Source organism: Streptomyces sp. NPDC051567 (genome assembly GCF_044454165.1).
GTDB lineage: Bacteria > Actinomycetota > Actinomycetes > Streptomycetales > Streptomycetaceae > Streptomyces.
Genome location: NZ_JBITDK010000003.1, coordinates 344,703 through 402,373 on the forward strand (window position 1 = coordinate 344,703; position 57,671 = coordinate 402,373).

Annotated in this window: 44 protein-coding genes, 1 other RNA gene and 2 pseudogenes (2 of these 47 cut by a window edge); 19 read left to right on the top strand and 28 right to left on the bottom strand. The window is 73.5% G+C overall.

All coding sequences use genetic code 11. From position 1 onward, the window contains the following. The 7 genes and pseudogenes from ACIA5F_RS05765 to ACIA5F_RS05795 all read right to left on the bottom strand — a co-directional run. Positions 1-7: the start of an HU family DNA-binding protein gene (locus ACIA5F_RS05765; protein WP_007264399.1), read on the bottom strand. Its footprint begins 275 nt before the window's first position; 7 of the gene's 282 nt are visible here — the first part of the coding sequence; its start codon is at positions 5-7; its stop codon lies off the left edge, out of view. 319 nt (positions 8-326) lie between these two features. Then, entirely contained in the window at positions 327-1,760 is a 1,434-nt protein-coding gene (locus ACIA5F_RS05770) for an NAD-dependent malic enzyme (RefSeq protein WP_399349481.1), read from the bottom strand. A gap of 600 nt (positions 1,761-2,360) precedes the next feature. Continuing rightward, the gene (locus ACIA5F_RS05775; RefSeq protein ID WP_399349483.1) at positions 2,361-4,697 is read right to left on the bottom strand and encodes a HelD family protein; all 2,337 of its coding nucleotides are present in this window, start codon (positions 4,695-4,697) and stop codon (positions 2,361-2,363) included. Positions 4,698-4,802: 105 nt separating this feature from the next. Further along, positions 4,803-5,366 carry a CGNR zinc finger domain-containing protein gene (locus ACIA5F_RS05780; protein WP_399349485.1) on the bottom strand — a complete coding sequence of 188 codons (564 nt, stop codon included), beginning with the start codon at positions 5,364-5,366 and terminating at the stop codon, positions 4,803-4,805. A gap of 508 nt (positions 5,367-5,874) precedes the next feature. After that, entirely contained in the window at positions 5,875-6,423 is a 549-nt protein-coding gene (locus ACIA5F_RS05785) for a GNAT family N-acetyltransferase (RefSeq protein ID WP_399349487.1), read from the bottom strand. Between the two features lie 9 nt (positions 6,424-6,432). Further along, a pseudogene (locus tag ACIA5F_RS05790) lies at positions 6,433-6,786 on the bottom strand (winged helix-turn-helix domain-containing protein); the annotation flags it as partial. 164 nt (positions 6,787-6,950) lie between these two features. Next, positions 6,951-7,925 carry a LysR family transcriptional regulator gene (locus ACIA5F_RS05795; RefSeq protein ID WP_399349489.1) on the bottom strand — a complete coding sequence of 325 codons (975 nt, stop codon included), beginning with the start codon at positions 7,923-7,925 and terminating at the stop codon, positions 6,951-6,953. Between the two features lie 84 nt (positions 7,926-8,009). Here ACIA5F_RS05795 and ACIA5F_RS05800 point away from each other — a divergent pair, with 84 nt between their 5' ends. Next, on the top strand, positions 8,010-8,171 hold the full coding sequence (locus tag ACIA5F_RS05800) for a hypothetical protein (RefSeq protein WP_399349491.1): 162 nt from the start codon (positions 8,010-8,012) through the stop codon (positions 8,169-8,171). Position 8,172: 1 nt separating this feature from the next. Here ACIA5F_RS05800 and ACIA5F_RS05805 read toward each other — a convergent pair whose 3' ends face one another. Both ACIA5F_RS05805 and ACIA5F_RS05810 read right to left on the bottom strand, forming a co-directional pair. Next, entirely contained in the window at positions 8,173-8,694 is a 522-nt protein-coding gene (locus ACIA5F_RS05805) for an NUDIX domain-containing protein (protein ID WP_399349493.1), read from the bottom strand. Further along, positions 8,691-9,947: a helix-turn-helix transcriptional regulator gene (locus tag ACIA5F_RS05810; RefSeq protein WP_399349495.1), complete on the bottom strand. Its 1,257-nt coding sequence runs from the start codon at positions 9,945-9,947 to the stop codon at positions 8,691-8,693. The genes ACIA5F_RS05805 and ACIA5F_RS05810 overlap by 4 nt, the downstream gene beginning before the upstream one ends. A gap of 178 nt (positions 9,948-10,125) precedes the next feature. Between ACIA5F_RS05810 and ACIA5F_RS05815 the strand changes: the two genes are divergently transcribed. Continuing rightward, positions 10,126-10,281 (top strand): albusnodin family lasso peptide, encoded by a 156-nt coding sequence (locus ACIA5F_RS05815; protein WP_399349497.1) that lies wholly within the window; start codon positions 10,126-10,128, stop codon positions 10,279-10,281. Between the two features lie 119 nt (positions 10,282-10,400). Further along, positions 10,401-11,852 (top strand): annotated as a pseudogene (locus tag ACIA5F_RS05820) (albusnodin/ikarugamycin family macrolactam cyclase); the annotation flags it as partial. Between the two features lie 205 nt (positions 11,853-12,057). Here the strand turns inward: ACIA5F_RS05820 and ssrA are convergent. The 5 genes from ssrA to ftsE all read right to left on the bottom strand — a co-directional run bounded on the left by ssrA (position 12,058) and on the right by ftsE (position 15,951). Continuing rightward, positions 12,058-12,446, bottom strand: a transfer-messenger RNA (tmRNA) gene (gene ssrA / locus ACIA5F_RS05825). Positions 12,447-12,567: 121 nt separating this feature from the next. After that, positions 12,568-13,053: an SsrA-binding protein SmpB gene (gene smpB / locus ACIA5F_RS05830; RefSeq protein WP_399349499.1), complete on the bottom strand. Its 486-nt coding sequence runs from the start codon at positions 13,051-13,053 to the stop codon at positions 12,568-12,570. A gap of 18 nt (positions 13,054-13,071) precedes the next feature. Next, on the bottom strand, positions 13,072-14,253 hold the full coding sequence (locus ACIA5F_RS05835) for a S41 family peptidase (protein ID WP_399349501.1): 1,182 nt from the start codon (positions 14,251-14,253) through the stop codon (positions 13,072-13,074). Between the two features lie 68 nt (positions 14,254-14,321). Next, positions 14,322-15,245 (bottom strand): permease-like cell division protein FtsX, encoded by a 924-nt coding sequence (ftsX, locus tag ACIA5F_RS05840; protein ID WP_399349503.1) that lies wholly within the window; start codon positions 15,243-15,245, stop codon positions 14,322-14,324. A 16-nt stretch (positions 15,246-15,261) separates the two neighbouring features. After that, positions 15,262-15,951 carry a cell division ATP-binding protein FtsE gene (gene ftsE / locus ACIA5F_RS05845; RefSeq protein WP_399349505.1) on the bottom strand — a complete coding sequence of 230 codons (690 nt, stop codon included), beginning with the start codon at positions 15,949-15,951 and terminating at the stop codon, positions 15,262-15,264. 224 nt (positions 15,952-16,175) lie between these two features. Between ftsE and ACIA5F_RS05850 the strand changes: the two genes are divergently transcribed. Next, positions 16,176-16,370 carry a hypothetical protein gene (locus tag ACIA5F_RS05850; RefSeq protein ID WP_399349506.1) on the top strand — a complete coding sequence of 65 codons (195 nt, stop codon included), beginning with the start codon at positions 16,176-16,178 and terminating at the stop codon, positions 16,368-16,370. A gap of 150 nt (positions 16,371-16,520) precedes the next feature. Here the strand turns inward: ACIA5F_RS05850 and prfB are convergent, their stop codons facing one another. From prfB to ACIA5F_RS05865, 3 genes are all read right to left on the bottom strand, one after another. Further along, positions 16,521-17,630 carry a peptide chain release factor 2 gene (prfB, locus tag ACIA5F_RS05855; RefSeq protein ID WP_399349508.1) on the bottom strand — a complete coding sequence of 370 codons (1,110 nt, stop codon included), beginning with the start codon at positions 17,628-17,630 and terminating at the stop codon, positions 16,521-16,523. A gap of 305 nt (positions 17,631-17,935) precedes the next feature. Further along, the gene (locus ACIA5F_RS05860; protein ID WP_399349510.1) at positions 17,936-19,192 is read right to left on the bottom strand and encodes a serine/threonine-protein kinase; all 1,257 of its coding nucleotides are present in this window, start codon (positions 19,190-19,192) and stop codon (positions 17,936-17,938) included. Between the two features lie 160 nt (positions 19,193-19,352). Then, positions 19,353-21,206 carry a serine/threonine-protein kinase gene (locus ACIA5F_RS05865; protein WP_399349513.1) on the bottom strand — a complete coding sequence of 618 codons (1,854 nt, stop codon included), beginning with the start codon at positions 21,204-21,206 and terminating at the stop codon, positions 19,353-19,355. Between the two features lie 459 nt (positions 21,207-21,665). Between ACIA5F_RS05865 and ACIA5F_RS05870 the strand changes: the two genes are divergently transcribed. The 4 genes from ACIA5F_RS05870 (at position 21,666) to ACIA5F_RS05885 (ending at position 28,263) form a co-directional block, all read left to right on the top strand. Further along, positions 21,666-24,518, top strand: coding sequence for an FHA domain-containing protein (locus ACIA5F_RS05870; RefSeq protein ID WP_399349515.1), 2,853 nt, complete (start codon positions 21,666-21,668; stop codon positions 24,516-24,518). 139 nt (positions 24,519-24,657) lie between these two features. Next, positions 24,658-26,019, top strand: a complete 1,362-nt coding sequence (locus ACIA5F_RS05875) for an ABC transporter substrate-binding protein (protein WP_399349517.1) — start codon at positions 24,658-24,660, stop codon at positions 26,017-26,019. Between the two features lie 4 nt (positions 26,020-26,023). Next, entirely contained in the window at positions 26,024-27,409 is a 1,386-nt protein-coding gene (locus ACIA5F_RS05880; RefSeq protein WP_399349519.1) for a carbohydrate ABC transporter permease, read from the top strand. Next, complete coding sequence (locus tag ACIA5F_RS05885; protein ID WP_399349522.1) at positions 27,406-28,263, top strand: carbohydrate ABC transporter permease; 858 nt, start codon at positions 27,406-27,408, stop codon at positions 28,261-28,263. Before ACIA5F_RS05880 ends, ACIA5F_RS05885 begins: the two co-directional genes overlap by 4 nt. 67 nt (positions 28,264-28,330) lie before the next feature. Here the strand turns inward: ACIA5F_RS05885 and ACIA5F_RS05890 are convergent, their stop codons facing one another. Next, positions 28,331-28,978 (bottom strand): TetR/AcrR family transcriptional regulator, encoded by a 648-nt coding sequence (locus tag ACIA5F_RS05890; RefSeq protein ID WP_399349524.1) that lies wholly within the window; start codon positions 28,976-28,978, stop codon positions 28,331-28,333. 172 nt (positions 28,979-29,150) lie between these two features. Between ACIA5F_RS05890 and ACIA5F_RS05895 the strand changes: the two genes are divergently transcribed. After that, on the top strand, positions 29,151-30,053 hold the full coding sequence (locus tag ACIA5F_RS05895; protein ID WP_399349526.1) for an ABC transporter permease: 903 nt from the start codon (positions 29,151-29,153) through the stop codon (positions 30,051-30,053). An 85-nt stretch (positions 30,054-30,138) separates the two neighbouring features. Further along, complete coding sequence (locus ACIA5F_RS05900) at positions 30,139-30,906, top strand: ABC transporter ATP-binding protein (protein WP_399349607.1); 768 nt, start codon at positions 30,139-30,141, stop codon at positions 30,904-30,906. 342 nt (positions 30,907-31,248) lie between these two features. Here ACIA5F_RS05900 and ACIA5F_RS05905 read toward each other — a convergent pair whose 3' ends face one another. The 3 genes from ACIA5F_RS05905 to ACIA5F_RS05915 all read right to left on the bottom strand — a co-directional run bounded on the left by ACIA5F_RS05905 (position 31,249) and on the right by ACIA5F_RS05915 (position 37,957). After that, the gene (locus ACIA5F_RS05905) at positions 31,249-36,273 is read right to left on the bottom strand and encodes an NAD-glutamate dehydrogenase (RefSeq protein ID WP_399349528.1); all 5,025 of its coding nucleotides are present in this window, start codon (positions 36,271-36,273) and stop codon (positions 31,249-31,251) included. A gap of 497 nt (positions 36,274-36,770) precedes the next feature. Further along, a complete protein-coding gene (locus tag ACIA5F_RS05910) occupies positions 36,771-37,460 on the bottom strand; it encodes an HAD family hydrolase (protein ID WP_399349530.1) in 690 nt (229 codons plus the stop codon). Beyond that, positions 37,457-37,957: a DUF6912 family protein gene (locus tag ACIA5F_RS05915; protein ID WP_399349532.1), complete on the bottom strand. Its 501-nt coding sequence runs from the start codon at positions 37,955-37,957 to the stop codon at positions 37,457-37,459. Before ACIA5F_RS05915 ends, ACIA5F_RS05910 begins: the two co-directional genes overlap by 4 nt. Before the next feature lie 364 nt (positions 37,958-38,321). On the opposite strand from ACIA5F_RS05915, the gene ACIA5F_RS05920 reads away from it, so the two are divergent. Together ACIA5F_RS05920 and ACIA5F_RS05925 are read left to right on the top strand one after the other, a co-directional pair. Then, on the top strand, positions 38,322-38,843 hold the full coding sequence (locus ACIA5F_RS05920; protein WP_399349534.1) for an Rv3235 family protein: 522 nt from the start codon (positions 38,322-38,324) through the stop codon (positions 38,841-38,843). A gap of 97 nt (positions 38,844-38,940) precedes the next feature. Next, positions 38,941-39,420 carry a hypothetical protein gene (locus tag ACIA5F_RS05925; protein WP_399349536.1) on the top strand — a complete coding sequence of 160 codons (480 nt, stop codon included), beginning with the start codon at positions 38,941-38,943 and terminating at the stop codon, positions 39,418-39,420. A 245-nt stretch (positions 39,421-39,665) separates the two neighbouring features. Here ACIA5F_RS05925 and secA read toward each other — a convergent pair whose 3' ends face one another. After that, the gene (gene secA / locus ACIA5F_RS05930) at positions 39,666-42,455 is read right to left on the bottom strand and encodes a preprotein translocase subunit SecA (protein ID WP_399349538.1); all 2,790 of its coding nucleotides are present in this window, start codon (positions 42,453-42,455) and stop codon (positions 39,666-39,668) included. Between the two features lie 261 nt (positions 42,456-42,716). Here secA and ACIA5F_RS05935 point away from each other — a divergent pair, with 261 nt between their 5' ends. After that, positions 42,717-43,352: a GNAT family N-acetyltransferase gene (locus tag ACIA5F_RS05935; protein WP_399349540.1), complete on the top strand. Its 636-nt coding sequence runs from the start codon at positions 42,717-42,719 to the stop codon at positions 43,350-43,352. After that, on the top strand, positions 43,333-44,571 hold the full coding sequence (locus ACIA5F_RS05940) for a winged helix-turn-helix domain-containing protein (RefSeq protein ID WP_399349542.1): 1,239 nt from the start codon (positions 43,333-43,335) through the stop codon (positions 44,569-44,571). Before ACIA5F_RS05935 ends, ACIA5F_RS05940 begins: the two co-directional genes overlap by 20 nt. Before the next feature lie 122 nt (positions 44,572-44,693). Here the strand turns inward: ACIA5F_RS05940 and ACIA5F_RS05945 are convergent, their stop codons facing one another. The 6 genes from ACIA5F_RS05945 to mtrA all read right to left on the bottom strand — a co-directional run bounded on the left by ACIA5F_RS05945 (position 44,694) and on the right by mtrA (position 52,154). Beyond that, the gene (locus ACIA5F_RS05945) at positions 44,694-45,458 is read right to left on the bottom strand and encodes a response regulator (protein ID WP_399349544.1); all 765 of its coding nucleotides are present in this window, start codon (positions 45,456-45,458) and stop codon (positions 44,694-44,696) included. A 198-nt stretch (positions 45,459-45,656) separates the two neighbouring features. Continuing rightward, complete coding sequence (gene hpf, locus ACIA5F_RS05950) at positions 45,657-46,352, bottom strand: ribosome hibernation-promoting factor, HPF/YfiA family (protein ID WP_399349609.1); 696 nt, start codon at positions 46,350-46,352, stop codon at positions 45,657-45,659. A 394-nt stretch (positions 46,353-46,746) separates the two neighbouring features. Further along, the gene (locus ACIA5F_RS05955) at positions 46,747-47,496 is read right to left on the bottom strand and encodes a ComF family protein (RefSeq protein WP_399349546.1); all 750 of its coding nucleotides are present in this window, start codon (positions 47,494-47,496) and stop codon (positions 46,747-46,749) included. Between the two features lie 120 nt (positions 47,497-47,616). After that, complete coding sequence (locus tag ACIA5F_RS05960; protein ID WP_399349548.1) at positions 47,617-49,533, bottom strand: LpqB family beta-propeller domain-containing protein; 1,917 nt, start codon at positions 49,531-49,533, stop codon at positions 47,617-47,619. Beyond that, positions 49,523-51,463 (bottom strand): MtrAB system histidine kinase MtrB, encoded by a 1,941-nt coding sequence (gene mtrB / locus ACIA5F_RS05965; protein WP_399349550.1) that lies wholly within the window; start codon positions 51,461-51,463, stop codon positions 49,523-49,525. The genes ACIA5F_RS05960 and mtrB overlap by 11 nt, the downstream gene beginning before the upstream one ends. Before the next feature lies 1 nt (position 51,464). Then, positions 51,465-52,154: a two-component system response regulator MtrA gene (mtrA, locus tag ACIA5F_RS05970; RefSeq protein ID WP_399349552.1), complete on the bottom strand. Its 690-nt coding sequence runs from the start codon at positions 52,152-52,154 to the stop codon at positions 51,465-51,467. Between the two features lie 234 nt (positions 52,155-52,388). Here mtrA and ACIA5F_RS05975 point away from each other — a divergent pair, with 234 nt between their 5' ends. The 5 genes in view from ACIA5F_RS05975 to ACIA5F_RS05995 are tightly spaced (at most 7 nt apart) and all read left to right on the top strand, a layout consistent with a single transcriptional unit that may run on beyond the window. Beyond that, on the top strand, positions 52,389-53,678 hold the full coding sequence (locus ACIA5F_RS05975) for a glycerophosphoryl diester phosphodiesterase membrane domain-containing protein (protein ID WP_399349554.1): 1,290 nt from the start codon (positions 52,389-52,391) through the stop codon (positions 53,676-53,678). Between the two features lie 7 nt (positions 53,679-53,685). After that, entirely contained in the window at positions 53,686-54,345 is a 660-nt protein-coding gene (locus tag ACIA5F_RS05980) for a DUF4129 domain-containing protein (protein WP_399349556.1), read from the top strand. Further along, positions 54,342-55,664 carry a DUF4350 domain-containing protein gene (locus ACIA5F_RS05985; protein WP_399349558.1) on the top strand — a complete coding sequence of 441 codons (1,323 nt, stop codon included), beginning with the start codon at positions 54,342-54,344 and terminating at the stop codon, positions 55,662-55,664. Before ACIA5F_RS05980 ends, ACIA5F_RS05985 begins: the two co-directional genes overlap by 4 nt. Then, positions 55,661-56,641, top strand: a complete 981-nt coding sequence (locus tag ACIA5F_RS05990) for an AAA family ATPase (RefSeq protein ID WP_399349560.1) — start codon at positions 55,661-55,663, stop codon at positions 56,639-56,641. Before ACIA5F_RS05985 ends, ACIA5F_RS05990 begins: the two co-directional genes overlap by 4 nt. Continuing rightward, positions 56,641-57,671 carry the 5' portion of a DUF58 domain-containing protein gene (locus tag ACIA5F_RS05995; protein WP_399349562.1) on the top strand. 280 nt of this gene lie beyond the right edge of the window, so the window shows 1,031 of its 1,311 coding nt (coding positions 1-1,031); it begins with the start codon at positions 56,641-56,643; the stop codon falls past the right edge of the window. Before ACIA5F_RS05990 ends, ACIA5F_RS05995 begins: the two co-directional genes overlap by 1 nt.

The window sequence follows — 57,671 nt, forward strand, 5'->3', positions numbered from 1 at the left end:
GGTTCATGTTGTACTCCCGTGTTCAACTTGCCTTAGAGGCGTGAGATCGAAGCCGATGCTGCCAGGGCCCTAGGACAGTCCCCGGACCCGGGTCTGAACGTCAGACCCTCTCGCCCGGTTACGCATCCTGCCCCCACCAGCGGCGGGAAAGCCAATCCGGCACCCGCCAGGGTCACACGAAAAGCGCCACAGTCACGCCTCGGTGACGCTCCGTCCGCATCGTCCGCGCCCGTTCGCACCTGCGCCGGACGCGGCCCGCGGACCTCGCGGGCATCCCCGCAACCCTAGAGCGGGCCCGGGGGCCCGCATCTCGCGACGCGCCGGGATCAGGGGGCCGTGAGGCCGGTCACAGCCGCCGCGGCGGCGGAGGCGGCCTTGCGGACCGCGCCGGCGACGGCGCCCGCGACCTTGTCGTTGAAGACCGACGGGATGATGTAGTTCGCGTTCAGCTCGTCCTCGCCCACCACGTCCGCCAGGGCGCTCGCGGCGGCCAGCATCATGCTGGTGTCCACCGTGCGGGACTGGGCGTCCAGCAGGCCGCGGAAGACGCCCGGGAAGACCAGCACGTTGTTGATCTGGTTCGGGAAGTCGGAGCGTCCGGTGGCGACGACGGCGGCGGTCTGCCGGGCCACGGCCGGGTCCACCTCCGGGTCCGGGTTCGCGAGCGCGAACACGATCGCGTCGTCCGCCATGGCGGCGACGTCCTCGCCCGACAGGACGTTCGGGGCCGAGACGCCGATGAAGACGTCGGCGCCGACCACGGCCTCCTTCAGGGTGCCCGTGTAGCCCTCGGGGTTGGTGTTGTCGGCGATCCAGCGCAGCGGGGAGTCGGCGTCCGCGTCGACGAGGTCGGGGCGGTCCGCGTGCACGACCCCGTGGATGTCGGCGCTGACGACGCTCTTGACGCCCGCCGCGAGGAGCAGCTTGAGGATGGCCGTACCGGCCGCGCCCGCGCCCGACATGACGACCTTGACATCGCCAACTGCCTTGCCGACCACGCGCAGTGCGTTGGTGAGCGCGGCGAGCACGACGATCGCGGTGCCATGCTGGTCGTCGTGGAAGACGGGGATGTCCAGGGCCTCGCGCAGCCGGGCCTCGATCTCGAAGCAGCGCGGCGCGGAGATGTCCTCCAGGTTGATGCCGGCGAAGCCCGGGGCGATGGCCTTGACGATGGCGACGATTTCGTCGCTGTCCTGCGTGTCGAGGCAGATCGGCCACGCGTCGATCCCCGCGAAGCGCTTGAAGAGGGCCGCCTTGCCCTCCATGACGGGCAGCGCGGCCATCGGGCCGATGTTGCCGAGGCCCAGGACGGCGGAGCCGTCCGTCACGACTGCGACGGAATTGCGCTTGATGGTCAGGCGGCGCGCGTCCTCGGGGTTCTCGGCGATCGCCATGCACACGCGGGCCACGCCCGGGGTGTAGATCATCGAGAGGTCGTCACGGTTGCGGATGGGGTGCTTGGACTGCATCTCGATCTTGCCGCCGAGGTGCATCAGGAAGGTGCGGTCGGAGACCTTCCCGAGGCTGACGCCCTCGATCCCCCGCAGCTTCTCGACGATCTCGTCCGCGTGCGCGGTGGAGGTGGCCGCGATGGTGACGTCGATCCGGAGCTTCTCGTGTCCGGAAGCCGTCACATCGAGGCCGGTGACCGAGCCGCCGGAGGACTCCACGGCGGTGGTGAGCTGGGAGACCGCGGTTCCGCTCGCGGGCACTTCCAGGCGGACCGTCATCGAGTACGAGACGCTGGGCGCCGTTGCCATGGCCGTGTTCCTCTTCTGTCCCTGGTTTCGCTGTACACACAGAGCCCCGCACACGGCAGGCGTGGCAGGGCCCGTGGTCCGATCGTCCCACCTACCAGCCGGTTTAAGGTAACCAGCCGCAATTTTCGGAACGACATTTCCACCATACGAGATATCAGGACGTGGCGGAATGGCGGATCAACACAAAACAGGCCCGCGCCCTCCACTGCTGGAAGACGCGGACCTGCTGTTCTCGTCTATGACACCGACCCGCCATGCTCGCCTCGCGGCAAGTGGTCGCTCTAGGCGACGAAGGTTGGGCCCGGGGGCTTGGATCGAGTCGGTGCCACACCCAGGCTAACAAAGGATCGCCGGAAGCGGTCCCCCTCCCGCGCCCGCTTCCCCACCCACCACGCGCCTGGCGGCGGACCATCCGGCCGTACGGTGCCCCGCGCACCCCGAAGCCCCCGGTGAACCGCCCCCCGCCCGGGGCCCCCGCCCGGCCCGGGACCACCCCCTCGGACCCGGGCGGCCCCCTCGGCGGGACCACCCCGGGGCCGGACGGGAACCGGACCCCCGGGCCGGCCACCGCGGAGCCGGGCGGGCGCCGCGGTGGACTCCCTACGGGCGCAGCAGCTCGGGCACGCCGTCCTCGCCGGGCCGGTCCCGCTCGGCCGAGACCACCGTCAGCTGCTGCGTCGCCCGCGTCAGCGCCACGTACAGCACGCGCAGGCCCGCCGGGGACTCCCCCGCGTCGGCCTCCTCACGTCCGGTGCCCCCGACGATCTCCGCCGGGGAGACGACCACCGTGGCGTCGTACTCCAGGCCCTTCGCCTCCAGGCTGCCCAGCGCCACCGCCCGGTCGCCCAGCTCCGCGAGCCAGCCCGCGGCCTCCTCGCGCCGGTCCATGGCCACCACCACGCCGACCGTCCCGTCCACCTGCTCCAGCAGCCTGCGGGTCTCCTCCCGGACCGTCCGGCCCAGATCCCCGCGCGCGGCCGTGAAACGCGGCTCCAGGCCCGTCGAGCGCACCGCCGTGGGCGGCTCCGTGCCGGGCATGGCCAGGCGCAGCACCCGGGCCGCGATCTCGGCGACCTCGGCCGGGTTGCGGTAGTTCACCGTCAGCGTGAACCGGCGGCGCGGCCGGGAGCCCAGGGCCTCGTCCCGGGCGGCGGCGGCCTCCGCCGGATCGGTCCACGAGGACTGCGCCGGGTCGCCCACCACCGTCCAGGTGCCGTGCCGGCCCCGGCGGCCCACCATCCGCCACTGCATCGGCGTCAGGTCCTGGGCCTCGTCCACGATGACGTGCGCGTACTCGGTGCGCTCCGCCGCGAGCCGCTCGGCCCGCTCCCACTGGGTCTCCTCGCGGACCGGCATCAGCTCCTCCAACCCGCTGAGCTGGTCGAGCGGGTCCAGCTCCCGCCGGCGCCGGGGCCGCGCGGGCGCGCCCAGCAACTGCTGGAGCTCGTCCAGCAGCGCCACGTCGTGCACCGAGAGCGGGCCCTTGCCGTCCGGCCCGGCCCGGCGCAGCGAGCGGGCCACCCGGCGCGCCTCGCGCGGGCTCAGGTCCCGGCGCGACCAGCGGCCCAGCCGCCGTTCGTCGGCCATCGCCGCGAGCACCCCGCGCGGGGTCAGCTCGGGCCACCAGGCGTTCAGGAAGCCGAGGAAGGCGTCCTCGGTGGAGACGTCCTCGTCGAAGGCGGAACGCAGCTCTGCGGCCAGCTCCGGATCGCTGTGCCGGCCCGCCCCGCCGGACTTCGCGTACAGGGCGTCGAGCAGCAGCTTGCGGGCGCGCGGGCGCAGCAGGTTGACGGGCGCCGTGCCGCTGAGCACGTTCTGCCGGATGCGGTTCAGCTCGGCGGCCTCCAGCTCCTGGCGCCGCCCGAAGGCCACCACCCGCAGCCGGTCCGGGGCCTCGCCCAGCTCCAGGGCGCCCCGTACGGCCTTGCGCAGCACCTTGACCATCCGGGAGGAGCCCTTGGCGCGGGCCACGGCCGGTTCGTCGTACGCCGTCGCCTCGGCGCCGTCGACCAGCGAGCCGAGCGCCCGGATGGCGACCTGGCCCTCCTCGCCGAGCGAGGGCAGCACGCCCTCGGTGTACGCGACGAGCAGCGGGGTCGGCGAGACGATCAGGATGCCGCCGGAGTAGCGGCGCCGGTCCTGGTAGAGGAGGTAGGCGGCGCGGTGCAGGGCGACGGCCGTCTTGCCGGTGCCGGGCCCGCCGGTGACCTCGGCGACGGAGGCGGCCGGGGCCCGGATGACCAGGTCCTGCTCGGCCTGGATGGAGGAGACGATGTCCCGCATCGAGTGCGTACGGGCCCGCCCGAGCGCGGCCATCAGCGCGCCGTCGCCGATGACCGGCAGCTCCCGCCCGCCGAGGAAGGCGGTGACCTCGGGCCGCATCAGGTCGTCCTCCACGCCCAGCACCTTGCGGCCCTTGGAGCGGATCACCCGCCGGCGCACGACCCGGCCGGGCTCCTTGGGCGTGGACCGGTAGAACGGCGCGGCGGCGGGCGCCCGCCAGTCGATGACCAGCGGCGCGTAGTCGGAGTCCAGGACGCCGATCCGGCCGATGTGCAGGGTCTCGGCGACATCGGCCGTGAGATCGGCCCGGATCGCGTCCTCGGCGGGCTCGACCGAGGTGTGGGCGCCGTCCGGCCCGCGCTCCCCGTCCTTGCCGAGCACCAGGTCGACCCGGCCGAAGAGGAAGTCCTCGAACTCGTTGTTGAGCCGGTTCAGGTGGATACCCGCCCGGAAGACCTGCGCGTCCCGCTCGGCGAGGGCGCCGGGCGTCCCCACCTGACCGCGCTGGGCCGCGTCGTTCATGAGGAACTCGGCCTCGTGGATCTTCTCCTCCAGGCGTCGGTACACGTGGTCGAGATGCGTCTGCTCGACCGCGATCTCCCGATCGCGGACGGAATCCGCCGTGCTGTCGACAGCGGCATTCTGCGCGGCCACCAAGGCCCCCTTCTGACGTGCATGGGCGACCGTCAACCGTACGCGAACCGGCCCCCATCCGCACGCCCGTTCCGGAACCGGTCCCCCCGCCGCGCCGGTACGGAGCTACGCGGACCCGGCCGCCAGCGCCCGGCGGCGGTGCCGGGCCACCCGCTCCCGGTTGCCGCACAGCTCACTGGAGCACCAGCGGCGCCGGTGCCCGCGCGAGGTGTCCAGGTAGACCCGGGAACAGCCCTCGCCCGCGCAGGACCGCAGCAGCGCCCGTTCCCCCGGGTCGGTCAGCAGCTCCACGGCGTCCCGCGCGACGGCGGCGAGCAGCGCCCCGCACTCCACCCCGCCGCACAGCTCCCGCACCAGGTTCCCCTCGTGGTCCCGTACGGCGCACAGCCCCGGGGTCGGCCCGGCGGCCAGCGCGTTGACCCGGGCCAGCGCCTCCCCGCCCGCTCCGCCGCCCCCGGCGAGTTCCGCCCGTACGAGGGTCTCCACATCGGCGCGCAGCGTCCGGAACGCCTCGACCCAGTCCGGTCCCACCCGCACGAGCGGTGTCCGTCCGGGCACCAGCCCGGCCCCGGCGAGCCACCGCCGCAGCCCCTCGCCGTCCCCGATCCCCTCACCCGGGGCGAGGCCGGCCACCAGATCCAGGCAGACCCGCCCGGAGTCGAACCACATGCCCGTCACCGCCTCCCGCTCGGGGCGCCCCCTCAGGGTGCCCGCCCCCACACCCTCCCGAAACCCCCGCCCCACCCCCCAGACGAAGACCGGCCAGATCCCCCAACTCACCGACCACTCCACCCTCCGGAACCCCAGACGACCCTCAGGACGGGCACGGAGACGGGCGGGTACGGGTACCCGCACACGGAGACGGAGACGGAGACGGCGGAACATGAAGCCAGAGGCCCGGACGGCGGGATCAACAGACCCCACATCGGGGACGGGGACGGCCAGGACGGGGACGGGTCGGGGTGTGTGCCGGGACGTAAAACGTGATGTGTTGGCGCGCACCCAGCCCGCGCCTCCCACCCGGCCCAGGGCGCCATAAATCATGAGTCCCGGCACACACCCCGACCCGGCACCGGCCCCCACCCCAAAAGCCCCCGCCAGGCCAAGGCCCGGCCCAGACCCGCACCGCCCGGTCAGGGCAACGGCCCCGCCCGGCCAGGGCACCCGCACCGCCCGGTCAGGGCAACGGCGGCTCGTCGTGCAGCAGCCGCTGGAAGAGCCGGTGGTCCCGCCAGGCCCCGTCTACGTGCAAGTACCGCGGCGCGACCCCGTACTCCTCGAAGCCCGTCTTCGCGAGCACCCGCTGCGAGGCCAGGTTGTCGAGCAGGGTCCCGGCGGCGAGCCGGTGCAGCCCCAGCTCTTCGCGGGCGATCCGGCAGACCGCCTCCACCCCCGCGCTGGCCAGCCCCCTGCCGTGCCACTCCCGGTCCACCCAGTAGCCGACGGAGGCACTGCACAGCGGCCCCCGCACGATGCCGGAGAGGGTGATCGCCCCGACCGGCTCCCCGGTCGCGGCCAGGACGAACACGTACGGCGCCGTCCGGCCCGCGTCCCGCTCGGCCAGCGCCTCGCCGACGCGGTCCCGCTGGCCCGCCTCGGTGTAGAACGCCTCCGGCCGGTACGGCTCGCAGGGCGCCATGTACGCCCGGTTGCGGACGTACGCCCGCGCCAGCCCGGCGGCGTCGCCGAGCGCGACACCCCGCATCTCCACACCTTCGACGATCATCCCGGCACGCTAGCCCACGCCGCCCGGCCGGTCGACACCACGGTCGGGGCCGCGGTCGACACCGTGGTCGGGGCCCGTGGCCGGCGCCAGCCGGTACCCCCGCTTGACCACCGTCTGGATCAGCCCCGGCGTGCCCAGCGCCGCCCGCAGCCGGGCCACCGCCGACTCCACCGCGTGCTCGTCCCGGCCCGCCCCCGGCAGCACCCGCAGCAGCTCCGCCCGGGACACCACCCACCCCGGCCGCCGCGCCAGCGCCCCCAGCAGGGCCGCCGAGGCGGGCGGCACCGGCCTCGGCTCCGCGTCCACCAGTACCGTCTGCCCCCGGATCTCCACCCGGCGCCCGCCCACCACCAGCACCCGCGCCCCGTACTCGTCCTCACCCATCGTGACCCGCCTCGCCCTGATCCGGTGCCCGCCCGGCGCCGCACGGCCCGCACGGCCCGCACGGCCCGCACGGTGCCGTCTCCGCGGCGACCGAGCATGCCAGGACGGGATGTCACCGCCGGTTCCACCGCGTGTCGAACCCGTTAACCCCGCCCCGCCCCCGCGTCGAGCCCCGCGGGCACCCAGCTCCCGGGCTCCACCCGGAGCCAGTCCCGCTCGGCCGCCAGCGCGTCGGCGGCGGCGTGCAGCGCGTCCAGCCCGGGCCGGCGGGAACCCTTGCGCCACACCATCGACAGCGGCGACAACGGCACCGGCCGGACCAGCGGCCGTTTCACGCAGTCCGGCATGTCGGGGAAGTCCACGGTGGCCAGTACCGGGTGACGGGTCCTGGCCATCACCCGGCGGAACTCCTCCCTCCCCAGCGCCACCGGCGCGGGCGGCGCCAGGACGATCCCCCGCCCGGCGAACAGCTCGCGCGCCAGCCCCGTCCACTCCAGGGTCCGCGGGTTGCCGGCCCCCGCGTACACGGTCCGCCCGGCCAGCGCGTCCAGCGGCACCTCCGCCCGCGCGGCCAGTTCGTGCCCCTCGGGCAGCAGCACGGCGAGCGGCTCGTACCGTACGGTCCGCCACGCGAGCCCCGCCCGCAGCCCCGGTTCCAGCCCCTGCGCGTACCCGAAGGAGACGTCGAGCCGCCCGGCCGCGATCTCGGCGGCGGCATGGGTGAGCCCGCTCTCGAAACGGGCCATCAGCTCACGCTCCGGGGCCAGTTCACGGGCCCGCTCCAGCACGGCGCGCCCGGTGCCGGGTCCGTCGGTGTTCAGGTCGACGAGCAGCGTCCCGGCCCCCGCGCCGGCCCCGAAGGCGGCGGCCAGCTCCTCGTGCGCGCGCAGCACCCGCCGGGCCAGCGGCAGCAGCCGTTCCCCGTCCACGGTCAGCCCGACCTGCCGGGTGGTACGGGTGAACAGCGTGGCGCCCAGGAGCTGTTCGAGCCGTCGCACATCCCGGCTGAGCGCCTGCTGGGCGACGTAGAGACGAGCGGCGGCACGGGTGAAGTGCAGCTCCTCGGCGGCGGCGACGAACCCGCGCAGCAGGCGCGGTTCCACATCACGGGGAATCACTCCCGCAGGTTAACAACGGAAAGCGGTGAATCCGCGCGCAACAGGTGTTGGACCCGCCCCCGCCCCGCCCCCGAAGCTCTCCCCATGCCCACCACCCCCCTCATGACGGTCACCGGCACCACCCTCGTCCTGACCTTCCCCACCCCCCACACCCACCCCCGCCGCCCCCGGCCCCCCCTCCTCCGCCGCACCCTGACCCGCCTGCGGTGGGTGAGAGGGAGCAAGGCCACCGACCGGCCGTTCTGAATCACCTCGTGCGGCCGGGACGGCCGTCGCTCAGGTAGGCCGGGTATCCGGTACCGAGCTGGGAGACCGCGGCGTCGAACCTCCGGGACAGCCGTTCCCGGAGCAGTCGGGCTGCCTTCTCCGCCGGTACGAACATGACCTCGGCCAGTTCGTCGTCGCGTGGGCGCAGCATCGCGACCGTCTGCTCGTCCAGTGTGCCGCCGTCGAAGATGAACGAGAGCTGGTCGTCCCACGGCCCGTGGGACGGGACCCAGTCCACGACGAGCAGAGCACCCAACTCCACTTCCAGCCCCAGTTCTTCGTGCAACTCCCGCCGTGCCGCATCGTGCGGTGCTTCGTTCGCCTCCGCCATCCCACCAGGAAGGTCCCACCCCGGCTTGTACGTGGGTTCGACCAGCAGGAAGCGTCCGGCACTGTCGCGGATCAGCACGTCCGCCGCAACACGCTTACGGGCCTGACGGGCGTTCCCCTCGGCGAGGTACGCGTTCCAGTCCGCGGGGTCGGTCGGTGTGGGGGGCTTCATCGCCCGCCTCCGGCGGGCGAGAGGATGTCGGCGAGCAACAGCGTCCTGGTCCGCCTCGTGTGACCGAGGCGGACCAGGAACTCCGACACCGGACGGTATCCACGATGTGGGTCCAGAGCCCTGGTGAGTCCGTCCAGTTGGCGAACGACCCGGACCGAACCGAGCGCCGGGGTGAGTGCGTCCAGCAGTTCGTTGCCGGTGGACACTGCCGCGTCGAACTCCCTGCGGGTGGCGTGGAGCCCGGCGAGCGCGATCCGGGCGAGCGCGATGGACCGGGCGCGGCCCGCTTCCCGTAGGGAGACGGAGCGTTCGGCGCACTCCAGCGCCCGTTCGTAGCGTCCGAGATCACGCAGCACGAGCACGGATTCGCTGGCAAGGGCGGCGGCATCGAACGGGCTGACCCACGGGTGGGACGGTCCGGGTCGGCCGCCGAGGGTGGAGTGGTCGAGGGCGCGGGCGGCGGCCATGTCCTGTCCGGCGGCGGCGAGAGCCCGTGCCTGCATGGCGTGCAGACGGGCGGTGAGGGACGCGATGTCCGCTCCTGTCGCCGCTGCTTCGAGTCCGGTCCGTGCCCAGTGCACGGCGGCGGCCAGGTCACCGGCCTGGAGGGCGAGGTGGCTGCTGCTGGCCGCGATGTTCGCGGTGAGGGCGCTGTCACCAGCTGTCCGGGCCAGCGGCAAGGCGCGGGCGAAGTGGCGGGCGGCAAGGTCGTCACGGCCTGAGTCATGGGCCATCCAGCCCGCCATCTCGGTCATGGCGGCGGCTGCGGCGAAGATGTGCGGTCCGGTGTGCGCGTCCACGAGGCGCGGTCCGAGGCGCCCGGACAAGTGCTGCAGGACGGCTCCGTACAACCGCCCGCCTCCGGTCTGGCGGTCTGCGTCACGGAAGGCGCCCATGGCGGCGAGGTCGTCGTCATCCTGGGGTACGGCGACCGGGGGAAGGACAGCCGCCGCCCGGACTGCGGGTTGCCAGGGGCGGTGCGCGAGGCCGAGGAGATGCCCGGGGATGTGGAAGGCATCGGCGATCTGCTCGAAGATCGTCAGCTTCTCCACGCGGCTGGTGCCGTTCATGTAGTCGTAGAGCCGTCCCTGGGTGACGCCCACGGCCGAGGCGATGCGCCGCGTACTGACCCCTCGATGGTTCAGCAACGTGAACACCGCGCCCATGTCGCGCTGCGCGCACGCCGTCAGCAGACGCTCGTCACCGAGAAGCCCGGCGACCACCTCGCGTACGTCCTCCGGCTCGCGTCTCATCGTCGGCTCCTTCGCAGCTGGCCCGAGCGTACGGCCAACCACCCTTCGCCGACTCCGACTTGGAGTCACCCCTCGGTGTCTCCCCCGGGCCGTCCGCCGTCGTTGACTGGTCTGCGTCGCCCGGCAAGCGCGCCGAGCGGAACCCGCCCGACCGTCCCTCCGAAGGAAAGGAAAGACGATGCTCGACCTGACCACCACCGAGAACACCCGCAGCAGGTCCACCGAAAGCGACGAGGACACGGCCGCCCTGGTCGAGATCGGTGACGCCGCCGCACTGACCGAGGGCCAGGGTGGCGGCAACAGCGAGGACAAGCGCCGCGCCTACAACAGCTGACCGGCCCCGCGCACAGGGCGGTGTGGGCCCCTGGCACGTCCGGGGGCCGCACCGCCCCTTCCCGCCCGTCTCTCTGGAGGAGACCCATGCCCCTCGGCGGCTTCAGTACGACGGGGAGCATGTGCCCCCGGCCCCTCGGCGCCGAACTGATCGACCCGGCATCATCCATGTGGCGCCTCGGCGTCACCCCCGTCCGCACGACGACCACCGGCGGCGGCACCCGGCGGGTACGGGTCCTCGGCTGGTGCGGCGTCACCGACGTGCAGCTCTCCGCCCTGGCCCACCGTCCGGTTCCCCCCGACGCCGCGTGGCGCTGGCCGGGCCGCTACGCGGTCATCGAGGAGACCGCCGACCAGGTGATCCTGCACACCGACCCGGCCTCGGCCTTCCCGCTGTACTTCACGCCCTGGCGGTCGGGCTGGGCATGGTCCACCTCCGCCCGGCTGCTCGCCTCCCTTGCCGGTTCCGGTCTGGACGTGCAGCGGCTGGCCTGCGCGGTCGTGACTCCGTCGGTCCCGGCGCTGACCGTCGGACGCAGTTTCTTCACGAACGTGGAACAGGTGGCGCCCGGCTGCCGCACGGAACTGCCGCGCCGGGGTACCTCACCCCGCCACATCAGCCGGTGGCAGCCCGGACCCGAAACGTCGCGGCTCGCCCACCAACGCCTGCGGCACACCCTGACGGAAGCCGTCACCCTGCGGGCCGAGGGGGACCCTGCACTCTCCAGCGACCTTTCCGGGGGCCTGGACTCCACCACCGTCGCCGTCCTCGCCGCCCGCGCACTGCCCGCCCCGAACCGGCTGAAAGCCGTCACCATCCGCCCCGAGGGCAACCACGACGGAGCCGATCTCCACTACGCCAGGCTGACAGCCGCCGCATCCGACGGCCGGATCGTCCACCACCTGCTCCCCATGGATGCCCGCCACCTGCCTTACACGCTCATCACCACCGTGCCGCCCACTGACGAGCCCGCCCCCTCGACCCTGACACAGGCCAGGCTGCGCGGACAGTTCCGGTGGATGCGCGACCGCCTCGGCACCCGGACCCACTTGACCGGTGACGGTGGGGACAGCATCTTCTTCCAGCCCCCGGCACACCTCGCCGACCTCATGCGCAGCCGACACCTCGGACGGGCCGCGAGCGAAGCCCTCGGCTGGGCACGTCTGCGCCACACCCCCGTGATGCCACTCCTGCGGGACGCCGCCACCATGGCGCGCACGACCCGCAGCGAAGCGCTCGTCGGCCTCGCCGGGCATCTGGTCGGGCAGGACGTCGGCAACCGGGGCAACGTGCGCTGGTTCCCGCTCCTGCCGCTGCCCGACTGGGCGGAACCTGCCGCAGTCGGTCACGTCGCGGAGGCTGCCCGGCAGGCAGCCGAGCGCCCCGATCCGTTGTCCGGGCTGGACGCGTCCGTACGGACACTCATGGACGAGATCCGGGAGGTGGCCCGTACGGCGGTGGCCGATACCGAACTCGCCGCGAGCTGCGGCATCGACCTCCACAACCCGTTCCTGGACCCGGCCGTCGTGGACGCGGTGCTCACCAACCCGCTGGAGCACCGCCCGGCCGTCCATGCGTACAAGCCTCTGCTGGTCCGGGCCGTCGGGGACCTGCTGCCGCCCGCCGTCTTCGGTGAAGCCCCTGCTCGACCGGTGAGTCTCGGCCCCGCATGGGCCCGCCCCGCCCGCCCGCTCCGCTCCCCCACCTGCGCCCGGCACGAGAAAACCCCCCGACCGGCGAGATTCTCGCTGGTCGGGGGGTTTTGCCCACATGGGGTGGTGGAGATGGCGGGAATCGAACCCGCGTCCAACGGTGCAGAAGCAGGGCTTCTCCGAGCGCATTCCGCTGCGATTTTCTCGGCCCCGGAGATCACACGGACAAGTCTCCGACGGGCTCAGTCACTGTTTGATTTCCCTCAAGCCCCCGTGACCGGGGCTAGAGGTTTAGATCCCTAGTTGACGCCAGGAACCGGACCGGGACCACTTCCGGGCTGACGCTCCTCACAGAGGCTTCAGCTCACTGTTATTAGGCAGCGAGGGTGAAGCGGGAGTTATCGCTCTTGGTGTTGGCGATTATTGTTTGCGACATATGGTTAGCGAGATCATTGCCGCTTCCTCGGCTCGCTTCCCCTGCATCGACATCCGCTGTCGAAACCGATCATCCCCATGTGTACCGCTATTGAATTGTGCACCGCGCGGGCCGCCACGCCCGCGAACGGGTCGAAGCAGATCGAGCGGGTGGTGCTGACGCCATGGTACGCGAAGTGGACCACCGCGTGCCAGGAGATTACACCGTGCCCCGCTGGCGCCTGCGCACCGCCGAGATCGCGCGGTTCGTCTCGCGGGTGTCCTGCTTCTCACGCAGCGTCTGCCGCTTGTCGTACTCCTTCTTGCCCTTGGCCAGCGCGATCTCGATCTTCGCCCGGCCGTCCTTGAAGTACAGGGCGAGGGGCACGATCGTGTGACCCGACTCGTCCGCCTTGCGCTCCAGCTTGTCGATCTCCTCCCGGTGCATGAGGAGCTTGCGCTTGCGCCGCGCGCTGTGGTTGGTCCAGGTGCCCTGGGTGTACTCCGGCACGTGCACGTTGTACAGCCACGCCTCGCGGCCCTCCACCGACACGAAACCGTCCACCAGCGAGGCCCGGCCCTGGCGCAGGGACTTGACCTCGGTGCCGGTGAGCACGAGACCGCACTCGTAGGTGTCGATGATCGTGTAGTCGTGCCGCGCCTTCTTGTTCTGGGCGATCAGCTTGCGCCCTGTTTCCTTAGCCATAGTGCGGTCATTTTCGCACTACGGACCCACCCCGAGGCCACTCAATACTGTCGCGGCCCGCTCCTCGGCGCCCTCGCCCGCCGCCAGGTCCGGAGTGATGCCGCTACCGTCCAGGCTGCGGCCCGCCGGCGTGCGGTACGTGCCCACCGTCAGCTCGGCCACCGACCCGTCCGGGAGCTCGGTCGGCATCTGCACCGAGCCCTTGCCGAAGGTGCGGCTGCCCACCGTCACCGCGCGGCCCCGGTCCTGGAGGGCGCCCGTCAGCAGCTCGGCCGCGCTCATCGTGCCGCCGTCGACCAGGGCCACCAGCGGCCCGGCGGTGTCCCCGCCCGGTTCCGCGTACAGGGCGCGCTGGGCCCCCCGTACGTCGTACGTCGCCACCAGGCCGCCGTCCAGGAAGGCGGAGGCGGCCGTGACCGCCTCGGTGACCAGGCCGCCGGGGTTGCCGCGCAGGTCGAGCAGGAACCCGGCGCCGTACGGGGCCGCGCGGACGGCGGCCCGGACCAGCTCGCCGGAGCCGCGCGTGAAGGAGGCGACCTTGATGACGGTGATCCCGCCCGGCAGCCGCCGTACGGTCACGGGCTCGGCGCGCAGCCGCTCGCGGCGGACGGTCTCGGTGAGGTCGGCGCCGCCCCGGCTCAGGTTCAGCACGACCGGGGTCCCGGCCTCGCCGCGCAGCAGGGCGACCACATCGCCGACGCCCAGGCCCGTGACGGCCTGCCCGTCGACGCTCAGCAGCCGGTCCCCGGGGCGCAGCCCGCGGCGGTCGGCGGGGCCGCCGGGCTGGACCCGGTCGATCTCGACCCGGCCCTCCGGGCCGCGCCGGGCCCAGAGGCCCACGCCGGTCCAGCGGCCGTCGAGGTCGTCGGAGAAGGCGGCGTACTCGCCCCGGTCGTAGACGGTGCCCCAGCGGTCGCCGCTGCGGCTGACCACCTCCTGGGCGGCCTTCTTGCCGGACTTCCCCTCGGCGACGGCCTCGGCGGCGGCGCGGGCGACGGCCTCCCGGTCGGCGGTGCCCGTCACGTGCGGCCCCCCGGACGCGGACCCCCCGGTACGGGCGGCCGAGGCGGCCGGGGGCTCCTCGGGGACCTGGTGGCCGGTGGCCGCGGCGGTGGCGACGGCCACGAGGAAGGCCAGCGTCAGCACGGCCCCCCGACGCAGGTCACGGGGCCGGACGCGGAAGACGGGTGGACCCGGCATGGCGCCGAGTCTAGGCCCGCCCCCGCCCCCCGTACGGACGGTTGAGTGGACCGTTCGCGGGGTGCTCGTCACACCTTCAGGTACTTGCGCAAGGCGATGAAGGCGGCCATGGAGGGCATCAGGACGCCGATGACGAGGACCAGCGGCAGCTTGGTGAGGACCGCGTCCCAGCCGACGAACTTGATCAGCTCCATCTTCTCCCGCAGCCCCAGGCCGTGGTCGATCACGAAGTACTGGCCGGAGGCGAGCATGGCGCAGGCGAAGACCGCGCCGATCAGGCCGGCGACGGCCGCCTCCATGATGAACGGCACCTGGATGTAGAAGCCGGAGGCCCCGACCAGCCGCATGATCCCGGTCTCCCGCCGACGGCTGAACGCCGAGACGCGCACCGTGTTGACGATCAGCAGCAGGGCCACGATCAGCATGATCAGCATGATGCCGAGGGCGGCCCAGTTGAGGTAGCCGAGGTACCGGAAGAGGTTGTCCATCTCGGTGTTCTGGTCGCTGACGGACTGCACCCCGTCCCGGCCGGTGAAGGAGGTCGTGATGACCTTGTACTTCTCCGGTCTGTCGAGCTTGACCCGCAGCGACTCCTGCATCTGGTCCGGGGTGATCGAGGCGGCCAGCGCGGTGTGGCCGTACTGCTCCTGGTAGTGCTTGAACGCCTCGTCGGCCGACTCGTAGCGGACGCTCTGCACGAGGTCCATACCCTTGAGCTCGGCCTGGAGGGCCTGTTTCTGCTCCGGGGTCACCGCCCCCTTGGAGCAGGCGCCGCCGCTGGTCGCCTCGGCGTCGCTCTTGTTGCAGAGGTAGATCGAGACGTTGACCTTGTCGTACCAGTAGCCCTTCATGTTGCTCACCTGGTCGCGCATGAGCAGGGAGCCGCCGAACAGGGCCAGCGAGAGGGCCACGGAGATGATGACCGCGAAGGTCATGGTGAGATTGCGACGGAGGCCGACGCCGATCTCCGACATGACGAACTGGGCGCGCATGACGTCTCAGGGCCTTTCAGTGCTGGTAGCCGTAGACGCCGCGCGACTGGTCGCGGACGAGCCGGCCCTGTTCGAGTTCGATGACGCGCTTGCGCATCTGGTCCACGATCTGCTGGTCGTGCGTCGCCATGATCACGGTGGTGCCGGTCCGGTTGATCCGGTCCAGCAGTTTCATGATCCCGACGGAGGTGTGCGGGTCGAGGTTGCCGGTGGGCTCGTCCGCGATCAGCAGGGCCGGGCGGTTGACGAAGGCACGGGCGATGGCCACGCGCTGCTGCTCGCCGCCGGAGAGCTCACCGGGCATCCGTCCCTCCTTGCCGCCCAGGCCCACCAGCTCCAGGACCTGCGGGACGGCCTTGCGGATCTCGCCCCGCGGCTTGCCGATGACCTCCTGCGCGAAGGCGACGTTCTCGGCCACCGTCTTGTTGGGCAGCAGCCGGAAGTCCTGGAAGACGGTCCCCAGCTGGCGCCGCATCTGCGGGACCTTCCAGTTGGAGAGCCGGGCGAGGTCCTTGCCCAGGACGTGGACCTGACCGTGGCTCGCCCGCTCCTCGCGCAGGACGAGCCGCAGGAAGGTGGACTTGCCGGAGCCGGAGGAGCCGACCAGGAAGACGAACTCGCCCTTGGCGATGTCCAGCGTGACATCCCTGAGTGCGGGACGGTTCTGCTTCGGGTAGGACTTGGAGACACTGTCGAATCGGATCACGGGTCACACCACGGTCGCCGGGAGTAGGTGTCCGTGACCCTACGCGAACGGGCGCGGGACGGGGGCCCGGCATCAGGAGTTGCCCGATATCTCCACGGGTCCGTCGGGCCCCGGTCACCGTTGCCCCGAGGGGCCGCGCCGAATGTCGCCGAAGCTGGCACAGTGGTAGGGGGAACGGTCCAGCTCCCCGCACCGTTGTACCGAGGGGACGAAAGGAGGAGCGCATGACATATGACCGGCTCGTGTGCGCGAATTGTGCCGCACCCGTCAGCCAGGGCCGCTGCCCGGTGTGCCGGGCGAACCGGGAGCGCCTCCAGCAGGAGGGCTTCTCCGGCCTGAACCTGAACCCCGTGGCGCTCGTCGCGCTTCTGGTGGTCCTCGTGGCGGCTCTGGCGCTGGTGGCCCAGCAGACGGTCTAGGCCCTCAGGAGTGCCGAACGGATCGAGGCGGATCGAGGCGGCCCGCGCCGCGTACCGATCACCCGGAGCAGAACGGAAACGTGAAGGGCCCGGACACCAGTCACTGGTGTCCGGGCCCTTCACACATATGTGGGACTGCGCGTACGGGGACTACGCGGTCTGCTCCTGCTGCTTGCGCCAGCGGATGCCCGCCTCCAGGAAGCCGTCGATCTCGCCGTCGAGCACCGCCTGCGGGTTGCCGACCTCGAACTCCGTCCGCAGGTCCTTGACCATCTGGTACGGGTGCAGGACGTAGGACCGCATCTGGTTGCCCCAGGAGCTTCCGCCGTCCTTGAGGGCGTCCATCTTGTCCTTCTCCTCCTGGCGGCGCCGCTCCAGCAGCTTGGCCTGGAGGACGTTCATGGCGCTGGCCTTGTTCTGGATCTGCGAGCGCTCGTTCTGGCAGGAGACGACGATGCCGGTCGGGAGGTGCGTGATGCGCACGGCCGAGTCGGTCGTGTTGACGCCCTGGCCGCCGGGGCCCGAGGCGCGGTAGACGTCCACGCGCAGCTCGCCCTCGTCGATCTCGACGTGGTCGCTGGACTCGACGACCGGCAGCACCTCGACGCCCGCGAAGGAGGTCTGGCGGCGGCCCTGGTTGTCGAAGGGCGAGATGCGCACCAGGCGGTGCGTGCCCTGCTCGACGGAGAGGGTGCCGTACGCGTACGGGGCCTTGACGACGAAGGTGGTCGACTTGATGCCGGCCTCTTCCGCGTACGAGGTCTCGTAGACCTCGGTGGCGTAGCCGTGGCGCTCGGCCCAGCGCAGGTACATGCGCTGGAGGCGCTCGGCGAAGTCGGAGGCGTCGACGCCGCCGGCCTCGGCGCGGATGTTGACCAGGGCCTCGCGCTCGGCGTACTCGCCGGAGAGCAGGGTCCGGACCTCCATCTCGTCCAGCGCCTTGCGGACGGAGACCAGCTCGGTCTCCGCCTCCGCGAGGGTGTCCGCGTCGTCCATCTCCTGCGCGAGCTCGAAGAGCACGGCGAGGTCGTCGATGCGACCGCGCAGGTGCTCGGTCTTGCGGACCTCGGCCTGGAGGTGCGAAAGCTTGCTCGTGATCTTCTGAGCGGCATCCGGGTCGTCCCACAGGGACGGCGCGGCGGCCTGCTCCTCAAGTACGGCGATATCTGCCCTCAGCTTGTCGAGGTCCAGGACGGCCTCGATCGACCCCATGGTCGAGGAGAGGGACTTCAGCTCTTCGGAAACATCGACGACTGCCACGGGTCCAGCGTAGCCGGTCCCCGGACGGCGCCGTCCGGCCAGGCCGGATCACCCGTACCGGTGGACAGTCGCACGGACGTACGCTCGCGCCATGACCGTCCTCCTCGTCGGCCCCCGCCCTGTGGACCCCGGGCGCGTCACGACGACGGACGCTCTGCCGCCGGACCCGCACCGGGCCTGATCCGCCCCGATCCGCCCTCGGTCCCGCACGCGGCCCACCCGGCCGTGGCCCGGCGCCGGCGCCCCCGGCCGATCCCCGCGTGAGCGCGGACGGCCGGCCCGCGAGGACGGGTGACCGCCGGGCCCTACGGTTCGACCGGGCCGGAGCGCTTGCTGTCCTGGGGCGGGCGGGCGGACCCCTCCTCGCCGGAGACGGCGAACCAGCTGCCCACGCCCACCGCCGCCACCAGCGCCGCGGCGGCCGTGGAGAGCACCAGCCGGCGTTTGCGGGCGGCCTCGGCGCGGTGGCGGGCGGAGCCGGGCCGGTGGCCGCCCGCCGGGCGCGGCACCCGGGCGGTGCCCAGGGCGCCGCCCGCCAGCTCGTCCGGGCCGGGCACCCGCATCGAGGTGTGCGTGTCCCGGTTGGAGTCGGCCGCGGAGCCCGGCACCAGCGGGACCGCGCCCCGGCGGCGGCCCGGGGCGGCGGGCGCCGGCTCGGGCACTGCGGCGGGCTCGGGCGGCGCGTCGTCCGGCTCGTCCACGTCCAGCGGCGGCAGCCCGGCCAGCAGCGGCAGCAGGTCCCGCAGCCGGGCCGACAGCTCCGACGCGCGCAGCCGCGAGGCCGGGGCCTTGGCCAGGCACTGGACCATCAGCTGCCACAGCTCGTCGGGGATGCCGGGCAGCGGGACGACCGACTCCGTCACATGGCGGCGCAGGACCGCGCCCGGGTGGCCCCCGCCGAAGGGCGTGAAACCGGCCAGCAGCTCGTACAGGACGGTGGCCAGGGCGTACATGTCCACCGCGGCGCGCGGCGGGAGCCCCTCCACGATCTCCGGCGCCAGGTAGTCCGGCGTGCCGATGATCCGGGTCGTCGGGGCCGTGGTGCGGCCCCCGGAGGCGCGGCGCGGGGAGTCGATCAGCTTGGCCACGCCGAAGTCGGTCAGCAGCGCCGGGTGCGACCCGCCCGGCCCGAGCGGGCCCTCCATGTCGAGCAGCACGTTCTCGGGCTTGACGTCCCGGTGCACGACCCCGGCGGCGTGGGCCGCCGCCAGCGCGTCCGCGACGTCCGCGACGATCGCGACGGCCGCCTCGGGGGCGAGCCTGCGCTCGCGTTCCAGGCGGGTGCGCAGGTCCGTGCCCCGGACGAGGTCCATGACCAGGGCGAGGTCGTTGCCGTCGACGACGAGGTCGCGGACGCAGACCACGTGCGGATGGTCCAGGCCCAGCAGCGCGCTGCGCTCCTGGACGAACCGTCCGACCAGCTCCTGGTCGGAGGCGAGGTCCTCGCGCAGCAGTTTGACGGCGACGGGGCCGTCCGGCCCCTCGCCCAGCCACACCGTGCCCGCGCTGCCGCGCCCCAGGATCTGGTGCGCGGTGTACCGGCTGCCGATCTTCCGTGCCACGACTGCTCCCTCAGCGGCTGGCGTACGCACCAAAGCTACGCGGACGGGTGGGGGTTGGACGCCCCGGACCCCGGCGGCCTTCCCTTCTGCGGGCGACATCACGCCCCCAGAGGTCGGCACGTCCGTGAACCAGGCGCCAAGGGAACATTGTGGCGGACCGTCAGGGGGTGGTGGAGCCCGTACCGCCCGTGGAACCGGTGGAGTTGCCGATGCCGCCGACGAAGTCGGCGATGCCGGAGCCCCAGGACCACAGCTGGTCCCACCAGCCCTGGCCGGTGCCGACCCACTCCTGGAGCGGGGTCAGCTCCCAGACGAGCCAGCCTGCCACGAAGAAGAGCAGGATCATGACCACGCAGCCCTTGAGGCAGCCGAGGCCGGGGATGCGGACCGGGTTGGCGCTGCGGCGGCGCGGCTCGCGCGGTTCGCGGGACTCGCGGGGGGCCTGCTGCTGGGGCGGCGGACCCTGCGGGGGCCGCTGCTGGGCCTGCGGGGGCGGCTGGGGCTGCCGGTACTGGGGCTGCGGCGGCTGCTGGTAGGGCTGGGGGTGGTGCTGCGGCGGCTGGTAGTGCTGCGGCGGCGGGGGCGCGTACTGCGGCTGCGGCGGCTGGTACTGGGGGTGCGGCGGCTGCTGGTGCGGCGGCTGCTGCTGGTACGGCTGGGGCGGCGGTCCCTGACGGTAGGGCTGCTGCTGGGGAGGCTGCTGGGGCCGGCGCGGCTGCTGCTGCGGAGGCGGGGGCGCCTGGCGCTGCGGACGGCGGCGCAGGGGGTCTCCCCAGCCCGGAGGGCTAGGGGAAGGGTCCTCGTCGGGGCCGAGGTACTGGACCTGCGTCTGCTCGTTGCGGTCGCGGGCGGCCTGCATCTGCGACTGCCACGGGTGCGGCTGGTCGGGGCGCTGCACGGGGGGCAGGACCGCGGTCGGGTCGGCGGCGGGGGCGGCGGCGGCGCTCGGGAGCACCGAGGTGGCGTCGGCCCCGCCGATCGGCGGCAGGACGCTGGTCATGCCGTTCGGGTCGTAGCCGCCCGGCGCTCCGCCGGTGCCCGCGCCCGCGGAGAGGACCTGGGTCGGGTCGGCGGCGCCCGGGTCGACGGGGACCGGTGCGGGCGAGGGGTCGGGGGCGAGGAACGCGGCGACGCCGAGCGCGGCCTCCACCTCGGCGGGCGAGGAGTGGACCCCGATGCCGGAGGCGACCACGCGCAGCCCGCGGGCCAGGCTCTCGGCGCTGGGCCGCTCGCCCGGTTCCTTGTTCAGGCAGCGCTCGATGACGGTCCACAGCGGCTCGGGCACGCCGGAGGGGCGCTGCGGGTCCTCGCTGAGGTGGCGGTGGAGGACTTCGAGCGCGGTGCCGCCCGCGAACGGCGGACGGCCGGTGACCAGCTCGTAGAGGAGGATTCCGGCGCCGTAGATGTCGACGGCGGAGGTCTGCGGGCGGCCCTCGGCGGACTCGGGGGCGACGTAGGCGGGGGTGCCGACGAACTCGTGGGTGCGGGTCAGGCCCGGGGAGTCGGCGAGGCGGGCGATGCCGAAGTCGGTGAGCATCGGCCGCATCTGGCCGTCGCGCTCGTCGAGCAGGACGTTGGCGGGCTTCAGGTCGCGGTGGACGACTCCGTCGGCGTGGCTGGCGGCGAGCGCGTCCGCGATCTGGGCGGTCAGCAGGCTCGCGGCGACCGGGGTGAAGGGGCCGTTCTCCCGGAGGTACCGGTGCAGGTCGGGGCCGTCGATGAGGTCCATGACCAGGGCGAGCAGGTCGCCCTCCACGACGAGGTCGCGGGTGCGCACGATGTTGGGGTGGGTCAGGCGCAGCAGGACCGAGCGTTCGCGCAGGAAGCGCATGACGATGTCCGGGTCGTGGGCCAGCTCCTCCTTGAGGACCTTGATGGCCACGGTCTCGCCGGGGTGACCCGCGACGGCGGCCTCCGCTCCGGCCGCTTCTCTCTGGCGGGCACGCCAGACAACGCCCGTGGCGCCGCGTCCGAGCGGCTCCTCGAGCAGGTATTTGCTGCCGACTGGCCGCACGTCTCGCGCTCCCTGCTGTCGTCTTGTCCGTCGTTGTTCCGTCGTGCCGTCGCCCCGGCCGGCGCGCTCTGCCGCCGGGAGGTTTTCCGGCCCACTCTAGGGGGTGTCCCCCGGGAAGACGTGGGGCACGGGAGGTTGGTTGCCCTACATGTGTACGGAGGGTGACGTTTGCGGAGTGCGCGGGTGGCGCTTTTTCCCCGGCCCGCTGTCCGAATCCGGACGGGGTGGTGGTGGAGCCATGACCAATCAAGATCATTTATCGGCGGAAGCCGGGCGTGTTGTGCGCGACAGGTGCGAGGATGCACCCGTACGGAACGGCCGGGACGGGAGCCCGCCGTCCGGCAGACCTGACCGGACGACGCGTCCGTGCCGGGCGGGGGCCTACCGGGCGGGCATGTCCTGGGACTCCGCTGCCGGGCGCACACACCGCGCACCGCGCAGAAGGGACCGCTGACGGCGATGCAGATCCGGCTGACCGTCCTTGGGCCGCGCAGCGGCCAGACCGCGACCGCACCCCCGAGCGGTGACGTCCTCGTCACCGCTCCCGCCGGCACGGCACTGGCCGCGGTCGCCTCCGGGCTCGCGGCGGCCGTGGGCGGCCCCGACACCGGGGGCACGGTCGTGCTGTACGCCGGGGCGGAGCGGCTCGACCTCCAGCGGCGGGTGCTCGGCGAGCCGCCGCTGCTGGACGGCGCCGTGCTCTCCCTGCACGTGCCGGGACCGGGCGTGCTGCCCGAGGAGGGCCCCGGCACGGTCCAGCTGCACGTGGTGGCCGGACCCGACGCGGGCGGGGTCCACCTGCTGCACGGCGGGCAGGTCCGGGTGGGCCGGTCGGCCGACGCGGACGTCCCGCTGGACGACCCCGACGTCTCCCGCACGCACTGCGCGGTGACGGTGCTGCGCGACGGCCGGGTCGCCGTCGCCGACCTGGACTCCACCAACGGCACGACGCTGGACGGCGCCCCCGTGGGACCCCGGCCGGTCGAGCTGGAGCCGGGCGCGCTGCTGCGGGTCGGCGAGTCGACGCTCCGGCTGGCGGTGACGGGGACGGCCCCGCTGCCGCTCACCCCGGACCAGGAGGGCCACCTCGCCCTCCCGTACGCCGCGCCCGCCGACCGCCCGGTGCCCGCCGCCCCGGCGGACGCCGCCCCGCCGGAGCCCGCGCCCGAGCCGGGACCCGAATCCGACGCCGCCGCCGCGGGCCGCCGCAAGGGGCTCGGCGCCTGGGCCCGCAAGTGGGTGCGCGGCGAGGACGAGTGGCAGGCCCCGCCGGAGCCCGGGGCCGTGGCCCCGGCCCTGCCCGACGCCGACGACCCCGCCGCCCTGCTGCTGGCCGCGCTGGGCCCCACCGGGCGGCTGTGGTCCCGCGGCCCCGGGCACCCCCGGGCGCTGGAGGTGGGGCTGGGGGCGGGCAGCCGGGTGCCGTTGCGTACGGCCGGTTCCCTCGGCATCGCCGGGCCCCGGGCCCGGCGGGCCGGTCTCGCCCGCTCGGTGGTCGCCCAGCTCGCCGGGCTGCACGCGCCGGGGCAGCTGGAGACCGTACTGATCTGCGCCGACCGGGCGCGGGGGCTCGCCGACCGCCGCCGCGACTGGGGCTGGCTGGGCTGGCTGCCCCACGTACGGCCCGCGCACGGCCAGGACTGCCGGCTGCTCCTGGCCTACGACCGCGACCAGGCCGCCGCCCGCACGGCCGAGCTGACCCGGCGCCTCGACGAGAGCCCGCTCGGCCCCCACTGGGCCGCCGCCTCTCCCGCGCGGGTCCGGCAGGTCGCGGACGCCTACGAGGGGCCGTACACCCTGCTGGTCCTCGACGGTGATCCCGGCTCCGGGACGCTCCGGGACGTCACCGGGCGGCTCGCCTCGCACGGCCCGGCCGCCGGTGTCCACGTCCTGGTCCTGGCCGAGGCCCCTTCCGCCACACCGGCCTCGCCGGTCACCGAGACGTACGAGGCCGCGTGCGCGGCCGTCCCCGCCTTCCGGGACTGCGGCGCGGTCGCCCTGCTCAGCGGGGACGTGGCCACGGCCGTGCGGTCCTTCGCCATCAGCGGCGGCAGACCGGTCACGCCCGGGGCCACCGCCACCGCCGACGGTGTCTCCGTGGCCTGGGCCGAGCGGTTCGCCCGCGCGCTGGCCCCGCTGCGCGCCGACCACGCCACCGCGCAGCCGCACCGCCCGGCCGCCGCCACGCTGCCCGCCACCGCCCGGCTCCTGGACGAGCTGGGGCTGGCCCGCGCCACCCCGGCCTCGCTGATGGCCCGCTGGGCCGCCGCGACCGACCAGGGGCAGGGCGTCGGGGGTCTGGCCGAGATCGTGCTGGGGAGCGGGCGGGGCGGGGCCGTCGGGGCGGAGCTGGTCCACGACGGCCCGCACCTGCTGATCGAGGGGCCCGCCGGGAGCGGGCGTACGGAGCTGCTGCGGTCCGTCGCCGCCTCCCTCTCCTCCGCCGCCCGGCCCGACCGGCTCGGGCTGGTCCTGCTGGACGGGGCGGGCGGCGAGCGCGGTGACGGGCTGCTGCCCTGCACCGAGCTGCCGCACGTCTCCGCCCATCTCGTGGCCTCCGACCCGCTGCGCATGCGGGAGTTCGCGCAGGCGCTGGGCGCGGAGCTCAAGCGCCGCTCCGAACTGCTCGACGCCGACGGGGGCCCGGCCTTCGCCGACTGGCACGCGCACCGCGAGGTCTCCGGCCGGATGGTCGCGCCCCGCAGGCCCTCGCCCGGCGAGCTGCGCGGTGACCTCGAACCGCAGCGCACGGGCACGCTCCGGCTGCGCGCCGCCGCCGTGCGCACCGATCCGGCCGGGCCCACGCCGCTGCCCCGGCTGGTGGTCCTGGTGGACGATTTCGACGCGCTGGTCGCGCCGGCCCTGGGCAGTACGGGCCGGCCCGCCGCCGGTTCGGTGGTCCGGGCGCTGGAGGCGGTGGCCCGCGAGGGCGCGCGGCTCGGCGTCCACCTGGTGGTGACCAGTGCCCGTCCGGAGCTGACGGCCGACACCGCCCCGGCGCGGCTGGCCACGCTCCGCGTCGAGCTGGACGCCGCCGACCGGCCGGGCCCCGGGCGCGGGGTGCTCCGGTACGCGGACGGCCGGGCGGTGCCGTTCCAGGGCGGCCGGGTGACCGGGCGGATTCCGCGCACCGCGACCTCGCGGCCGACCGTGGTCCCGGTGGAGTGGGAGCGGATGGGCGATCCTCCGGCCCGCCGGCCGGTCCGTGAGCTGGGCAACGGGCCGACCGACCTCGCGCTGCTGGCCAGCGCCCTCGACCGGGCCTCGCACCTGGTCTCGGCGATACCCGTGCTCTTCCCCCCGGCCCCGTGACGGCCGGGGCCGCCCGTCCGCCCGCACCCCGGCGCGCACGCCGACTCGTACCCCGACGCGGTATTGCGGGGGTGCGCGGCTCGGCGTAGACCTGTGGTGCGGGACACACCACGGGCACACGGGCATCGGGGGCAGAGCCATGCGCAGGCAGGGAACGAGCCGTACGGCACGCGGCTGGACGGCGCTCGCCGCCTGCGCCGCGCTCGCGCTGACCGGGTGCGGGGGCGGGGGTGGTGAGGGCGGTCCGCCCGCCGGTGACGGGACCTCCGCGGGGCCCGGGGTGGCGCTGCCCCGGCTGGACGGCGAGACGCTGTCGGTCGCGGCCGTGTGGACGGGGCCGGAGCAGGAGAACTTCACCAAGGTGCTGAAGGAGTTCGAGAGGCGGACGGGCGCCACCGTCACCTTCGTCCCGGCGCAGGACCCGATCGTCACCTTCCTCGGCACGAAGATCGCGGGCGGTCAGCCGCCGGACGTGGCGCTGCTGCCGCAGGTCGGGGCGCTGGTGGCGGCGGTGCGCAGCGGCTGGGTGCAGCCGGTGGGGCCGCAGGCCCTGGCCCAGCTCGACAAGAACTACTCGGCGGGCTGGAAGACGCTGGGCGCGGTCGACGGCACCCAGTACGGCGTGTACTACAAGGCCGCCAACAAGTCGCTGATCTGGTACAACGCGAAGGCGTTCGAGGCGGCGGGCGTCCACCCCCCGAAGACGTGGAAGGAGTTGCTGGAGGTGGCGGACACCCTGTCCGCCTCCGGCACCGCGCCGTTCTCGGTGGCGGGCGCGGACGGCTGGACCCTCACCGACTGGTTCGAGAACGTCTACCTCTCCCAGGCGGGCCCGGAGAAGTACGACCAGCTGGCCCGGCACCAGATCAAGTGGACGGACGAGAGCGTCGGCCGGGCGCTGACCACGCTGGGCCAGTTGTTCGGGCGCAAGGACTTCCTGGCGGGCGGCGCGAGCGGGGCGCTGGACACCGAGTTCCCCCAGTCGGTGACGCAGACCTTCACGGGCGGCGACCGGCCGGCGGCGGCGATGGTCTTCGAGGGCGACTTCGTGGCGGTGAACATCGCGCAGACCGAGGCGAAGGTGGGCACGGACGCGCTGGTCTTCCCGTTCCCGGCGGTCGGGGAGAAGGCCCCGGTGGTGTCGGGCGGTGACGTGGCCGTCGCGTTGCGGCCCTCGCCGGGCGCGCAGGCGCTGCTGACCTTCCTGGCCTCGCCGGACGCGGCGCGGATCCAGGCCCGCGAGGGCGGTTTCGTCTCCCCGAACAAGGCGGTCGACCCGGCCGCCTACCCGAACGAGATCCAGCGTTCCATCGCGAAGGCGCTGATCGCGGCGGGCGACGGCTTCCGCTTCGACATGTCGGACCAGGCTCCGGCGGCGTTCGGCGGGACCCCGGGCGCGGGTGAGTGGAAGGGGCTCCAGGACTTCCTGGCCAACCCCTCCGACGTGGCGGGTGTCCAGGCCCGGCTGGAGGCGGACGCCGCCAAGGCGTACGGGAACTGACCCGGTGACGACCACGGCCACGTCCGGTCCGGCCACGCCCCCGGCGGGGCCCGGCCGGGCCCCGCGCCCGGTCCGGGGCTCCGGCGCGCGCCCGGGTTCCCGTTCCGCCGAGGCCAGGCGGCGGCGCCTGATCGCGGCGGCCTTCCTCCTGCCGGCCCTCGTCCTGCTCGGGGCGCTCGTCGTGCACCCGATCGGCTACTCGCTCTACCGCAGCCTCTTCGACCGCTCCGGCGACACCTTCGTGGGCGGGGACAACTACGCCGAGATCCTGCGCGACGACACGATCCGCACCGCCCTGCGGAACACGGCGGTGTGGGTGGTGCTGGCCCCGGTCACGGCCACCGCGCTCGGCCTGATCTTCGCGGTGCTGACCGAACGGGTGCGCTGGGGGACGGCGTTCAAGCTGCTGGTGTTCATGCCGATGGCGATCTCGATGCTGGCGGCGGGCATCATCTTCCGGCTCGTCTACGACCACGATCCGGGGCGGGGCGTCGCCAATGCCGTCTGGGTCGGCGTCCATGACACCTTCGTGTCCGCCTCGGCCTTCCCGGGGGCCCGGCCGGGCCGTGACTCGCCGCTGGTCCCGGACGCGGACGGCGCCTTCGTGACCCGGGACCCGGTGCGGGCGGGCACGGCGGTGCTGCTGCCGCTGGTCGGTGTGGCCCCGGAGGCGCTGCCGCGCGGCACCCGTACGGCGGGGGCGGCGGCGGCCGGACCCGGGGAGGTCACCGGGACGGTCTGGCAGGACTTCACCCGGGGCGGGGGCGGGCGGACCAACGCGATCGACCCCACCGAGTCGGCCTTCGCGGGGATGCGGGTCGAGGCGGTCCGGGGCGGGGCGGTGGTCGAGTCGGCGACGACCCGCGCGGACGGCACCTTCGTCCTGTCCGCGAAGGCCGACGGGGCCCTGCTGCGGCTGCCAGGGTCCAACTTCCGGGCCCCGTACGCGGGGGTGGAGTGGCTGGGGCCGACGCTGGTGACCCCGGCGATCATCGGGGCGTACGTATGGATGTGGGCCGGTTTCGCGATGGTGCTGATCGGGGCGGGGCTGGCGGCCGTGCCGAGGGAGCTGCTGGAGGCGGCGCGGGTGGACGGGGCGAACGAGTGGCAGGTCTTCCGCCGGATCACGGTGCCGCTGCTGGCCCCCGTCCTGGCGGTCGTCCTCGTCACCCTCGTCATCAACGTCATGAAGATCTTCGACCTGGTCTACGTGATCGCGCCGGGCGCGGTGCAGGACGACGCGAACGTCCTCGCGCTCCAGCTGTACCGAACCTCCTTCGGGACCGACGCCGATCCGGGGCTGGGCAGTGCCATCGCGGTGCTGCTGCTGGCGCTGGTGGTCCCGGTCATGCTCTACAACATCCGCCGGATGCGCCGGGAGGCCCGATGAGCTCTTCCACGGTCACCGCCAGGCTGGCCGCGCGGGCGGCGGGCGGGGCGGTGCGGGTCTTCCTGGTCCTGGCGGGCCTGTTCTGGCTGCTGCCCACCCTCGGCCTGCTGGTCTCCTCCTTCCTCTCGCCCACCGCGCTGAACAGCGGCGGCTGGTGGCAGGTGCTGACGGCGCCGTCACGGCTGACGGCCGGGAACTACGCGCGGCTGCTGGCCGACGACGCGATCACCGGTTCGCTGCTGAGCACGGCGCTGATCGCGGTCCCGGCGACGCTGCTCGTCCTGGTGCTGGGTTCGTTCGCGGGGTACGCCTTCGCCTGGCTGGAGTTCCCGGGCCGGGACGTGCTCTTCCTGGTCGTCGTCGGGCTGCTGGTCGTCCCGGTGCAGGTGGCGCTGATCCCGGTCTCCGAACTCTTCGGCGCGGTCGGGCTGTTCGAGACCACGGCCGGGGTGGTGCTGTTCCACACCGCCTTCGGGCTGCCCTTCGCCGTGTTCCTGCTGCGGAACTTCTTCGCACAGATCCCGCGCGAGCTGCTGGAGGCGGCCCGCCTCGACGGGGCGGGCGAGCTGCGGCTGTTCGCGCGGGTGGTGCTGCCGCTGGGCGGTCCGGCCATCGCCTCGCTGGGCATCTTCCAGTTCCTGTGGGTGTGGAACGACATGCTGGTGGCGCTCGTCTTCGCGGATTCGGCGCATCCGCCGGTCACGGTCGCGCTCCAGCAGCAGGTGCGGCAGTTCGGGAACAACATCGACGTGCTGGCGCCGGGCGCGTTCCTGTCGATGGTGGTGCCGCTCGTCGTCTTCTTCGCGTTCCAGCGGCAGTTCGCGACGGGGGTGATGGCCGGGGCGGTCAAGTGAGCGGGGGCCCCACGGCCGGCCCCGGGGCCGCCGGGCCTCGGGGCCCCGAGGCCTCGGGGCCGGCCGGTCAGCCGGTGGCGGTGAGTCCGGCCACCACCGAGCGGGCCAGCTCGTCCAGGTAGTCGCGCGGGACCTCGCCCCGGACCACCACCTGCCGCCAGTACAGCGGCCCGATGGCCAGGTCCAGGGCGCGCCCCGGGTCGGTGGCGGCCGGCAGCTCGCCGCGGGCGACCGCCTCCGAGACGATGCCCTCGGCCATCCGCCGCTCGCCGCCCCGCAGCGCGCCCCGCACGGCGTCGGCGATCTCGGGGTTGCGCGCGGCCTCCACCAGCAGGTCGGGGATGACCGCGGAGGCCACCGGGTGGCGCAGCACGTGTGACATGACCTCCAGCAGCGCCCGGACGTCCCCGTAGAGCGATCCGGTGGACGGCACCGGCAGGCCGTCCGCGGCGAAGAGTTCCACCAGGTCCAGCACCAGGTGGAGCTTGGACTTCCACCGCCGGTAGACGGCGGTCTTCCCGACCCCCGCCCGGCGGGCGACGCCCTCGATCGACATGCGCGAGAAGCCGACGGCCGCCAGCTCCTCCACCACCGCCGCCCGGATCGCCTCCGTCACGTCCTCGCGCAGGACGGCGGCCCCGGCGGGGGCGCGGCGGGCGGGGACGTCAGGGGCGGCGGAGGCGATCCGGGCGGCGGCTGCGGGGTCCGTGGTCATGCCCCCGAGCATAACCGCGCGGGCCGACCCTGCAACGTGACGACGATACGGTTGCGTTCCGACGCACCTCGCCCTACTCTCGCCGTAGCGACGATACGGCCCCGTCCCCTCGTGACCGGCGACGGAGCCCCCGTATCGCGGCGACGCCCCGACCCCGTCGAAAGCGGCCTCCGTGACCCCCGTGACCCCCGCACCCGTGACCGCCCCCGCGACCCCCGCGGAGCTGGCGGCCACCCACGGCCTCACCCTCAGCGGCGCCCGCCCCACCCTCCCGCGCTACCTCGCGCAGCTCTGGGGCCGCCGCCACTTCGTGGCCGCGTACGCGACCGCCCGCATGCACGCCACCTACAGCAACGCCCGGCTCGGACAGGTCTGGCACCTGGTGACCCCGCTGCTCAACGCGGCCGTCTACTACTTCATCTTCGGCATCGTGATGCACGCCAGCCACGGCGTGCCGGACTACCTGCCGTTCCTGATCACCGGCGTCTTCGTCTGGGACTTCATCGGCAGCTCCGTCAGCGCCGGCACCCGCGCCGTCCACAGCAACCTCGGCCTCGTCCGCGCCCTGCACTTCCCCCGCGCCAGCCTGCCCATCGCCGGCGTCGTCCAGCTCTTCCAGCAGCTGCTCGTCACCATGGCCGCCCTGGTCGTCCTGCTCCTCGCCTTCGGCCAGACCCCGGCCCCGTCCTGGTTCCTGACCGTGCCGACCCTCTTCCTGATGGCCGTCTTCTGCGCGGGCTGCGCCATGGTCATGGCACGCATCGGCAGCAAGAGCCCGGACGTCAGCCAGCTGATGCCGTTCGTCCTGCGCACCTGGATGTACTCCTCGGGCGTCATGTGGTCCATCGACCAGATGCTCAGGACGGACCACCTGCCGCACTGGGTGTCCCTGCTGCTCAAGACCAACCCCGCGGCCGTCTACATCGACCTGATGCGCTTCGCCCTGATCGACAGCTTCACGGCGGGTTCCCTCCCGCGCCACGTCTGGCCGCTCGCCATCGGCTGGGCCCTGCTCGCCGGAGTCGGCGGCTTCATCTACTTCTGGAAGGCAGAGGAGGAGTACGGCCGTGGCTGACACCGCTGCACCCACCCGGACGGCACCCACCCGGACGGCGCCGACGGCGCACCCCACCGGGCCCGGGACCCGCGTCCCGACCGTCATCGCCGACGGGGTCCACGTGACCTACACCGTCCACGGCCCCGGCGGCCGCAAGGGCGGCGCGACCGCCGCCCTCAGCCGGCTCTTCACCCGTGGCCCCGCCCCCGGCGTCCGCGAGGTGCACGCCGTCAAGGGCGTCAGCTTCACCGCGTACAAGGGCGAGGCGATCGGCCTCATCGGCTCCAACGGCTCGGGCAAGTCCACCCTGCTGGCCGCCGTCGCCGGTCTCCAGCCGGTGACCCGGGGCCGGATCTACTCCCACGGACAACCCTCCCTCCTCGGAGTGAACGCCGCCCTGATGAACGACCTGTCCGGCGAACGCAACGTCATCCTCGGCGGCCTCGCCATGGGCATGTCCCGGCGCCAGATCCACGAGCGCTACCAGGACATCGTGGACTTCTCCGGCATCGACGAGAGGGACGACTTCATCTCCCTTCCCATGCGGACGTACTCCTCCGGCATGGGCGCCCGCCTCCGCTTCTCCATCGCCGCCGCCAAGGACCACGACGTCCTGATGATCGACGAAGCCCTGGCCACCGGCGACGCCGCCTTCCAACGCCGCAGCCAGGCCCGGATCGCGGAACTCCGCGCCCACGCCGGCACCGTCCTCCTCGTCAGCCACACCCTCAGAACGGTCCGCGAAACCTGCGACCGGGCGATCTGGCTGGAAGCGGGCGAACTCCGCATGGACGGCCCCTCGGCCGAGGTCTGCGACGCGTACGAGTCTTTTTGTGGGGCTCGGTTCTCCTCCGGGGCGCTCGCAGCCTGACTCACCAGGCCGTACGTGCTCAGAAACCCTCGTACCTCGGGTTTCCTCCGCGCGCTCGACCGCGCCCCCAGACTCCGTCCGGGGGGGACCCCCGCCCAGGCGCGCCCCTTCGGCTCACTCGCCCGAAGGCCGGACGGGGGAACGGGTGGGAAACCCTCAGAACGGGCGGGGACGGCGCCTGTACGGGTACGGGGCCCTGCCCGCGGCCCGCGCCGGGGCGCGGAGCCGGGCACCAGGCACCGGGCACCGAGTGAGGTGGTGGCGGCCCGGGAGCGGGAAGGGGCGGTGCCCAGGACCGTTCAGGTCCTGGGCACCGCCCCTTACCGCTCGGCGAACGCCGGGTCAGCTCTGCGCGCGCAGCAGCGACCGCATCGTCCGCATGGCCACCGAGAGGTTCGCCAGGTCGAAGTCGTCCGAGCCCTGGATCTCCTCCAGGGTCGTCCGGGCCCGCCCGATGATCGCCGTGTTGCGGGCCTCCCACGCCGTGAACCGCTCCTCGGGCGTCGAGGCGCCGTTGCCCACCGCCAGCACGTCGGCGGTCAGCGCCGCCTGCGCCGAGAAGAGGTCCTCGCGGATGGAGGCGCGGGCCATGGACTGCCAGCGGTCGGCCCGCGGCAGGTCGATGATCCGGTCCATCAGCTGGGTGATCTTCAGCCGGTCACCGAGGTCGTAGTACACCTCGGCCACGGCCAGCGGATCGGTGTCCGTGCGGTCCGCGATCGCGACGATGTCCAGCGCCGGGAAGGCCGAGGAGAACCCGGCGACCTTGGCCGCCAGCTCCTGCGGCACGCCCTCGCCCGTCAGCTCGTCCAGGATCGACCGGTACCACTCCAGGTCGGCGCCGCGCACCAGCTTGGGCAGCTCGGACCAGACCCGCTCCACCCGCCCCGAGAAGAACGCGATGGTCTCGGTGATCTGGAGCGGCTGCGGCCGGTTGTTCAGCAGCCAGCGCGTACCGCGCTCGACCAGCCGCCGCGTGTGCAGCCGCAGCCGGGTCTGGACGTCGGCGGCGACCTTGTTGTCGAGCGCCTCGACGGCGTCCCACACCTCGGCCAGGCCGAAGATCTCGCGGGCCGCGAGCTGCGCCCGGACGATCTCCTCCAGCGCGGCCCCGGTCTCCTCCCGCAGCCGGTGCAGGAAGGTCGAACCGCCCGTGTTCACGGTGTCGTTGACCAGGAGCGTCGTGATGATCTCGCGGCGCAGCGCGTGCGCGTCGATCTGCTCCGGGAACTGCGTGCGCAGGGCCCGGGGGAAGTACGCGTACAGCAGGCGGCGCAGGTACGGGTCGTCCGGCAGCCCGGTCCGGATGAGCTCGTCCGCCACCGTGATCTTGGTGTAGGCGAACAGGACGGCCAGTTCCGGCTGGGTCAGGCCCTTGCCGCCGTTCAGCAGCTCGCGGATCTGCCGGTCGTTGGGCAGGAACTCCAGGGCCCGGTCCAGCAGCCCGTCCCGGCCCAGGCGGCGCATGAACCGCTGCTGGGCGTGGAGCAGGCTGGGGGCCTGGGAGGCGCCGTTGGCCAGGGCGGTGTTCTGCGCGTAGTTGTTGCGCAGCACCAGATGGCCGACCTCGTCGGTCATCTCGGCGAGGAGCCTGTTGCGCTGCTTGACGGTCATGTCGCCGTCCGCGACGACCGCGTTCAGCAGGATCTTGATGTTCACCTCGTGGTCCGAGGTGTCCACGCCCGCGCTGTTGTCGATGGCGTCGGTGTTGATCTTCCCGCCGTCGCCGCCCGCGCCGCTGCGGGCGAACTCGATCCGGCCCAGCTGGGTCAGGCCCAGGTTGCCGCCCTCGCCGATGACCTGGGCGCGGACCTCGGAGCCGTTGACGCGGATGGCGTCGTTGGCCTTGTCGCCGACGTCCGCGTGGGTCTCGGCCGTCGCCTTGACGTACGTGCCGATGCCGCCGTTCCACAGCAGGTCCACCGGGGACCGCAGGACGGCCTGCATCAGCTCGGCCGGGGTCATCTTGGTGACGCCCGCCTCGATCCCGAGGGCCGCGCGGACGTGCGCGTTGACCGGGATGGCCTTCGCGGTGCGCGGGTGGATTCCGCCGCCCGCGGAGAGCAGCGAGGTGTCGTAGTCGGCCCACGAGGAGCGCGGCAGCTCGAACAGGCGGCGGCGCTCGGCGTACGAGGTGGCCGCGTCCGGGTTCGGGTCGATGAAGATGTGCCGGTGGTCGAAGGCGGCGACCAGGCGGATGTGCTCGGAGAGCAGCATGCCGTTGCCGAAGACGTCGCCGGACATGTCGCCGACGCCGACCGTGGTGAAGTCCTCGGTCTGGGTGTCGTGGCCGAGTTCCCGGAAGTGCCGCTCGACGGACACCCAGGCGCCGCGGGCGGTGATGCCCATGCCCTTGTGGTCGTAGCCGGCCGAGCCGCCGGAGGCGAAGGCGTCGCCCAGCCAGAACCCGTAGGACTCGGCGACCGCGTTGGCGATGTCGGAGAAGGTCGCGGTGCCCTTGTCGGCGGCGACGACGAGATAGGTGTCGTCCTCGTCGTGCCGGACCACGCCCTTGGGGGGCACGACCTCGCCGCCGACCATGTTGTCGGTGATGTCGAGGAGCGCCGAGATGAAGATCTTGTACGAGGCGATGCCCTCGGCGAGCCACGCGTCGCGGTCCACCGACGGGTCGGGCAGGTTCTTGGCGACGAAGCCGCCCTTGGCACCGACCGGCACGATGACGGTGTTCTTGACCATCTGCGCCTTGACCAGGCCGAGGATCTCCGTACGGAAGTCCTCGCGCCGGTCCGACCAGCGCAGGCCGCCGCGGGCGACCTTGCCGAAGCGCAGGTGGACGCCCTCGACGCGCGGGGAGTAGACCCAGATCTCGAAGGCGGGGCGCGGCGCGGGCAGGTCCGGGATGGCCTGCGGGTCGAACTTCATCGCCACGTACGCGTGCTGCTCGCCCGCGTCGTCCAGCTGGAAGAAGCTGGTGCGCAGGGTGGCCTTGATGAGGGTGAGGAAGGCGCGCAGGATGCGGTCCTCGTCGAGCGAGGCGACCTGGTCCAGGGCCCCGTCCAGCTCCTCCAGCATGGCGTCGACCAGCTCGGTGCCGGCGGTCTGGCGGGCCGGGGACATCCGGGCCTCGAAGAGGGAGACCAGCAGCCGGGTGGTGTGGACGTTGTCGCGGAGGGTGTCCTCCATGTAGTCCTGGCTGAAGGTGGACCCGGCCTGGCGCAGGTACTTGGCGTAGGCGCGCAGCACCACGGCCTGGCGCCAGGTCAGCCCGGCGCTCAGGACCAGCGTGTTGAAGTTGTCGTTCTCCGCGTCGCCCTGCCAGACGGCGGCGAAGGCGTCCTGGAACCGCTCGCGGGCGTCGTCGCCGAGGTAGCTGTCGGCGCCGTTGCCGACGAGGGAGGCGGGCATCCGCAGACCGAAGTCGTAGATCCAGGCGCTGACCCGGTCCGAGCGGCGCAGCTCGTAGGGTCGCTCGTCGGTGACCTCGACGCCCAGGCGCTGGAGGACCGGGAGCACGGCGGAGAGCGAGACCTGCTCGCCGGTGCGGTAGATCTTGAACCGGCGCTCGCCGGGGCCCGCGCCGACCGGCTCGTACAGCGAGAGCGCGAAGGCGCGGTCGCTGGAGGAGAGCCGTTCCAGGTGGCCGAGGTCGGCGACGGCGGCGCGCGGCGAGTGGTCGGCCTTGTACCCCTCGGGGAAGGAGCTGCCGTAGCGGCGCAGCAGCTCGGCGGCGCGCTCCTCGCCGAGTTCGGCGGTCAGGGCCTCGGCGAAGCCGTCGGCCCAGGAGCGGGCGGCGTCGACGAGACGGCCCTCGATGCGCTCGACGTCGGCGTCGGTGAGGACGGGCAGCTCGGTGCCCTGCGGGACGCGGACGACGAAGTGGATGCGGGAGAGGATCGATTCGGTGTTCCAGGCGGTGAAGTCGACGCTGATGCCGTCGAGCTCCTCCTTCAGGATGTCGATCAGCCGCAGCCGCACGCCCGTGGTGTAGCGGTCGCGCGGCAGGTAGACCAGGGCCGAGTAGTAGCGCCCGTACTCGTCCTGGCGCAGGTACAGCCGCAGCCGGCGGCGTTCCTGGAGGTACAGGACGGAGGTGACGATGGCCTGGAGCTGGTCGACCGGGGTCTGGAACAGCTCGTCGCGCGGGTAGGTCTCCAGGATCTGGATCAGGTCGCGGCCGTCGTGGCTGTTGGGCGAGAAGCCCGCGCCGTCCAGGACCTCGACCACCTTGCGGCGGATGACGGGGACGCGGCGCACGGACTCGGTGTACGCGGCGGAGGAGAAGAGGCCGAGGAAGCGGCGCTCGCCGACGACGTTGCCGGCGGCGTCGAACTTCTTCACGCCGATGTAGTCGAGGTAGGAGGGCCGGTGCACGGTGGAGCGGCTGTTGGCCTTGGTCAGCACCAGCAGGCGGTGCTCGCGGGCCTTGGCGCGGGCGTCGGCCGGCAGCCGGTTGAAGGACGGCGAGACCGGGTGGCCGTCCTCCTTGTCGTGGTGCGGCGGGTCGGAGCGCAGGATGCCGAGGCCGGTGCCGGGCACGGCGCTGAGGGAGTCGCCGTCCATGAGGTCGTACTCGCGGTAGCCGAGGAAGGTGAAGTGGTCGTCGGCGAGCCAGCGCAGCAGCTCACGGGCCTCTTCGAGCTCGTACTCGCGCAGGTCGGGCGCGGTCGGCTCGCCCGGCAGCGCGTCGGCGACGCGCAGCGCGGCGTCGCGCATCTTCTCCCAGTCCTCGACGGACTCGCGGACGTCGGACAGGACGCGCAGCAGGTCGCCGGTGATCTGCTTGAGGTCGGCGCGGTCGGTCTCGCGGTCGATCTCGACGTGGATCCAGGACTCCACGAGGGAGTCGTGGGGGCGCGCGGTGCGGGGGCCGTGCACGTTCAGCGTCCCGGAGGGACTCGACGTGGGGTGGCGGTCGGGCGACGGGTGGGCGCAGTCGGCGCCGAGGATCTCGATCAGCTTGCCGGTGAGGTCACGGCGGACGACGACCTGCGGGTGGATCACGACGTGGATGCCGCGGCCCTGCCGGGACAGCTCGTTGGTGACGGAGTCCACGAGGAAGGGCATGTCGTCGGTGACGACCTCGACGACGGAGTGGCTGGAGGTCCAGCCGTTCTCCTCGACGGTCGGGGTGTGCACGCGCACGTTGGCGGTGCCCTGCGGCCGGTTCTCGGCGAGCCGGTAGTGCGAGAGCGCCGCACCGAACACGTCGACCGGGTCCCGGTCCGTGAGGTCCTCGGGGGCGGTGTGCAGGTAGTAGCGCTGGAGGTAGGCGAGTACCGCGTCCTGGTCAGGACGGTCTCCCCGGTCGGACCCAGTCGGAAGTAGCCCCCCGGCCGGGCTGTTCTCAGCTACCCGGGCCGCCCGTGCGAGCAGCTCGGCCTTTGCTTCGTCCAGCTTGGTCTGCATGTCCTCTGGCTCCTGTCGCGCGCCATTGCGTGACGTAGATGAAGGAAGGAATGACATAGCGCCGCGAGGCGGGGTGTCCGTTCGGGATCGACGCTATGTCGTCGAGAGAGCCGACCGGGAGGGAATCAGCCATGATCGGCGAGAGGTCCCGGCGGCGGGGATCAGCGAGGGCCCGGGCACGTTCGTGCGCCGGGCGCGGGGCGGGGGCTTCGGTGCCCCCGGTCGATATCGCGCTGATCACGGGTACAAGGCTATCTCCCCGCACCCCCGGCCCGTCATGAGCTGTATGTGTACAAATCCAGGGGGGGAACTTTGACACTCTGGACAGCGACGCGGGAGCACTTCCGTGCCTGGAGTGCACCAGTGGTGCTCCTGTGACCGCGCGGACGGTCCGAGAGCGCTCTCCTCAGCCCCGCAGCCCTCCGTCCCGGCCCGCCCCCGGTCCGGCCCCCGCAGACCGCGAGCCCACGGGCCCGCGAGCCCGCACGGCCCGCACGCTACGCGGACAGCTCGCGGGCCGTCCGCACGGCCTCCGCCAGGCTGTCCACGACGGGCACACCGGCTGATTCCAGACTGCTGCGGCTGTGCGAACCGCCGGTGTAGAGGACGGCGCGGGCGCCGACGTGCGCGGCGGCCAGGGCGTCGTCCACGGCGTCCCCGATGAGCACCGTACCGGCGGCCGTCACGCCCGTCCCGTCCAGGGCGGCCAGGTGGCGCACGAGGTGCCCCGCCTTGGTGGTGTGCGAGGGCCCGGTGCGGCCGTCGACGCGCAGGAAGTGCCCGTCGATGCCGTGGGCCCGTACGAGCGGGACGAGGTTCTCGTGGGGCGCGAGGGAGAGCAGGGACTGGGTGCGCCCGGCCCGCTGCCAGCCCCGGAGCAGCTCCCGGGCCCCTTCGGCGAGCCCGGCGTCCCCGGCGGCGGCCCCGTAGTGCCGGTGGAAGACGGCGTCCATGAGGAGCCACTCCTCCTCGGTGGGCAGCCGCCCCATGATCCGCTCGTAGAACCTCGGCACCGGGACGACGTACAGCTCGCGGTAGGTGGCCAGGGTGATCGGCGGGAAGCCCAGCTCGGCGAAGGAGGCGTTGGTCGCGGTGATGACGGCGTCGGTGTCGTGCAGCAGCGTCCCGTTCCAGTCCCAGACTATGTGGGTGACCGCGGGAGCGGTGGCCGTGGCCGTGCCGGTCATTTCAGCAGGCCCGGGATCTCCTGGACGCCGAACCACAGCAGCTCGTGGTCCTCGGCGGCGTCGACGGTGCGCCCGGCCCCCTCGTCACCGCCGTCGGCGGCCGGCAGGGCCCGCGCGGCGGCGGCCACGTCGGCCTCGGCGTCGTCGGCGTCGAGGTGGACGGCGGCGGCCACGGCGAGCCGCACGGCGTCGGCCAGGGCGACCTGGCCGAGCGTGGCCTCGTCGAGCGCGGGGACGGCGGTGGCGGCCCGGTCGGCGACGTCCACGGCGACGACGACCCGCCTGCGGGGCGCGTCCGGGTCCTCGGCGAGGAGCCGCAGCGAGGCGGCGGCGGCCCGGCCCAGGGCCGCGTACTCCAGCTCCTCCAGGTCCTCCGAGACGTACCACTCGCGGAGCCCGGGGGTGACGGCGTACGCACGCAGCGGGGCGGGGCCCAGCTCGCCCGCCTGGTGCGCCGCGGCGAGCCCGGGGAGGGTCAGGGGGACGTACACGCGCATGGCCGGCTGCTTTCGGTAGTCGGAGACGCCCTCAGGATACGACCTCCCCCCGCCCGCGCCCCGGCCTCCCCGGCCGCCGTCACCTGGGCGGGGAGCAGCGGTCCGCGCCGCCCCGGACGGCCGGACCGCCCGTCCCCCTTCGGGCCGACGGCCCCGGTCCGGCCGCCGTCCACCCCCGTACGCGGACCCGTGCGGGCCGGGCCCCGCCGTGGCCCGCCGCGCACCCGGATAGGTGAAACGGTCCGCCACCGGGGCCGCGCCCCGGGGCCGGTTGCGGGGCGGGAGCGGCGGCCGTAGAAGATCCCCAACCACGTTACCGCCCGGTAGTACCACCCCGGGCCCGGCCCGTACGGGGGAACTCGCGATGGACACCACGACGCGCAGCGCGACCGGCGGCGAGGCGAACCGCTCCCGGCCCGGCTCCCCGGCCCGGAGCCGTCCCGCCGGACGGCGCGACCCCCGGCGCCCGGCGGCGGGCCCCCGCGGCCCCCAGCCCGGCCCCCGGTACCGCCCGGCGGCCGTGGCGCGGGCGGTCCGGCCCGGCCCGCACCACTGGTTCGCCGAACGGCTGCTGGCGGTGGTCACCGGCCACCGGCCCGTCCACTCGCTCCTGGGCCACACCGTCGGCCCGGCCTACCAGCAGCTGGTCACCCTGACCTCCACCGCCCCGCCGCCCCGCGCTCCGGGCCGGGCGGACCCCGGACGCGAGCGCCCGCGCCCGGCCGTCCACCGGTGCGGGCGCTTCACCCCGGGCCCGGGGGTGATCGAGGCGTTCGCCCGCATCACCACCGGCGACCGCGTCACGGCCATGGCCTTCCGCCTCGAACAGGGCCCGGACCTGCGCTGGCGCTGCGCGGCGGTCGAACTCCACGGCCCCCGCCCCTGAACCCCCTCCGCATCCCACGAAAGGACCAACTGGCCTCTGGTACGGGAGAGATGAAAAGAGGAAGGAGATTCGGGTGAGCTGCATTAGTGTCCCGGCCATGACAGCGATACGACAGACCGCGATACGACAGACCCTGACGACCCTCGCCGTGACCGGCGTCGTGCTGGCGGGTACGGCACTGCCCGCTTCCGCCACGGTGGCGCAGACACCCGAGGTGAAGGTGCTGTCCGCCACCGCCGACCCGAACACCTTCCACGTCGCCTACCGCTGCGCGCCCGGCTCCGGCGTGCGGGCCATCGAGCTCCACGCCGCGCTCCAGAGCGAGGGGCACGCGCACTACGTGCGCACCACCATCGACAAGTGGGACGCCCCCATTCCCGACCCCGGCAGCCCGGCAGCCGCCGTCCCGGCGTGCGACGGCACCTGGCAGGTCGCCAACGAAGTGATCACCGGCTTCCTGCCCGGGACCACCCCGTTCCACGCCGGGGACAGCGCCACCGTGCAGTGGAAGGTGTACGGGGGCGGCCTGAACCTGATCCTGGCCGAGGGCGAGCAGCCGGGCGTCGTCTTCGAATAACCGCCCGGCCGGCCACCCCCAGCCGCCCCTCCGCGGGGCCCGGTGGACCGACGCGGCGCCGCCCCGGCGACAGCGGCGGCGACAGCGGCGGCCCGCCCGGCCGGGGCGTCGAACGGCCGCCGGGGCCGGACACCGCGTACGGGAGCGTCCCGCCCACGGTGTCCGGCCCCGGCCGGTGGAACGTGCCCGGCAGGGCCCGGCGGGGCCGCCCCTCGCGGGACGGCCCTTCCGGGCCCTCGCCGGGCCTACTTCTTGCGGCGGCGTCCGCCGGACGCCTTCTGGGCCTTGCGGCGCTCGGCACGCGTCATGCCGTCCCCGTCGAGACCCGTGTCGTTGTCGAAGTCGCCCTCGACGATCCCGCCCTCACCGTCGACCGTCGGCGCGGAGAAGTGCAGCCGGTCCGGGCGCTGCGGCGCCTCCAGACCCTTCGCACGGATCTCCGGGCGCGACGGCTCCTTCGTCAGGGACGGCCCCGCGTCCTGCACCAGGACCTCCTCGACCTGCTGCTCGACCTGGACCTCCAGGTTGAACAGGTAGCCGACGGACTCCTCCTTGATGCCGTCCTGCATGGCGTTGAACATGTCGAAGCCCTCGCGCTGGTACTCGACCAGGGGGTCCTTCTGGGCCATCGCGCGCAGGCCGATGCCCTCCTGGAGGTAGTCCATCTCGTAGAGGTGCTCACGCCACTTGCGGTCCAGCACCGAGAGGACCACGCGCCGCTCCAGCTCGCGCATGATCTCGGAGCCGAGGCTCTTCTCGCGCTCCGCGTACTGCTCGTGGATGTCGTCCTTGACGGACTCCGCGATGAACTCGGCGGTGATCCCGGCGCGGTCGCCCGCCGCCTCCTCCAGCTCCTCGATGGTGGCCTTCACCGGGTAGAGCTGCTTGAAGGCGCCCCACAGGCGCTCCAGGTCCCACTCCTCGGCGAAGCCCTCGACCGTCTCGGCCGCGATGTACGCGTCGATCGTGTCGTCCATCATGTGGCGGACCTGGTCCTGGAGGTCCTCGCCCTGCAGGACGCGGCGGCGCTCGCGGTAGATGACCTCACGCTGGTTGTTGAGGACCTCGTCGTACTTCAGGACGTTCTTGCGCGTCTCGAAGTTCTGGGTCTCGACCTGCGACTGTGCCGACGCGATGGCGCGCGTCACCATCTTGTTCTCGATCGGGACGTCGTCCGGGACGTTCGCCATCGCCATGACGCGCTCGACCATCTGCGCCTTGAACAGACGCATCAGGTCGTCGCCCAGCGACAGGTAGAAACGGGACTCGCCCGGGTCGCCCTGACGGCCGCTGCGGCCACGGAGCTGGTTGTCGATGCGCCGCGACTCGTGGCGCTCGGTGCCCAGCACGTACAGCCCGCCGAGGTCCTTGACCTCCTCGAACTCGGCCTTCACCGCCGCCTCGGCCCTGGTGAGCGCCTCGGGCAGGGCGTGCGCCCACTCCTCGATGTGCTCCTCCGGGTCCAGGCCGCGCTGGCGCAGCTCGGCCTCGGCGAGGTCGTCGGGGTTGCCGCCGAGCTTGATGTCGGTACCGCGGCCGGCCATGTTCGTCGCGACCGTGACGGCGCCCCGGCGGCCGGCCTGGGCGACGATCGTCGCCTCACGGTCGTGCTGCTTGGCGTTGAGGACCTCGTGCGGGATGCCGCGCTTGGAGAGCTGCTGGGAGAGGTACTCGGACTTCTCGACCGACGTCGTACCGACGAGGATCGGCTGGCCCTTCTCGTGCTTCTCCGCGATGTCGTCCACGACGGCGGCGAACTTGGCGACCTCGGTCCGGTAGATCAGGTCGGCCTGGTCCATGCGGACCATGTCGCGGTTGGTCGGGATCGGGACGACACCGAGCTTGTAGATCTGGTGGAACTCGGCGGCCTCGGTCATGGCCGTACCGGTCATGCCCGACAGCTTCGAGTAGAGGCGGAAGAAGTTCTGGAGGGTGATCGTGGCGAGGGTCTGGTTCTCGTCCTTGATGTCCACCCCTTCCTTCGCCTCGATCGCCTGGTGCATGCCCTCGTTGTAGCGGCGGCCGGCGAGGATACGGCCGGTGTGCTCGTCGACGATCATGACTTCGCCGTCGATGACGACGTAGTCCTTGTCCTTCTTGAACAGTTCCTTCGCCTTGATGGCGTTGTTCAGGTAGCCGACGAGCGGGGTGTTCACCGACTCGTAGAGGTTCTCGATGCCGAGCCAGTCCTCGACCTTGGCGACACCGGCCTCGTGGATGCCGACGGTGCGCTTCTTCTCGTCGACCTCGTAGTCGCCGGTCTCCTCGATGCCCTTGAGCGGCTGGCCGGGCTCGCCCTTGGTCAGGCGGGTGACCAGCTTGGCGAAGTCGGCGTACCACTTGGTGGCCTGGTCGGCCGGGCCGGAGATGATCAGCGGGGTGCGGGCCTCGTCGACGAGGATCGAGTCGACCTCGTCGACCACGGCGAAGTTGTGGCCGCGCTGGACCAGCTCGTCCTGCGACCACGCCATGTTGTCGCGCAGGTAGTCGAAGCCGAACTCGTTGTTCGTCCCGTACGTGATGTCGCAGCTGTACTGCGCGCGGCGCTGCGCGGGCGACATGTTCGCCAGGATGCAGCCGACCTCCAGGCCGAGGAACTTGTGCACCCGGCCCATCAGCTCGGAGTCGCGCTCGGCGAGGTAGTCGTTCACCGTGATCAGGTGGACGCCCTTGCCGGACAGCGCGTTCAGGTAGGTGGGCAGCGTGCCGACGAGGGTCTTGCCCTCACCGGTCTTCATCTCGGCCACGTAACCGAGGTGCAGGGCCGCGCCACCCATGATCTGGACGTCGTAGTGCCGCTGGCCGAGGACCCGCTTGGCGGCCTCGCGCGTGGTCGCGAAGGCTTCGGGAAGCAGATCGTCCAGGCTCTCGCCGTCCTGGAAACGCTGCTTGTACTCGTCCGTGAGCGCGCGCAACTCGGCGTCGGAGAGGTTGACGAAGTCCTCTTCGATGGAGTTGACCTGGTCCGCGATGCGGTGCAGTTTGCGCAGGATCTTGCCTTCGCCTGCACGCATGAGCTTGTTGAAGACGGACACCGAGGTTTGTCTCCTTGCCGGTCGGGCCTGGGCACTGTACGTACACGGGCACGGCAGGTGGGCCCCACCGCAACGGCCATCGTAAGCGAGGACGTGGCCGCGCCGGGAGGTCCGCCGTGTCCGCAGGGCGCGTGAGCCCTGAATGAGAACGTACGGGGGACCCCGGAGGTGCCGCGCTTCCCCGTGTTCTCTTCGGGAAAACCGGCGCCCCCGCGGGAAAAGGTGTACGCACCGTCCCCCGGCCGGTACCAGAATCCGTCCATGGAGCCCCTCACACTGACCACCGCCCGGCTCGTCCTGCGCCCGTTCGCCCCGGCCGACGCGGACGAGGTCCACGCGGCCGTCCAGGACCCCGGTATCCAGCGCTGGACGGCCGTCCCCTCCCCGTACACGCGCGAGCACGCCGCGTCCTTCGTGGGCCGCATCGCCCCGGACGGCTGGCGGGACGACACCGCCTACGCCTTCGCCGTCCGGCTCGCCCCGGGAACGAGGACGGGTACGGGTACGGACACCGGCGGCGGGGCGGGCGCGCTGGCCGGGGCCGCCGACCTGCACCGCCGGGGCGAGGGCCCGTGGGAGGTCGGCTACTGGACCGCCCCGGAGCACCGGGGCCGCGGCTACACGACCGAGGCCGTACGGGCCCTGGCCCACTGGGCCTTCACCGGGCTCGGCTCGGTCCGCCTGGAGTGGCGCGCCGAGGTCGGCAACACGGCCTCCCGCGCCGTCGCCGAGCGGGCCGGTTTCACCGTCGAGGGCGTCGAGCGGGCGAACCTGCCGGCCGGGGGCACCCTGCGGGACTGCTGGAGCGGCTCCCTGCTCTGCTCCGACCTGGGCCTCCCCCTCCCCCTGCCCTACCTCCCCGCCGACGCGGCCGGGAATGTCGGTGGCGGGTCCTAGGCTGCCGCCCATGAACAGCCTGCCGCCGCCGACCCTTTCCCTCTCCGCCGACGAGGCCCGCCGGATCGCCCTGCGCGCGCAGGGCCTCCTCGGGGCCCCCGACCGCCGCGGCGGGGTCCGCGGTGTCCTGCGTCACCTGGGCGCCGTCCAGCTCGACACCATCTCGGTCCTGGCCCGCTCCCACGAGCTGATCGCGTACGCCCGCCTCGGCGCGGTGGGCCGGGCCGCCGTGGAGCGGGCCTACTGGTCCACCGGCTCCGACGCCGCGCCCCCGCGACGGGCCGGCGCCTTCGAGTACTGGTCCCACGCGGCCTGCGTCCTGCCCATCGAGGAATGGCCGCATTTCGCCTTCCGCCGCCGGGCCCGGCGGGCCCGCGGCCACCGCTGGCACGTCCTCCAGGACAAGGACCGCTCCACGAAGGCGGTCCTGGAGCGCCTCGCCGCCGAGGGCCCGCTGACCTCGACCGAACTGGGCGGCGCCAAGAACGGCGGCGAGTGGTTCGAGTGGTCCGAGACCAAGATCGCGGTGGAGTGGCTGCTCGACATCGGCGAGGTGGTCTGCACCGAGCGGCGCGGCTGGAAGCGCGTCTACGACCTCCCGGAGCGGGCCGTCCCGCAGGCGCTGCTCCACGACGACCCGACGGACGCCGAGTGCCTGCGCCGCCTGGTCGCCCTGGCGGGCCGGAGCCTGGGCGTGGGCACCCGCGCCGACCTCGCGGACTACCACCGCCTCAAGGCCGACGAGGTCGACGCGGTGATCGGCGACTCGGGCCTGGTCCCCGTCACGGTCGAGGGCTGGGCCAAGCCCGCGTGGGCGGACCCGGCGGCCCTCGCGACCGCTCCCCGGGGCCGCCACCGCACCACGCTGCTCTCCCCGTTCGACTCCCTGGTCTGGGACCGCCCGCGCACGGAACGCGTCTTCGGCTTCACCCACCGCCTGGAGGCGTACGTCCCCAGGCCCCGGCGGATACACGGGTACTTCGCGATGCCGCTGCTGGCGGGAGGCCGGCTCCGGGGCCGGGTGGACCCGGCCCGTGAGGGGACCACCCTGGTGGCCCGCCAGCTCTCGCTGGAGACGCCCGGGGCCGCCCCCGCCATGGCCGAGGCCCTGTGGGAGGCCGCGCGGTGGGTGGGGTGCGAGGAGGTCCGCGTCGACCGCGCGTCGACCCCACGGGAGGCCGGAGCCGTCACGGCCGAACTCGCCGCGCTCCACCCGTAGCGCCCCGCCCCGCCTGCCCGGGCGGGGCAGGCAGACAATCAGGCGGGGCGGGCTGGCAGCGACGGGTGCGGCCCACGACCGGCCGCTCCCGCCCGCCTGCCCGCGCACCCGCCCGCCCGCCGTCAGCGGATTTCGAGGATCTTCTCGCGCATCGCGTAGACCACGGCCTCCATCCTGGAGTGCAGCTGAAGCTTCTCCAGGATGTTGCGGACGTGGTTCTTCACCGTGTTCTCGGAGATGAACAGCTCCTTGGCGATGTCCCGGTTGTTCATCCCGGTGGCCACCAGCTTCAGGACCTCCAGCTCCCGGTCGGTCAGCCTGGGCGCCGGCACCAGCCGCCGTTCGTCGGTCCGCTGGATCATCGACTTGAACTCGGTCAGCAGCTTCGACGCCATCGACGGGCTGATCTGCGACTGCCCGTCCGCCACGGCCCGGATCGCCGTGGCCACCTCGTCCGTCGAGATCTCCTTCAGCAGGTACCCGGTCGCGCCCGCCTTGATCGCGTCGTAGAGGTCGGCCTCCTCGTCGCTGATCGTCAGCATGATGATCTTCGCGGAGGGTGCCACCTCCTTGATGGACGTGCACGCCTCGATCCCGCCGCGCCGGGGCATCCGGACGTCCATCAGCACGATGTCCGGCAGCAGGTCCGCCGCCTTGTCCACGGCCTCCGCGCCGTCCCCCGCCTCCCCGACGACCAGGATGTCCTCCTCCTGGGCGAGGACGATCTCCAGCCCCCGCCGGAAGAGCGCGTGGTCGTCGACGACCAGGACCCGGATGGGCTCCCTCGCGGGCTCCCCGGCAGCCGCCTCGGCGGGCTCCGCCACAGGGTCCTGCGTACGGCAGCCCGCACCGCCGTCACCGCGAACCGGCCCGAAGCTGTCCGCCATCGTTCCTCCCCCTGCGTGTGCTGAGCCGCTGAACCGCTGGGCCAACCCGGCGGACTCGGAAGCCGGTTGACTGCCCGCACATGATTCCATGCCCGCACGGCCCGACGTGTGGCCTTCGGCCGCCGTCTGGCGCATACACGCGCATACGCGCCACCGCCGCGGGCCGTCACAGCGGGCCGCGGCGGTGGCGCGGGGGCCTCAGCCGCCGAGGGCGCCGCCGGCGCCCGAGCCCGGCTCGTCCGAGCTGGAGGCACCGTCGGGGTTCAGGTGGATGATGCCGTAGTCGTAGGCGTGCCGCCGGTAGACGACGCTGGGCATCTTGCTGTCGGAGTCGACGAACAGGTAGAAGTCGTGGCCGACCAGCTCCATCTCGTACAGAGCCTGATCGAGCGACATGGGTGCGGCCGAGTGGGTCTTCTCGCGGACGATGAGCGGGCCTTCGCCCTGCACTTCCAGCGACCCGATCCGGACGGTCGGGATCGCGTCCGCCTTCTCCTCGGGGACCGGCTCGCCGTTCCCGTTCAGGTACGCCGCGTCCGGGACGACGTCGGCGACCTCGGCCGCCGAGAGCCGGCCGCTGCCACGGCGGGTGTAACGCTTGTCGTGCTGCTTGCGCAGCCGGGCCTCCAGCTTGTCCTGGGCCAGGTCCAGCGCCGCGTACGGGTCTGCGGCGGCGGCCTCGGCACGGATCACCGGTCCCCGCGAACGCAGGGTGATCTCCACGCGGTCGGAACGGTCGGCCTGGCGCGGGTTGTGTTCCTTGGACACCTCGACGTCCAAGCTGATCACCTTGGCGTCGAGCTTCTGAATCCGCTCCGGATTCAGCTTCTCCGCCACGTGCTTGCGGAACCGGTCGGGCACCTCGGTCTTACGGCCCTTGACGACGATGTCCACGCAGAACTCCGTTCCCGGATGGCTCCGCCACATGGAGCGGAGCGTCTCCCTTTCGCACCAGACTCCGGTGAACACCGGAGCCTCGGACTTGGCGACTTTCACCTCCTCCTCCCCCATCGGCAAGATCTACACCCCACCGACTTCGGAGTCGGGAGACAGCCTCCTGACACGAAGATTTCCGAAACATGCGATCCGATGCGTGGGGCCAGGGTTCGCCAGTTCCTCACAACCGAACATAGCTCTCCGAACCGGTTGTCGGCACCCGCTACCGGACCGTACCTCCGTCCATTTGGCCGTTCCCTCTTACTACCTGCAACGATGCGCCTTCCCCGGCAGTTCCAGATCTCTTCAGAACTTTCCCGACCCGGTCGCCCCGGTCACCCCGTCCGCTCCGTCACGGCTCCCCGCCGGACCCCGGCGACGGGCCCCGGCGGACGAAGGAATCCGCCGGTGCGGCCACCACCGCGGCCCGCTCCACGACCCCCCGGCCCCCGGGGACCAGACCTGCGGCGCGCACCGCACGGGCCGCCTCCGCCAGCGTGGCTCCGGTGGTGATCAGGTCGTCCACGAGCACGATCCGGGCCCCGGCCGTCAGCCGCGCCCCGTCCCGGCACACCCCCAGCGCCCCGGAGAGGTTCTCCCGGCGCTCCCGCGCCCCCAGCCCCACCTGGTCCGCCACCGCCCGCCGCAGCCGCAGTACGGGCGCCACGCGCGCGGGGACACCGGCCCGCCGCAGCCGCGCCGCGCCCGCCAGGGCGATCCGGCGCGCCGGATCGTGCCCGCGCGCCCGGACCCGCCACCGCGCCGAGGGCACCGGGACCAGGGCCACCTCCTCCCCCGCCCGCCCCACCCCGCTCCCCCCTGCCCGGACCGCCGCCGCCAGGGCCGCGCCGAGCACCCCGGCGAGCGGGAGTGCCCCGCGCTCCTTGTGGGCCAGCACGACGGCCCGTACGGCCTCCTCGTACCGGGCCGCGGCGTGCACCACCGGGAGCCCCTCGGGCCATGCCGAAGGCCGGACCCGCCCCGCCCCGGCCCCGCTCAGCGCCGACCCGCAGCCCGCGCACAGCAGTACCCCGACCGCCCCGCAGCCGGCGCAGTCGACCGGCAGGACCAGCCCGGCGAGCTCCCGCCACCACCCCCGCATGGCCCCACTCTCCCCGGCCGGCGCCGCCCCCGCGACCCCTGTGGACAACCCGCCGGCGCGGCCCCGTACCGCCCGCACCGCCCTGGGGGCCCAGCGCGCCCGGCCCCCAGGGCGGCGGGCTCAGCCCGGGTAGACCGGGGCCCGGCCGCCCGGCGCCACCGTGCGCCACTGCGCCCCCGGCGGCAGCCACACGATCCCGTCGCCCTCCGAGTGCGCGATCACCGGCTTCTTCTCGTCCTCGGACACCGCGACCGCGCTCAGTTCGGTCGCCCCGGGCAGGCTCGCCGCGACCATCGAGCCGTCCGCCAGCATGTAGCGGGCCTGCACGACCTCGCCGCTCTCCCGGCCCACCACCAGCAGCCGGCCCCGCGGCGCCCAGCTCATCGCCGTCACGTCCGTCATCCGCGGAGCCGCCGCCCGCAGCTCGCGCACCGACACCGTCGTGGCGCCCGCCTTGTTCTCCGGCCGGTCCACCCGCCCGATGTACAGGTTCCTGCGGCCTTCGCCCCGCTTGACCAGCAGCGCGATCCGCACCCCGTCGGGCGAGACCTTCAGCGCGGTGATCCGCCCGCCCCCGAGCCCGGTGACGTCCACCCGCCCGGGCGTCCCGGTACCGGCGGGCACCCGCCACAGCACCGGGTTCTGCGGGTCCTGGTCCGCGATCCACAGGTCGCCCGCCGCGTCCCAGCTCGGCGCGGTCAGCCCGTTGGACTCGCTCCCCTTGACGGTCAGCACCGGCTGCGGCATCGCCCCGGCCGCCGCCAGCGGCACCAGGTGGAGCCCGCGCCGGTCCTCGGAGACCACGGCGGCGCGCCGCTCGTCGTACGACACGGCCGCCTCGCCGACCTTGAACCCCGGGCCGGTGCTCAGCGGCCCCGGCACCGGTTCGGGCCGGTACTGCTGGTCCTCGCTGCCGACGTCGAGCTTCATCCGGACGAGCCGGTGGTCCTTGTCCACGTAGTACTGGTGCTCGGGGCTGCGCACCCGGTTGGCGGTCACGGCCGCCGACGCCTCGGTCACCGTGCACAGCGAGGAGGACTTGACGTCCTCGCGCAGCAGCTCGACCCGCTCCAGCCGGGCGCCCGTCAGGTCCCTGACGGTGTACAGGAGTTGGGTCGCCATCTTCTGGCACTGCGGCTGCGGGACGTTGCCGACCTTCTCGTCGAGCGGCACCCGCAGCGTGTTCTGACCGTCGTACGAGAGGGACTTGGTGCCCTTGCGCAGCTCCGTCCCGGCCGGGAAGCTGGAGGTGACGACCGGCCCGAGCCAGCTGGAGGGACCGGACAGCAGCGACTGCACGGCCTGCGTGGTCGGGTCCATCCGCGAGTCGGGGTCGCTGCGCTGACGCACGTACACCGGATCGGCGACGAGCGTGGTCCCCGCGAAGTAGTACTTGTTGACCGGCATGTAGATGCGCTGGAAGTCGGACTCGCTGAGCACGAGGTTGCTGGGCGGGGTCGAGATCCGCCAGTGCTTGTTGTCCACCTTGACCAGCTGGAGGTGCTCCTCGTAGCGCCCGCCGCCGGTCTCCGGCTGGTACGCGCTGCGCTCGTCCATCGTCGCGAGCTTCTTGCCGGTCACCTTGTAGCGGGGGCCCGCCGGGTCCTTCTCGGTCTGCAGCGGGGTCCGGTCGAGCCCGGCGGCGAGCACCGTGACGGCCGAACCGGGCTTCCAGTTCTTCGCGGCCTCCTCGGTGAGGTACTTGCGGGCCGTCGCGAGCTGCGGGTCGTCGCTGGTCATGGCCTCCAGGAAGCCGTCGACGATCTCGGCCGGGCTGGCCTTGTCGGAGGGCGGCACGCTGAAGACCCGCACCTGGGAGTCGACGCCCTGCGACGCCTGCACCTGGCGGATCTCGCCGCGGTCGGGCATGGAGGCGCAGCCCGCCAGCAGCAGCCCGGCCCCGCCGAGGGCGCCCGCCCGAGCGGCCCACGCGGCCCGCGCCCGGAAGATCCCCGCCCGGGAGGCCCACGCCGTCCGCGGCCGGGGCGCGCGCGGCCCCGTGCTCCTGGGCTCGGCACTCCTGGGCTCAGCGTCCATCGGCTCGGTCCTCCTGTGCGGCGTACTCGGCGGCCCTGGCCACGACCCGGGCCCCGCTGCCCGGCAGGGCCGTCGGGTCGGCCAGTACGGGCAGGGCTCCGGCGACCGCCGAGCGCGGCGGTATCGGGGAGCGCTCCGCCGCGTCCGCGGGCTGCCGGGGCGCCGGGGTGTCCGCCCTGACGGCGGCGGCCCTGGCCCGGTTGGCCCGGGAGTCCTCGGGCTCCAGCGGGATCGGGGAGCCGCGCAGCGGTTCGTCGGCGGTGCGCGGCAGCGTCAGGCGGAACTGCGAACCGCCGCCGGGCTCGCCCCACGCCTGGAGCCAGCCGCCGTGCAGCCGGGCGTCCTCGACGGCGATCGACAGGCCCAGGCCCGTCCCGCCGGTCGTGCGGGCCCGCGCGGGGTCGGCGCGCCAGAAGCGGTTGAAGACCCGGGTGGCCTCGCCGGGCTTGAGGCCGACCCCGTAGTCGCGGACGGCGACCGCGACGGCCCCGCCCGCCGAGGCGAGCCGCACCACCACGTCCCGTCCCTCGCCGTGCTCCACGGCGTTGACGAGGAGGTTGCGCAGCACCCGCTCCACGCGCCGGGAGTCGGCCTCGGCTATGACGGGCTGGGTGTCGCCGAGGACCCGGATACGGGTCCCCTTGTGCTCGGCGAGCGGCTCGGCCCCGTCGATGACCCGGCGCACGACGTCCCGCAGGTCGACGGGTTCCGCCTCCAGCGCGGCGGCGCCCGCGTCGAAACGGCTGATCTCCAGGAGGTCGGCGAGGAGGGACTCGAACCGGTCGAGCTGCCCGGCGAGGAGTTCGGCGGAGCGCGCGGTCACCGGGTCGAAGTCGGCCCGGGCGTCGTGGATGACGTCGGCCGCCATCCGCACGGTCGTCAGCGGGGTCCGCAGCTCGTGCGAGACGTCGGAGACGAACCGGCGCTGCAACCGGGACAGGTCCTCCATCTGCTGGATCTTGTGCTGGAGGCTCTGCGCCATCTTGTTGAACGCCTCGCCCAGGCGCGCGATGTCGTCCTCACCGGTGACCTTCATCCGCTCCTGGAGCCGCCCGGCGGAGAGCCGCTCGGCGACCCCGGCGGCCATCCGCACGGGCGTGACGATCTGGCGGACGACGAGCCAGGCGATGGCGCTGAGCAGGGCCACGACGAACAGCCCGGCGGTGGCGATGGTGCTCTTCACCAGGTTGAGGGACTCCTCCTCCTGGCTCAGCGGGAAGAGGTAGTACAGGTCGTACGGGTCCCCGTTGATGTCGGTGAGCCGCTTGCCCACGACCAGGGCGGGCTCGGGCGCCTTCTGTCCGGGCCCGGCGGCGTAGCGGATCTCCGAGAAGGTCTTGTAGGTGCCGGTGGTCTGGTTGACGGACCGGCGCAGCGCCGGCGGGACGCTCGCGGTCGGGTCCACGTTGCCGGAGGCGCGGGCGCCCCGGACCCCCGGCGCCCCGGAACCGGCCCGCTCCTCCCCGGTGCCCGCACCGAGCGCGGCCACCTCGAAGGCGGTCTGCCCACCACTGGCCAACTGCTTGACCAGCGAGTTCATCCAGGTGCTGGCGTCCCGGCCGACCTTGTTGTCGGTGAGGTCGGCCCCGTCCACGGTGGCGGGGGCGTTCGCCTTCTCCTGTGCGACCGCGAACCCTCCCGCGGCCTGGCTCTGCGCGGCCTTCTCCTTGGCTTCGAGGAGACCCCTGTTGACCTGCGCGATGACGACGAAGCCGAGCGCGAGCACCACGGCCAGCGACATCAGCAGGGTCGCGGCGACCACCCGGAGCTGGATGTTGCGCCGCCACAGCCGGACGGCCGGAAGCACCGGCCGGCGCACGAGGCGTACGCACAGCCGCAGCACGGCGCCGCCGGGAGCCCCGTCCTGGAGCAGCCGGCCGCCCCGCAGCGCCCCCCAGCGGGAACCGCCCCCGGGTCCGCCCGGCCGCACCTCAGCTGGGTCCGGCCTTGTAGCCGACACCGCGGACCGTCACGACGATCTCGGGGCGCTCGGGGTCCCGCTCCACCTTGGAGCGCAGTCGCTGCACGTGCACGTTGACCAGCCGGGTGTCCGCCGCGTGCCGGTAGCCCCAGACCTGCTCCAGCAGCACCTCACGGGTGAAGACCTGCCAGGGCTTGCGGGCGAGGGCGACCAGCAGGTCGAACTCCAGCGGGGTCAGGGCGATGGAGACGCCGTCCCGCTTGACCGAGTGCCCGGCCACGTCGATGACGAGGTCACCGATGGCCAGCTGCTCGGGCGCGGGCTCCTCCGACCGGCGCAGGCGGGCCCGGATACGGGCCACCAGCTCCTTCGGCTTGAACGGCTTGACCATGTAGTCGTCGGCACCGGACTCCAGACCGACGACCACGTCCACCGTGTCGCTCTTCGCCGTCAGCATGACGATCGGCACGCCGGACTCGGCCCGGATCAGCCTGCACACCTCTATGCCGTCCCGTCCGGGCAGCATGAGGTCCAGCAGCACCAGATCGGGCTTGGCCTCCCGGAAGGCAGCAAGTGCCTTGTCACCGTCAGCTACGAACGACGGCTCAAAACCTTCTCCACGCAGCACAATGCCGAGCATCTCGGCCAGCGCGGTGTCGTCGTCGACGACAAGGACTCGTCCCTTCATGGTTGACATCATCCCATTAGCTAATCGTTACCTGGCGGTGAGCTGTCCCACAGCCAGAAGGGCTGGAAATCGCCCCTCGGACCTGTGTGGAGATCAGGTCGACCAGTCTGCCCCGGAACCGGGTGACAATTGAAGGTACGGGCTGCCCGGAATCCGGGGGGACGGCCGGTCCGTTCCGTGACCCCACGTGGCACGATGGCAGCGACCGGCGCACCCGCCGCCGCAGGTGCACGTGAAGGAGCGACGATGAACGACTCTCCGGGCTGGGCTACGCCCGGACCCTCCCCGTCCGACGACCGGCGACCGGGAGCACCCGCCGGCACACCGGACCCCGACGCCGCACAGCCCCCGGCCCGGGCCCCGGGCACGGGCGACCGGAAGTGGGCGGCCTCACAGCCGCCGCCCGGCCAGTGGTCCAACCCGGGCACGGAAGGAACCCCGGCCCCCGGCCAGACGCCGCAGCCCCCGGCCGCGGTACCGCAGCAGGGCACCGGCTGGGGAGGCCAGGGCGGCCGGTACGGCTACCCCGGCGGCCCCGCACCCTGGGGCCCGCCCCCGGCGGCCAAGCCCGGCGTGATCCCGCTGCGCCCGCTCGGCCTCGGCGAGATCCTCGACGGCGCGGTCGCCACCATGCGGACCCACTGGCGCTCGGTCCTGCCGATCTCCCTGGTCGTCGCCGCCCTCGTCCAGCTCGTCACCCTGCTCCTGCAGAAGTTCGTGTTCGCCGAGATCGTCACCACCCCGACGGACGAGATCGACGCCGAGGCCATGCTCGAAGCCCTCGGCGGCACCATGCTGCTGAGCGTCGTGAGCACCTTCATCCAGCTCGTCGGGACCATCCTGGCCACCGCCATGCTCACGGTGATCTTCAGCAAGGCCGTCCTCGGCCACCGCTCCTCGATCAGCGGCGCCTGGCGCGAGGCCCGTCCCCGGCTGCTCCGGCTCTGCGGGCTGACCCTGCTGCTGGGCCTCGGCGCGGGCCTGCTCGCCCTCCTGCTGATGCTGCCCGGCCTCCTCTCGGGCAACCCCGCGCTGATCGTCCTCGGCGGCCTGGTCTCCCTCCCGCTGATCTGCTGGCTCTGGGTCCGCTTCAGCCTGGCCTCGCCCGTGCTGATGCTGGAGAAGTCGAGCATCTTCACCGCGCTCGGCCGCTCCTCGAAGCTCGTCCAGGGCTCCTGGTGGCGCATCTTCGGCATCACCGTCCTCACCGGCGTCATCACCGCCTTCGTCTCGTCGGTGATCGTCCTGCCGCTGACCTTCCTCGGCCAGAACCTCTTCGGCGACGGCCTCAGCGGCTTCGCCGAGGGCAGCTCCGGCTCCCGGAGCTGGGGCGCGCTCATCGTCACGGCGATCGGCCTGGTCATCGCCCTGACCATCACCCTGCCGATGCAGGGCGGCGTCACCGTCCTCCTCTACGTCGACCAGCGCATCCGCCGCGAGGCCCTCGACCTGGAACTGGCCCGCGCCGCGGGCCTCGGCGGCTACGGCACGGCCACCGCCGCACCGCCCTCCGCCGGACCGGTGACCGGGGGCTGATGCACCGATGATGAGTACGGGGGGCCTCATCACCCGCGCCACGACACCACCGGTGACGACACCCCGCGACCCCGCCCGCGAGGCGGCCGAGCGGGAACTGTCCGAACCGCTGTACCACGCGAACGACCCGAGCCTGCTCCAGCGCGCCCTGGACCGGTTCTGGGAAGCGGTCGGCGCACTCTTCGAGCGTGCCTCCGGGGCGACCCCCGGCGGCACGCTCGGCCTGCTCGCGGTCCTCGCCGTGACCGTCCTGGCCGCCGCCGCCCTCTGGTGGCGCCTGGGCACCCCCCGCCGGGCCGCCACCGGCGCGGACGTCCTCTTCGGCGACCGCACCCGCACCGCCGCCGACCACCGCGCCACCGCCGACGCCCACGCCGCGGCGGGCCGCTGGACCGAAGCCGTCCAGGAACGCATGCGCGCCGTCGTCCGCTCCCTGGAGGAACGCACCCTGCTCGACCCCCGCCCCGGCCGCACCGCCGACGAGGCCGCGGCCGAGGCGGCGCGCTCCCTCCCGGACCACGCGACGGCCCTGCGCGCCGCCGCCCGTGCCTTCGACGACGTCACCTACGGCGGCCGGACCGCCGACGCGGACACCTACGCCCGCCTGCGCGCCCTCGACCTCACCCTGGACCGCGCCAAGCCGCTCCTGACAGGACCCACGGCATGACCGGCCCCACCCCCCGCACCCCGGCGCACCCCCCGGTACGGCCCCCGGCCCCGCCCGGCTCCACACCGGCCGCCCCCACCGGCGCCGAGGCCCCCGCCCCCGCCACGGCCGGACCGGCCACCTCCACCGCCCCCGGCGCCGCGGCCCGCTGGCGCCGCGCCCGCGGCCTCCTCCTCGCCCTCGTCGTGCTCCTCGCCACCGGGGTCACCCTGGCCGCCCTCGGCCAGGGCACCCACCACGGCCGCCTCGACCCCCGCTCCGCCGACCCCACCGGCAGCAGGGCCGTCGCCGAACTCCTCAAGGAGCGGGGCGTCACCACCCGCGTCGTCACCACCGCCCGCGAGGCCGCCGAGGCCACCGGCCCCGGCACCACCCTGCTGATCACCTCCCCCGACCGGCTCGGCGACACCCAGCTCAGCCTCCTCAGGTCCGCCATGGACCTCTCCGGAGGCCGCACCGTCCTGCTCGCCCCCAGCGCCACCGGCCTCCCGGGCCTGGCCCCCGGCGTGCACACCAAGGGCACCGCCTCCCACCACACCCTCGCCCCCGGCTGCGCCCTGCCCGCCGCCACCTCCGCGGGCCGCGCCGGCACCGGCGGCGACCACCGCTACACCACCGACCTCCCCGGGGCCACCTCCTGCTACCCCAGCAACGGCCACCCCACCCTCCTCGTCCTCCCCACCGGAACCGGCACCGGCGGAGCGACCGGCGACACCGTCCTCCTCGGCTCCGAGACGATCCTCCTCAACGAGACCCTCGCCGAGGAGGGCAACGCCTCCCTCGCCCTCCAGCTCCTCGGCTCCCGCCCCGGCCTCGTCTGGTACCTGCCGTCCCTCACGGACGCCGACTCCGACGGCGCCGGCCAGGAACAGGACCTCTTCGGCCTCATCCCGCCCGGCTGGTCCTGGGCCCTGCTCCAGCTCTTCCTCGCCGCCGCCCTCGCCGCCCTCTGGCGCGCCCGCCGGCTCGGGCCCCTCGTCACCGAGAAGCTGCCCGTCGCCGTCCGCGCCTCCGAGGCCACCGAGGGCCGCGCCCGCCTCTACCACCGGGCCGGGGCCCGCGACCACGCCGCCGCCGTCCTGCGCGCCGCCACCCGCGAACGCCTGGCCGCACTGGTCGGCGTACCGCCCTCCCAGGCCCACCAGCCCCCGGCCCTGCTCCCCGCCGTCTCCGCCCGCCTCGCCCACCCCGCGACGGCGGCCCCGGCCCCACGGGACACGGCCACCCTCCTCTTCGGCCCCACCCCCGCCGACGACGCGGCACTCGTCGCGCTCGCCGACCACCTCGACGCCCTCGAAAGAGAGGTCCGTACGTCATGACGTCCCCGGCCATCGAGTCCGCCGGCGCGGACAGCGCCCGCGCTTCCCTCGAAGCGCTCCGCACCGAGATCGCCAAGGCCGTGGTCGGCCAGGACCCCGCCGTCACCGGTCTCGTCGTCGCCCTCCTGTGCCGCGGCCACGTCCTCCTCGAAGGCGTCCCCGGCGTCGCCAAGACCCTGCTCGTCCGGGCCCTGGCCGCCTCCCTCGACCTCGACACCAAGCGCGTCCAGTTCACCCCGGACCTGATGCCGAGCGATGTCACCGGCTCCCTCGTCTACGACGCCCGGACCTCCGAGTTCTCCTTCCAGGACGGCCCGGTCTTCACCAACCTCCTCCTCGCGGACGAGATCAACCGGACCCCGCCCAAGACCCAGTCCTCGCTCCTCGAAGCGATGGAGGAACGCCAGGTCACGGTGGACGGCCTCCCCCGCCGGCTCCCCGAGCCGTTCCTCGTCGCCGCCACCATGAACCCGGTGGAGTACGAGGGCACCTACCCCCTCCCCGAGGCCCAGCTCGACCGCTTCCTCCTCAAGCTGACGGTCCCGCTGCCCTCCCGCGAGGACGAGATCGGCGTCCTGACCCGCCACGCCGCCGGCTTCGACCCGCGCGACCTGCGCGCCGCGGGCATCCGCCCGGTGGCGGGCCGGGCCGAGCTCGAAGCCGCCCGCGAGGCCGTCGCGAAGGTCTCCGTCTCCCCCGAGATCGCCGGATACGTCGTCGACGTCTGCCGCGCCACCCGCGAATCGCCGTCCCTGAACCTCGGTGTCTCCCCGCGCGGCGCCACCGCCCTGCTGGCCACCGCCCGCGCCTGGGCCTGGCTCACCGGCCGCGACTACGTCACCCCCGACGACGTCAAGGCCCTCGCCCTCCCGACCCTGCGCCACCGCGTCCAGCTGCGCCCGGAAGCCGAGATGGAGGGAGTCACGGCCGACGCCGTCATCACCGCGATCCTCTCCCACGTCCCCGTCCCGCGCTGATGGCCCTCACCGGACGCACCGCCCTGCTGGCGGCCCTCGGCAGCCTCCCCGTCGGCATCCTCGAACCGAGCTGGACGGGAATCCTCGCGGTCAACGGCCCCCTGGCCCTGGCCTGCGCGGTCGACTGCGCCCTCGCGGCCCCGGTCCGCTCCCTCCAGCTGAGCCGCTCCGGCGACACCTCGGTGCGCCTGGGCGAACCGGCGGAGGTCCACCTGACCCTCACCAACCCGGGCAGCCGCCGCCTGCGCGCCCGGGTCCGCGACGCCTGGCCCCCGAGCAGCTGGCTCCCGGGCACCGAACAGGCCGCGTCCCGCCACACGGTCACCGTCCCGCCGGGCGAGCGGCGCCGTCTCACCACCCGCCTGCTCCCCACCCGCCGCGGGGACCGCCGGGCCGACCGCGTGACCATCCGCTCGTACGGCCCGCTGGGCCTCTTCGCCCGCCAGGGAACCCACCTCGTCCCCTGGACGGTCCGCGTCCTGCCCCCTTTCACCAGCCGCAAGCACCTGCCGTCCCGCCTCGCCCGCCTGCGCGAACTGGACGGCCGTACGAGCCTCCTGACCCGCGGTGAGGGCACCGAGTTCGACAGCCTGCGCGACTACGTCCCCGGCGACGACACCCGCTCCATCGACTGGCGCGCCACGGCCCGCCGCCCCAAGGTGGCCGTCCGCACCTGGCGTCCCGAGCGCGACCGCCACATCCTCATCTGCCTGGACACGGGCCGCACCTCGGCGGGCCGCGTCGGTGACGCCCCCCGCCTGGACTCCGCGATGGACGCGGCCCTCCTCCTCGCCGCCCTGGCCACCCGCGCCGGTGACCGCGTGGACCTCCTGGCCCACGACCGCCGCCCCCGCGCCCAGGTCCAGGGCCGCCCGGCCGCCGACGTCCTGCCGTCGTTCGTGAACGCGATGGCCGGCCTCGAACCGGAACTGGTCGAGACGGACTCCCGCACCCTGGTCTCCACCATCCTGCGCAGCGCCCCGCGCCGTTCCCTGGTGGTCCTCCTGACCAGCCTGGACGCCGCCCCCGT

Excerpts from the sequence above, each read along its gene's own strand:
- ACIA5F_RS05890 (WP_399349524.1), bottom strand. The coding sequence starts at position 28,978 with ATGACCACGGACCCCGCAGCCGCCGCCCGGATCGCCTCCGCCGCCCCT.
- ACIA5F_RS05915 (WP_399349532.1), bottom strand. The coding sequence starts at position 37,957 with ATGCGCGTGTACGTCCCCCTGACCCTCCCCGGGCTCGCCGCGGCGCAC.
- ACIA5F_RS05955 (WP_399349546.1), bottom strand. The coding sequence starts at position 47,496 with ATGCGGGGGTGGTGGCGGGAGCTCGCCGGGCTGGTCCTGCCGGTCGAC.
- ACIA5F_RS05920 (WP_399349534.1), top strand. The coding sequence starts at position 38,322 with ATGGACACCACGACGCGCAGCGCGACCGGCGGCGAGGCGAACCGCTCC.
- ACIA5F_RS05885 (WP_399349522.1), top strand. The coding sequence starts at position 27,406 with ATGAGCTCTTCCACGGTCACCGCCAGGCTGGCCGCGCGGGCGGCGGGC.
- ACIA5F_RS05975 (WP_399349554.1), top strand. The coding sequence starts at position 52,389 with ATGAACGACTCTCCGGGCTGGGCTACGCCCGGACCCTCCCCGTCCGAC.
- ACIA5F_RS05800 (WP_399349491.1), top strand. The coding sequence starts at position 8,010 with ATGCCCACCACCCCCCTCATGACGGTCACCGGCACCACCCTCGTCCTG.
- ACIA5F_RS05875 (WP_399349517.1), top strand. The coding sequence starts at position 24,658 with ATGCGCAGGCAGGGAACGAGCCGTACGGCACGCGGCTGGACGGCGCTC.
- ACIA5F_RS05870 (WP_399349515.1), top strand. The coding sequence starts at position 21,666 with ATGCAGATCCGGCTGACCGTCCTTGGGCCGCGCAGCGGCCAGACCGCG.
- ACIA5F_RS05780 (WP_399349485.1), bottom strand. The coding sequence starts at position 5,366 with ATGTGGTTCGACTCCGGGCGGGTCTGCCTGGATCTGGTGGCCGGCCTC.
- ACIA5F_RS05935 (WP_399349540.1), top strand. The coding sequence starts at position 42,717 with ATGGAGCCCCTCACACTGACCACCGCCCGGCTCGTCCTGCGCCCGTTC.
- ACIA5F_RS05835 (WP_399349501.1), bottom strand. The coding sequence starts at position 14,253 with ATGCCGGGTCCACCCGTCTTCCGCGTCCGGCCCCGTGACCTGCGTCGG.
- ACIA5F_RS05785 (WP_399349487.1), bottom strand. The coding sequence starts at position 6,423 with ATGATCGTCGAAGGTGTGGAGATGCGGGGTGTCGCGCTCGGCGACGCC.
- ACIA5F_RS05910 (WP_399349530.1), bottom strand. The coding sequence starts at position 37,460 with ATGACCGGCACGGCCACGGCCACCGCTCCCGCGGTCACCCACATAGTC.
- ACIA5F_RS05850 (WP_399349506.1), top strand. The coding sequence starts at position 16,176 with ATGACATATGACCGGCTCGTGTGCGCGAATTGTGCCGCACCCGTCAGC.
- ACIA5F_RS05770 (WP_399349481.1), bottom strand. The coding sequence starts at position 1,760 with ATGGCAACGGCGCCCAGCGTCTCGTACTCGATGACGGTCCGCCTGGAA.
- ACIA5F_RS05905 (WP_399349528.1), bottom strand. The coding sequence starts at position 36,273 with ATGCAGACCAAGCTGGACGAAGCAAAGGCCGAGCTGCTCGCACGGGCG.
- ACIA5F_RS05940 (WP_399349542.1), top strand. The coding sequence starts at position 43,333 with ATGTCGGTGGCGGGTCCTAGGCTGCCGCCCATGAACAGCCTGCCGCCG.
- ACIA5F_RS05925 (WP_399349536.1), top strand. The coding sequence starts at position 38,941 with ATGACAGCGATACGACAGACCGCGATACGACAGACCCTGACGACCCTC.
- ACIA5F_RS05815 (WP_399349497.1), top strand. The coding sequence starts at position 10,126 with ATGCTCGACCTGACCACCACCGAGAACACCCGCAGCAGGTCCACCGAA.
- mtrA (WP_399349552.1), bottom strand. The coding sequence starts at position 52,154 with ATGATGTCAACCATGAAGGGACGAGTCCTTGTCGTCGACGACGACACC.
- ACIA5F_RS05805 (WP_399349493.1), bottom strand. The coding sequence starts at position 8,694 with ATGAAGCCCCCCACACCGACCGACCCCGCGGACTGGAACGCGTACCTC.
- ACIA5F_RS05980 (WP_399349556.1), top strand. The coding sequence starts at position 53,686 with ATGATGAGTACGGGGGGCCTCATCACCCGCGCCACGACACCACCGGTG.
- smpB (WP_399349499.1), bottom strand. The coding sequence starts at position 13,053 with ATGGCTAAGGAAACAGGGCGCAAGCTGATCGCCCAGAACAAGAAGGCG.
- ACIA5F_RS05960 (WP_399349548.1), bottom strand. The coding sequence starts at position 49,533 with ATGGACGCTGAGCCCAGGAGTGCCGAGCCCAGGAGCACGGGGCCGCGC.
- ACIA5F_RS05990 (WP_399349560.1), top strand. The coding sequence starts at position 55,661 with ATGACGTCCCCGGCCATCGAGTCCGCCGGCGCGGACAGCGCCCGCGCT.
- ftsX (WP_399349503.1), bottom strand. The coding sequence starts at position 15,245 with ATGCGCGCCCAGTTCGTCATGTCGGAGATCGGCGTCGGCCTCCGTCGC.
- ACIA5F_RS05810 (WP_399349495.1), bottom strand. The coding sequence starts at position 9,947 with ATGAGACGCGAGCCGGAGGACGTACGCGAGGTGGTCGCCGGGCTTCTC.
- ACIA5F_RS05945 (WP_399349544.1), bottom strand. The coding sequence starts at position 45,458 with ATGGCGGACAGCTTCGGGCCGGTTCGCGGTGACGGCGGTGCGGGCTGC.
- ACIA5F_RS05985 (WP_399349558.1), top strand. The coding sequence starts at position 54,342 with ATGACCGGCCCCACCCCCCGCACCCCGGCGCACCCCCCGGTACGGCCC.